Raw genomic sequence first — 57671 nt, forward strand, 5'->3', positions numbered from 1 at the left:
GCCGCCGTCCGGGACGCGCAGGCCCTCGACGCACTCGACGGTCGTGGTCTTGCCCGCGCCGTTGGGGCCGAGGACGCCGAAGATCTCACCCTCCTCGACGGCGAAGGTGACGCCGTCGACGGCGGTGGCGCGGCCGTACGTCTTGCGCAGTGCGCTGACTTCGATGATGGGCATGGGGAAAGCGTCGCCCGGCGCGGGGACCGGCCACATCGCCCAACGCGCTCGGCCGCGCATCAACCGATCGGTTGATACCGGGTACGACCTCGGTCCCCGGTCAAAAAGCCGGTGGGCGTCGTGGGTTGTTGAGCTTAGGCTCGATGGTTGATGTCAGAGATACCCGAACTCCCCGCCGCGTCCCCGGACGCCCCCGCCGGCTCCTCCCCGCCGGCGTCCCCCGACACCCCCGCCGAGACCCGGTCGACGGTGCGTACGCTGCTCAGGCTCTGGCCTTACGTACGTCCCGTGCGGGCTCGGCTGTTCACCGCCGCGTTCGTCGCGGTCGTCGCCTCCTGCCTCGGTCTGGTGATCCCGCTCGTCCTGAAGTGGATCGTCGACGGCCCGGTGGGCGACGGCGACCCCGGCGGGGTCTGGCTGGGCGCGTTCGTCCTGCTGCTGCTCGGGGTGGCCGAGGCGCTCCTGTTCGGCCTGCGGCGGTGGCTGGTGGCGCGTCCGCTGGCCGGGGTGGAGGCGGCGATGCGGGCGGACCTCTACCGGCATGTGCAGCGGCTGCCGGTGTCCTTCCACGACCGGTGGCCCTCGGGCCAGTTGCTGTCGCGGGGGACGACCGATCTGAGCCTGGTACGGATGTTCCTGGCGTTCCCGCTGACCTTCCTGCTGGTCAACGGGGTCACCATTGTGGTCGGGTTCGTGATCCTGCTGTCGCAGGAGTGGACGCTGGGGCTGGTACTGATCCTCCCGGTGGTGCCGCTGGTGGCGCTCTGCTCGCTCTTCGAGACGCGGTACTCGCTGGCGGCGCGGCGGGCGCAGGACCAGGTGGGCGATCTGACGACGCTGGTCGAGGAGAGCGTGCTCGGCATCCGGATCATCAAGGGGTTCGGCCGCCACCGCGCCCAGGCGCGGGCGTTCGGGGAGCTGGCGCGGGGGCTGCGCGGCACCGAGCTGCACAAGGCACGACTGCTCGCGGCGCTGTGGGGTGTGATCACGGCGATCCCCGAGCTGGCGATCGGGGCGGCGCTGGTGCTGGGAACGGTACGGGTCGCCGACGGGGGGCTGTCGGCGGGGACGCTGGTGGCGTTCCTGTCCACGGCGCTGGCGCTGCGGTGGCCGGTGGACTCGATCGGCTTCCTGCTGGCGATGAGCCAGGAGGCGGGGACGGCGACGGAGCGGTACTTCGAGGTCCTGGACGAGCCGGTCCCCGCGGAGGGCGGGGCCGCTTCCGCCGAGGGCGGGGCCGCTTCTGCGGCGGGCGCGCGCCCCGGCCGCGAGCCGGTGGGGGCCGGCCGCGCGGTTCGCCGCACCCGACCGGGCCAGGACGGCCTCGGCATCCACTTCCACCACGTCTCCTTCCGCTACCCCGACGCGCCCCCGGACAGCCCGCCCCTCCTCACCGACATCGACCTGCACATCCGCAGCGGCGAGACCATGGCCGTGGTCGGCGGGACCGGATCGGGGAAGACCACCCTCACCGCCCTGGTACCGAGGCTGTACGAGGCGACGGGAGGGCGGATCACCCTCGACGGGGCCGACATCGCCGGGATGTCCCGCGACCACCTGCGCTCGCTCGTCGCCGTGGCCTTCGAGGAGCCGACCCTCTTCTCCGCCTCCGTGGGCGAGAACGTCCTCATGGGCGGCGGCGGACCGGAGGACCTCGACCGCGCGCTGGACGTCGCGCAGGCCGAATTCGTACGGGAGCTGCCGCACGGCGCCGACACACAGGTGGGCGAGCAGGGGCTCAGCCTCTCCGGCGGGCAGCGCCAGCGGCTCGCGCTCGCGCGCGCGGTCGTCGGGCGGCCCAGGTTCCTGGTCCTGGACGACCCGCTCTCCGCGCTCGACGTGCACACCGAGGCGCGCGTCGAGGCGGCCCTGCGCGAGGTGCTGCGCGAGACCACCGCGCTGGTCGTCGCGCACCGCCCGTCGACGGTGATGCTCGCCGACCGGGTCGCGCTGCTCTCCGCCGGCCGCGTCGCCGCCGTCGGCACCCATCAGGAACTGCTGCGGACCAACGCGGAGTACGCCTGGCTGATGTCCGGTACGGCGGACGAGGGGGACAAGCGATGACCACCACCATCGGAGCCGAGCGGCAGGCCGGACCGGAGGAGCCCGCGGAGCCGGACAAGAATCTGCCCCGGGCGGACCCCTTCGACCGCGACGCCCTCCCCTCCCCGCCCGGCGCCACCCGCGCCCTCCTGCTCGACCTGCTGCGGCCGATGCGCCGGCGCGTCGTCGTCACCGCGCTGCTCATCCTGTTGCAGCAGGCCGCAGTGCAGGCGGGCCCGCTGCTGGTGGCGTACGCCATCGACCGGGGCGTACCGGCCTTCCGGGCGCACGACTACGGTCCGCTGATCGTCGTCGGCTCCGGCTACCTCGTGTGCGCCCTGGGGGCCGGACTGCTCCAGTACGCGTTCATCAGCGCCTCCACCCGCGTCGGCCAGGACGTGCTGCTCGATCTGCGCGGACGGATCTTCCGGCACGCGCAGGCGCTGAGCGTGGACTTCCACGAGCGCTACACCTCGGGACGGCTCATCTCCCGCTCCACCTCCGACGTGGAGTCGCTGCGCGAACTCTTCAACGAGGGGCTCCAGGAGCTGATCGGTGTCGTGCTGTCCGCGGTGTACATCTGCGTGATGCTGCTCTGGCTGGACTGGGGCACCGGCGCGCTCGCGGTGGCCTCGTACGCGCCGCTGCACCTGCTGATCCGGCGCTACCGGCGCCGCGCGTCGGCGGCCTTCGACGCCCGCTCCACCGCCATCGCGGCCGTCATCGTCAAGTTCGCGGAGACCCTCAACGGCATCCGCCCGGTCCAGGCGTTCCGTCGCGAGCGCGCCAACGACGAGGAGTTCCAGCGGCTCAACCACCGGCACGAGCGCACCAACGGCGACGCGATCCTGGAGATGGCCCAGTACGTGGTGGGCTCGCGCCTGGTGGCCAACACGGCCGTCGCCGCGATGGTGCTGTGGGGCGCCTACCGGGTCGCGGACGGCACCCTGGCGCTCGGTGTGCTGGCGGCGGCCGTGCTGTATCTGCGGCGGCTGTACGACCCGATCGACCGGCTCGGGATGTTCCTCAACTCCTACGAGGCCGCCGTCTCCTCCCTCGGAAAGATCGCGGGGCTGCTCGCCCAGCGGCCGACCGTGCCCGAGCCCGAGCGGCCGGTGCCGCTGCCGCCGCGCCGGGGCGGGCTCCCGGGCCGCGAGGTGGTGTTCGAGGGCGTGAGCTTCTCGTACCGTACGGGCGGCGAGGTGCTGCCCCGGTTCGACCTGACGATCCCGGCCGGGCAGACCGTGGCCGTGGTCGGGACGACCGGCGCCGGCAAGTCCACCCTGGCCAAGCTCCTCGCCCGCTTCTACGACCCCTCCACCGGCTCTCCGACGGACCCCGGGCAGGGGGCACCCCGAGCGGGCCGCGTGCTGCTCGACGGCACGGACCTGCGCGACCTCGCCGTGCCCGAGCTGCGGCGCGGGGTCGTGATGGTCACCCAGGAGGCGTTCCTCTTCTCCGGGACGGTCGCCGACAACATCGCCATCGGCCGCCCCGAGGCGACCCGCGAGGAGATCGAACAGGCCGCCAAGGCGATCGGTGCGCACGACTTCATCGTCGGGCTGCCGGACGGCTACGACACGGATGTGCGCAAGCGCGGCGGGCGCATCTCGGCGGGCCAGCGCCAACTGGTGGCCTTCGCCCGCGCGCTGCTCGCGGACCCGGCGGTGCTGATCCTGGACGAGGCGACCTCGTCCCTGGACATCCCCGGCGAACGGGCGGTGCAGCGCGCGATGCACACCGTGCTGCACGGCCGTACCGCCGTCGTCATCGCCCACCGGCTGTCGACCGTGGAGATCGCGGACCGGGTGCTGGTGATGGACGGCGGCAGGATCGTCGAGGACGGCTCCCCCGCCGAACTCAGCGCGGGTACCGGCCGGTTCGCCGATCTGCACCGCGCCTGGCGCGAGAGCCTGGCATAGCCGAAAGGGGCGCGGCGGCGGAACCAGTTCGCCGCCGCGCCCGTCACACCTCATCGCCATACGCCTCCCACCGTCCGCCTGACGGACACCGGGCGGGGGCGGCGCGGGCCACCGCGAAGGCGCATTGCGGCCATTGTGCGCAGCGGCTCCCACGGCCCTTGCGGGCACTCTTCGCGCTGGTGGGGCGGGGCGCGTATCCGGACACTCCCGTCGATCGCGGCGCACCCGACTGCTCACTGGACACACGGTGTTGACAAAGGAAACGTCCGCTTAACGAACGCCATCTTTCGTACAACGAACGATTTCCGGCCATCTTCTTGACGCGCTCCTGACAGCGGCAGGCCACTCCTGGCACTCTCTCCACGATCCACGAATCACCGCTCCGCATGCTCCGCCCGGCCGGCCCTACCCAGCCGCCGGTACCCCCCTCGCAGAAGGAGTTCGCGTGAGATCCACGCACCGTCGTCGTGCCACCGCCACCGCCGCACTGCTCTCCGCAGCCGCCATGCTCACCGTCGGAGTCCAGGCCGGCAGCGCCAGCGCACGCCCCGACGACTCCGCGTCCGCAAGCGCCCTCAAGGCGCAGGCCGTACGCAACCCGGGCGCTCTGCCCGCCAAGCTCACGCCCTCACAGCGGGCCGAGCTCATACGCCAGGCCGGCGACAGGACGGCGGACACCGCCAAGACGCTCGGCCTCGGCGCCCAGGAGAAGCTCGTCGTCCGTGACGTGGTCAAGGACCAGAACGGCACGACGCACACGCGGTACGAGCGCACCTACGCCGGCCTGCCGGTCCTCGGCGGCGACCTCGTCGTCGACACGGCCGCGAGCGGCCGGACGCAGGGTGTCGCCAAGGCCTCCCGCGCCGAGCTGAAGAACATCGCCACCACCGCCAAGCAGGGCCCCGCCGGCGCACAGAAGCAGGCCCTCGCCGCCGCCGCGGACAAGGGCGCCAAGAAGGCCACCGCCGACCGCGCCCCGCGCAAGGTCGTCTGGATGGCCAAGGGCACGCCGACCCTCGCGTACGAGACGGTCGTCGGCGGGCTTCAGGAAGACGGCACGCCGAACCAGCTGCACGTCATCACGGACGCGGCGACCGGCGCCAAGCTGTACCAGTGGCAGGGCATCGAGACCGGTGTCGGCAACACCCACTACAGCGGCCAGGTCACCCTCGGCACCACGCAGTCGGGCTCCAGCTACACGCTGACCGACGGCGGACGCGGCGGCCACAAGACGTACAACCTGAACCACGGGTCCTCCGGCACCGGCACCCTCTTCTCGCAGTCCACCGACACCTGGGGCGACGGCACCAACTCCAACGCCGCCACCGCGGGCGCCGACGCCGCCTACGGCGCGGGCGAGACCTGGGACTTCTACAAGAACGTCTTCGGCCGCAGCGGCATCCGCGGCGACGGCGTCGGCGCGTACTCCCGCGTCCACTACGGCAACGCGTACGTCAACGCGTTCTGGGACGACAGCTGCTTCTGCATGACGTACGGCGACGGCTCGGGCAACAACGACCCGCTGACCTCGCTGGACGTGGCCGGCCACGAGATGACGCACGGCGTCACCTCCAACACGGCGGGCCTGGAGTACAGCGGTGAGTCCGGCGGCCTCAACGAGGCGACCTCGGACATCTTCGGCACCGCGGTGGAGTTCTACGCCAACAACTCGTCCGACGTCGGCGACTACCTCATCGGCGAGAAGATCAACATCAACGGCGACGGCACCCCGCTGCGCTACATGGACAAGCCGAGCAAGGACGGCGGCTCCAAGGACAGCTGGTACTCCGGCCTCGGCAACCTCGACGTCCACTACTCCTCGGGCCCCGCGAACCACTGGTTCTACCTGGCCTCCGAGGGCAGCGGCACCAAGGTCATCAACGGCGTGACCTACAACTCGCCGACCTCCGACGGCCTGCCGGTCACCGGCATCGGCCGCGACAAGGCCCAGTTGATCTGGTACAAGGCGCTCACCACCAAGTTCAACTCCACCACCGACTACGCGGGCGCCCGCGCGGGCACCATCGCCGCGGCGACCGAGCTGTACGGTGCGGGCAGCGCCGAGGTCAACAACATCACCGACGCCTGGGCGGCCATCGCGGTCGGCGCCCGGCACGGCGGCGACCCGGGCGGCGGCAAGGTCTTCGAGAACGGCACCAACGTCAACATCCCGGACTCCCCGGGAGCGGCGGTCACCTCGTCGGTCACCGTCTCCGGTGTCACGGGCAACGCGCCCAGCACCCTCAAGGTCGGCGTGAAGATCGTCCACACCTACATCGGCGACCTCCAGATCGACCTGGTGGCCCCCGACGGCTCGGTGTACTCCCTGAAGACCACGGGGACCGGCGGCTCGACGGCCAACCTCGACACCACGTACACCGTGAACGCCTCCTCGGAGGTCGCCAACGGCACCTGGAAGCTGAAGGTCCAGGACAAGGCGCGGTACGACACGGGCTACATCGACAACTTCAAGCTCACGTTCTGAGCCTTCGAGCTCTCCTCACGGTCAGGCGGCTGACTGGAACGTGAAAGGTGCCCGGACCCCCACACGGGGTCCGGGCACCGCTCGTTTTTCGCGAGCCGTTCAGTCCGCCGTCACAGGGTGATCTCCCGACGGCGCAGATCGAGCAGGTCGGGGTCCTGGCGGACCAGCTCCTGCTCGAACTCCGGCCAGCCCTTCTCCTTGACGAAAGCCGCCTCCGAGGGGCCGATCGGCACCAGCCACACCACGGAGACCGTGGTGCCGTTCTCCACGACGACCTCGGCGAAGTCGTCGTCGAAGTACACCGGAGAGGACGCGTACAGGGAGCTCAGGACACTGCCCGGCGCCAGCGGCATCGGCAGGGAGATCACGTCCCCGCGCAGAACCGCGTCGCCGCTGGTGACCAGGCGCTCCGACACGTACTCCAGGACTCCCGCGAACGGGCCGTACTCGTCACCCGCGAGCGGCCGGTTGCACCCCAGCAGTTCCAGGTGCTGATGACGGCCGGAGGTGCGGGACACCAGCGGTGTACTGAAGAGCCCGATGGTGGCGAAGGACTGGACGCCCTCCAGGGCACCCCCGGTGAAGTATCCGACCTGGGGGGTGCCCGGAGGGGACTGCTCGGCCGCCGACCACGACCCGGCCATCCGGCCGAGCCGTGCTTCCAAGTGGTTGACGAGAGCAGCCATGGCGATCAGCTAACCGTCCTGTCTGTTTCCGGCTGCGCGATTGCACGGCCTGCATTCGAGCTGGACATCGGTGTTGTAGTTGTCCAGGACTTCTTCACGCGTGACGTTCGGAGGGAACTTGCGGTTGCTCCACGACTCCGGGAAGTGCCCGCCGTCCCACATGCGGGGTCCACCGTTCGGGTCGTACGGATCGTCGTAGACCACACCCTCGCAGCTGGGGCCACCGCGGGAGCAGACTCTACCCTGCGACCCGTGCGGCCCCGGTGCGACCTCGGCGTCGTCCCACATCTGCCGCACCGTGGGGGTACGGAACGAGGGCCGGCTGGTGACGTGCCCGGCCTCGTTGGTCCCCCGCAGCATGCCGTCGGGGTGCACCTGACCGGGCTGGATGCGGTCCGGGTTGGCCGCGAACCGTCCGCCGTGCCGCCACTGGCCGTTCCCGTCGGGCGCCGGTCCGCCGGTCGGGCAGACGTCGTCGGCGTTGTGGACCAGGACCTGGGAGTCGCCCGCCGCCACGAAGTACGTGTGCAGGCCGTCGACGCTCAGGTCATAGGTGATCCGCGCGGCCCGGTAGGACCGGATGTCGAGGATCGGCGTCCGCCCGCCGTCCGCACCCTGAAGGGCATGCTGCTTCTTCAGGTCGGCCGCCTGCGTCCAGGCGTTCGTCGTGGCGTCGTAGAACTGGTGGTGGGCGGTGGTCTGGATCGTCTTGGGACCGGACTTCGAGCCCACGACGACGTCGACGTAGTCGCGGTCGGTCTTGGTGACGATGACCGCCTTGACCCGGTGTCTCTCCTTCTTGTCCTTGCCCGGCTCGGCGGTCAGTACGTAGTCACCGACCCGGATCTGCGAGATGGCCTTGGTGGCGGTGGTCGACACCAGCACCGGGGTGTTGCGGGTGAAGCTGTGCGGGGTGCACCCCTTGCGGCCGTACTTGCTGAGCGCGGCGCCGAAGATGCCGCCGAGCGCGGCACCCGCCACCGTCGCCTTGGCAGCGCCACTGGCGCTGCAGCCCTCCTGGCTGCTGGAGCAGGAGACGCCGTAGGTGGCGGCGCTCTCCGCGGCACCACTGGCCGCGCCTGTCACCGCACCCCGGGTCACGGCGCTGACCGCCGTGCTCAGGGCCCGTCCGGCGACCGCACCCGCGCCCATACCGATCAGTCCGGTGGCCGCGCCGACCGCGGCGGCGCCGAGGAAACCGCTCAGGGTGTGCGGCCCGTCACTCATCGCGTAGCCGAGTGAGTTGATCAGAGCACCCGCGCCGACCGCGCAGGCCACCGCACCGACACCTGCCGTCGCCGCCGTACAGACGACGGCGGCCGCGATGCCCGCCACGATGGGGACGATGGTCGCCGCGTGCTGCTTCACATAGTTGGCGGTGGCCTTCGCGGCCTTCTTGACCGCTCTGCCGACCTTCTTGGCCGCCTTGACCACCTTGTGGGCGACGCTCTTGACCACCTTGGCCGCGTGCTTCACCGCGCGCTTGACGGTCCTGACGACCTTGTGGACGTACTTCTTGACCCGCTTGTACGTCCGCTTGACGTATCTCTTGACCTTCTTGACGGCATCGTGCACGTAGTGCACGGCCTTGCGGACCGCGTGCTTGACCCGCTTGACCGCCTTCTTGACCGCGTGCTTGATCTTCTTCGCGGCCTTCTTGACGGCCTTGGCGACGTGCTTGACGGCCTTCTTCGTCTTGTGCCAAGCGGACTTGGCGACGTGCTTGACCTTCTTCTTGAACTTCTTCCAGGCGCCGCCGAGGCTCCAGTGACCGGTGGGGTCGGTCATGGTCATCGGGTTGGCGTTGGCGTAGGCGAACTTGTTGGCGTCGATCGAGGCCGGCAGGCCGTCCACGTCCGCCGTGTCCCGGCTGTTGAACTGGCCGGTCTGCGGCGAGTACCAGCGAGCGGCCATGTTGACCTTGGCCGTCTCGGGGTCGGTCCAACCCGACTGGTAGCCGAGCTGTCCCAGCATGGTGGCGGTCTGGTTGACCTTGCCGAACGGCGAATAGGTGGTCGACCCGGACAGCGCCTCGCCGCCCGCCGTGAACTGCGCGATGACATCGCTGTGGACATCGGTCATCGCCAGCACGGAACTGGTGCCCGACTTGATGCCGAGCAGCCCGCCGTCGGCGTTGCGGCTGTAGGTCGACGAGCCGTCGGAGGCCACGTCGTTGCCCAGGCCGCTGTACTGGAAGGTGAACAGCGGACCGGTCCCGGGGTCACTGGCGGTGAGCACCCGGTCCAGACCGTCGTACGCGTATGTACGGTCGCCCTCGTTGATCACCCGGTTGAACGCGTCCGCCTTGATGACGCTGACCTTGTTGCCGTCGTCCGTCATCGAGCTCATGGTGCCGCGGGCGGTGTACGCGTACGCGTTGTGCCCGTCGGAGGTGAGCTGGTTGCGGGCGTCGTAGGTGTAGGTGTCGCCGCCCACGCGCGTCCGGTTGCCGGAGGCGTCGTAGCCGTAGCTCTCCGTCGTCGTCCCGTTGTTCCAGGACGACAGGCGGTTCGCCCAGTCGTAGGTGTACGTGTTGGCGGAGGCGCCCGCGACCCCGGTCGTCGTCTTCGACGTCTCGTTGCCGTTCTCGTCGTACCCGTAGTTCACCGAGGCCAGCGTCTTGCCGGTCGGGGAGGTGAGGGTGTCCGACGTGAGCTGCTCCAGGGCGTCGTAGCCGAAGGCGCGCTTGGACTTGCCGGTGCCGTAGTCGATCGACTTGACGTTGCTGTTGACGTCGTAGCCGTAGGTCAGCGTCGAGCCGGTGGCGCCGTCGTTGACCGTGGACAGCCGTCCCGCGGTGTCATAGCCGTAGGTGGAGGTACCGGACGCGTCGGTGCGCGTGGTCATCCTGCCGTCGCCGTTGTAGGCGAAGGAGGAGGAACCCGACGCGCCGCTCGTCGACAGGAGCTGGCCCCGGTCGTCGTAGCTGAACGTGTCCTTGCCGGTGTCGGCGTCGGTGCCGGTCACCGAGACGATCCGGTCGTCGGCGTCATAGCCGTAGGTGTGGTCGGCCGTGGCCGCCTCGGCACCGGTACCGGTCTGCCTGGTCAGTCGTCCCTTCGCGTCGTAGTCGTCGACGACCTTCACACCACCGGGCGAACGCTCCTCCTTCACCCGCCCGTTGGCGTCGTAGGTCGTGGTGAAGGTGCGGTCGGCCGCGTTGGGATAGGCGGGCGTGGCCGGCTCGATCGTCGACTCCGGGCTGCCCCACGAGTTGTACGTCGTGAGGAAGGCGTTGTTGCGGCCGTCGGTGAACCGCGTCCTGTTGCCCGCCACGTCGTACCCGAAGGTCGCGGTGATCGACTCGGTCGCGGAAACCGGCTGCACAGCCTTGGTGATCATTCCGGTGGCGTCCACCGTGAAGTTGGTGGTGTGCCCGCGGAAGTCGGTCACCGAGGACTGCCGGCCCATCCGGTCGTACGTCGAGCTGGTGGTCCGCAGCACCTTGCCGGTCGCGTCCAGATCGCTCATCGAGACCAGCTGACCGAACCCGTCATACGTGTTCTTCGTGCTCGTCCCGTCCGGATCCGTGGACGTCAGCATCTGCCCGTCCTGGTCGTACGTGTACCGCGTGGTGTTACCGGCCCCGTCCGTGCTGGACGTGATCTCGCCCAACGCGTTGTAGCCGTAGGACTGGCTCACCCCGGCCGGGCTGACGGTCCTGGACAGCTGCTGCCCCGGCGCGTCGTAGTAGTTGATCGCCGTGAACGCCCGCTGGGTCGGCTGGCGGACGATGTCCGTGCTGGTGACCTCGCGGCCCAGGTAGTCGAAGGTCGACTCCTGGCGGGCGCCGTTGGGGCGCGTCGCCGAGAGCTGGTCGCCGTTGGTGTCGTAGGTATAGCGCGTGGTATCGCCGCCCGGCTCCTTCACCGAGGCCACGTCGCCCAGCTGGGTGTAGGTGTACTCGGTGCGGTTGCCCAGCGGGTCGACCTCCGCGGAGACCTGGCCGAGGTGGTTGTACTCGTTCCAGGACACCGCCTTGATCGGCGCCGAGGCGCCCGGCGGGGTGTAGTCGGGCAGCGTCGTGGACGCCTCCTGGCCCTCCCCGTCGTAGGCCGTCACCGTGACGTTGCCGAGCGGGTCCGAGGACTCCGTCTGCTCGCCGAAGGTGTTGTAGCCGGTGAGCGAGACCGGGCGGACCGACGCCGGGGTGCCGCCGTTCTGCTCGGCGTTCACGGCCGGCTCGGTGACGCTGGTCTGCTGGCCCGACTCGTCGTAGCCGTAGTCGGTGACAGCGCCGTTGGCGTCCGTCATCGACACCGGCATGCCGCGCTGGTCCAGCTTCCAGCTGGTGGTGCGCACCGAGCTGCCCGCCGCCGGGAGGGTCTTGCCGTACACCGCGGAGACCTGCGTCGCCGTCAGTGCCTCGCCGTAGACCTGGACGTCCGCGAGGGAGCCCTTGTGGTACTCGCCCTGCGTACCGGCCGACATACGGCGGCCGATCTGGAGCGGGCCGGTGGCCTCCCAGGAGCCGCTGTAGGGGGTGGTCGCCTTCAGTGCGCCGTTGACGTAGAGACGGATCTCGCCCGCCGCCGCGTCGTAGACACCCGTCAGGTGCGTCCAGGTGTTGGCCGTCACCGCCGCCGTGCCGGAGGTGGCACGGGCCAGTGTCGGGGCCGCCACGTCACCGGAGGTCCGGTTGAACGACCAGCCGTACGCCGTCGAGTAGTACAGCTGGAAGCCGTGGTCGGCGGTGCCGTCCTGGGAGACGAAGGTGTGGTTGGCGGTGGTGTCGGCCAGCTTCACCCAGGTGGAGACGGTGAAGCCGCCGTTGGTGTTGACCGCCGGGCCGGTGGCCTGGCCGTAGGCGTTCGCCGTGCCGTCGAAGACCGCGCTGCCGCCCTGCTCGGTGGAGCGGGTGACTCCGCTGCCCAGCGTCACCTTGTTGTTGCCGCCCGAGGAGTCGGCCGCGAGCGTGCCGCTGGTCTCGTTCAGCTTCCAGCGGCCGACCGGTGCGGTCGTGCCGTCGTGGACGGTGTTGCCGGTGACGTTGCCGAGCGCGTCGTAGCGCGTGTCGGTGGTGCTGGTGTCGCCGGTCGGGTCGTAGTCCGTCTCGGACACGACGTTGTCGTCCGGGTCGTAGGAGACCTTGTTGGTCCGGGCGAGGCCGCCCGGGTCCATCGTGGTCGAGGTGGTGCGGTCGGCGGCGTCCACCGTGAAGGAGGTGGTCGTGGTGCCGTCGTTGGTGACCTGCTTGGTCAGGTTCCCGGCCGCGTCATAGGTGTTCGCCTGCTCGGTGAACGCCTTGTTGTTCTGCGGGTCCCTGCGCACCACGGACGCGCACAGGCCGTCGTCGGTGTAGGTGTACTCGGTCACCCAGCCCATCGCGTCGGTGATCGACGCGAGCCGGCCCGCCGGGTCGTACGCCCGCGACTCCTGCACCAGCTTCGTCGGCGAGGACGGGCTGTTGGGGTCGCCGGTGTAGTTGAGCAGGCTGGTGGTGAGGGGACGGCCCTCGGCGTCGAAGGTGTACTCGTTGACGTTCCCGGCCGGGTCCGTCTCCTTCACCTTGTTGCCGTAGACGTCGTACTCGAACGCCGTGGTGTCGCCGCCCGGGTCCGTCCGGGTCGCGACCCGGTTGTAGGCGTCGTACGTCAGCGACGTGGTGCGCGCGGTGTCACCGCCGCTCGCGTCCGCGACCGTCTGCGACTGGACGTTGCCGTCCGGGTCGTACACGGTCGTCGACTTCGCCTGGTGCACCGCGCCGGTGACCCGGTTGGTGACCTTGGGGCTGATCTCCGAGACGACCTGGTCGTCCTTGTCGTACGCCAGCGTGGTCGTCAGACCCGCCGGGTAGGAGTCGGAGACCTCGGTCTTGGTGATCTGGCGGCCCAGGTTGTCGTACGTGTACTTCACCGAGGCGCCGTTGGCGTCGGTGACCTGCGCCAGGTCGCCGTTCTTGAAGTACGTGTACGAGGTGGTACGGCCACCGGGGGTGCGCACCGAGGCGACCAGGCCCGCCGGGGCGTAGTTGGTGCCGCCCTCGGCCGCGACCGTGGTCGCGGTGGTGTACACCGTGGACGCGGTCCGGCCCGCGGGCGAGCCCGGCACCGGCGGAGTGGTCACCGAGGTGACGTTTCCGGCCGTGTCATAGGCGTAGCTGGTGAGGTAGGTGTTGTCGGTGGGCCCGGAGGAACGGCCGTCTCGCTCGGTGAGCATCAGGTCGTTGCGCGCGTCCATCGCCGGGAAGAGCGTGGTCGCGTCCGGGTAGTACGTGTAGTACTCGGTGGCGCACTGGTTGGCGGCCGTGTTCTGGCAGGTGGTCGTGGAGACCGTGTTGCCGCGCACGTCGTGGCCGGTCACCGAGCGGTTGCCGTTGGCGTCCGTCACCGTGTGCAGGAAGCCCGAGGTGTCGTAGCCGTAGGTGGTCCGGTTGCCGTTGGTGTCGACCGCCGCGAGCAGGCGGTTGCCCAGCTCCGCGTCGTACACGTAGGTGAGCGTCTTGTCGGTCGGGTCGGTCAGCTTGACCGTGCGGACCGGGGCGGTGCCCGAGGAGGACTTGGCCGCCGCGTAGTGGCGCGCCGCCTCGTCCTCGCTCAGCGGGGCGTCGTAGAAGGCGACCTCGGCGATCGAGCCGTCGAAGTGGCCCACGTCGGAGGCCGAGCTGATCCAGCCCTTGGTGAAGCCCGCGCCGATGAAGGTGCGGGTGGTCGTCTGGTCGGCGGCGGCGCCGGTGTAGTCGGCCTGCTTCTCCCCGTCCAGGTAGAGCGTCTGGGTGGTGCCGGAGGCGGAGAGGACCGCGTGGTGCCAGGCGTTGTCGGTGACCGTCGCCTTGGAGCCGAAGTCGGTCGTACCGCTGCCGGAGGCGCTCCACCAGTGACCGCGCAGCTTGCCGTCCGCGCCCACGTACATCAGCGGCGAGTAGGACCCGCCGACGCCCGCCGGGTCGTTCGGGGTCCGGGCCTGGTCGGCGGCGATGACACCGGGCTTGGCGGTACGGAACCACAGCTCGATCGCCCGGTTGCCGGAGCGGTGCAGCGGGGCGTACGGCAGCTCGGCGAACGAGGTGGAGCCGTCGAAGTCCACCGCGGTGGCGTCGTCGGGGCCGAACGGACCCTCCGCGCCCTGGGTGACCGTGTTGTAGGTGCCGAGGCCGGTGTGGACCTCGTTGGCGGCCTGGGCCGCGCCCTGGACGTCACCGAGGCGCCAGTACCCGGACGGGGCGGCGCCCATCACCGAGGAGCGGTAGACCTGCGAGGAGCCGGTCACGGTGGCGGGGTTGAGCTTCCAGGTGCCGCCGTCGCCGTCGACGGCCTGGGAGACCGTGTCGTCGGCGGTGGAGTAGGTGACGGCGCTCTGGACCTTGCCGTTCGGCGTGGTGATCTTGTTGAGGAGTCCGGCCGGACGGGTCGCCGCCTGGTACTGCGCGGTGATGACGTCCTGGCTCAGCGGCTCCGAGTAGATCGCCGCCTCGGCGAGCTGGCCGCTGAAGTGGCCGAGCGGGTCGGTCGCGTTCATGTTCGGCCAGCCGTCGGTGTTCACACCGGCGCCGAGGGTGAGGTAGGGCTGCGCCCAGTCGTTGATGGTGCCGCTCTTGGTGCCCTGGGCGACGCCGTCGAGGTAGAGCGACATGGTGGTGGCGGCGCCGGTGAGGACGGCCTGGTGCCACTTGTTGTCGTTGACGGCGGCGGCCGAGACGATCGTGGTGTTGCAGCCGGGCGAGGAGGCGAAGCAGCCGTGCAGCTTGCCGTCGGTGCCGACGTAGACCGCCGGGGTGTTGTGGGTCGTGGTGCCCACCGGGTCGGGGTCGCTCAGCGGCTTGTCGCCGTAGTAGAAGAGGACACCGCCCGCCTGGGAGGTCTTGAACCAGAGCGAGACCGAGGCGTACGAGGGGGTCGCGCCCGGGGCGCTGGGTATCTCCACATAGCTGCTGGTGCCGTTGAACGACGCCGTGGGCTGGGTGGACCCGGCGAGCACGGCCGTGCCGCCGGTGGTCACGTTGTGGTAGATGCCGTTGTACTTGCCCTGGTTGAGGTCGACGGCGTCCTTGGCGACCGGGTCACCGGCCGCCTCGCCGAGCCGCCAGTACGCGAACGGGTCCTCGTCCAGGACCGTGGTGCGGTAGTGGTTGCCGGTGGCGTACGAGTACGTGATGCACTTGGACCAGTCGGCGGGCGGGCACACCGAGGTGAGCTTGTCACCGGTGTAGCCGTACTTCCACGTCTGCACGGTGCTGCTGTCACCTGCGGTCGAGGCGTCGGTGTAGACCGTGTCGACGTGCGCGGCGGTGGCCCCGGCCGGGGTCTGCCAGGTGAGGCCCAGCGAGCGGTTGGACGTGGTGTTCGTGATCCTGGTCAGCTGGTTGCCGGTGTAGAAGAACGTTTCACCACGGTTCGCGAAGTCCGTGATGGTCTTGATCGCGTACACCCCCGCCCGGGCCGTGGCCTGGGTGAAGCTGTAGGTGGTGAAGTCCTTGTCGACCAGCGTGTAGCCGTCGGCGACCGCCTGGAAGCGGGCGTAGCGGCCCAGCGGCGGGACGAAGGTGCCGTCGCTGTTGCGGCCGAAGGCGACCTGCTCACCACCGGGGTAGGTGATGACCACACTGGTGACCGTGCCGGAGCCGTCCTTGACCTCGGCGGCCTTCATGTCCGCGATCGTCGCCCAGCCCGCGCCGAACGCGCTGTCCTGGCGCGGGTCGAGGCTGTTGTAGGAGCGCTCGATGGAGAGCGAGGGGCCGGTGACCTCGACGTCCGCGTCGGTGTCGTCGGTGGTGTAGTTGCCGTCGCTCGGGTCGAACTCGTGGCCGTCGGTGTTCTGGGTGAGCCCCGAGGTCACCGGCGGCTGCGGCACCGCGGTGGTGAACCGGCTGTCGTAGGAGACCGAGTTGGTGCCGTCGCTGACCGTGGCGAACCAGAGGTAGTTCTTGCTCCACTTCAGCTTGCCCGCCGGGATCGCCCAGGCACCCTTGGTCAGGGTGCCGGAGCTGACCACCGGGGTCTGGCTGGTGGAGTCCGCGTCGAAGACGTCGAAGGAGTACGACAGCGGGTTCGGGCCCTTGTCGGCGTCGGTCGCGTAGACCGTCAGCTCCGGGCGGAGCGTGTTGGCCTGGTAGTTGGCCGGCGGGTACTGGGAGTTGACCTGCGGGGCCACATTGGCGGTGTAGGTCAGGTCCAGCGCCGGGCGGAAGCCCGCGGTGGTGGAGTTGTCCGAGTGGAACTTCTTCCAGTGCAGCCCGTCACTGGTGATCGCGGTCATCGCGAGGCCGTAGTTGGCACCGCCGCCCGCGACCGTGTTGAACCAGCTCGTGTTGAGCGGGACGGGCATCTTCACGCCGACGCTCGTGGAGCCGGAGGAGTTGGAGCAGGACGCGCCGGGCGCCGGCGTCGCCGAGCCGATGGCCGCGCCGTAGGTCGGGCCGGGGTAGCTGGTCACGCCCGACGGCGTCCAGGACTGGGTCACCGGGTGGACGTTGAACGGCTCGGCGGTGCAGGTCGCCGACCAGATCGCGTACACGTTCAGGGTCGCCGCGGTGACCTTCTGGCCGGCCAGCGTGGTGCCGAGCGAGGAGAACTGCAGGAACGAGTTGGCCTTGTTGGTGCCCGCGTCGTAGGACCCCACCTTGATCATGTTCTCGGTGGAGTGGTCCCCGGAGATCGTGTTCTGGGTGTAGGTCGAGTTGCTCGCCGTCACCGTCGGGTCGACGGTGACCGGGAAGACCCGCTTCGGGTCGTCGAGCCAGGTCCGGTCGGCGGTCATCCGCAGCGCGGGGGCGCCGTCCAGGGTGGTGAGCTCATAGCTGACCGCGCGCGACTGGGCGGCGTCGCCCGAGCGCGGGTCGATCCTGGAGTCCTCCATGAAGGCGTGCGGCACGGTCGCCGTCACCTTGCCGTCGGCGTCGGTGAAGACCACATCGCCGTTCTCGGCGACCTTGGGGGTGAGCCCCTTCACCTTGAGCGGGAAGACCCAGGTGTTGTCCGCCGCCCTGGAGCGCAGGACGATCCGCTCCTTGAAGCCCTCGGTCAGCGGCGACAGCTTGAGGTCGGTGTCCTTCAGGACGTCCTTGTACGTGGCGGTGGAGTCGCCGTCGACCACCGGCTCGCTCCTGGCGGCGCCGTGCAGTCCGTACGACAGCACGCGTCCGGAACCGAAGTCGACCGACGCGAGGTCGGGGGTGACCGCGTCGGGTGCGAAGGTGACGGCGAGCGAGTTGGCGTTCTCGGCCAGCCGTCCGCTCTTCTCCTCGCGCAGCGTGGTGTCGATCGGCTTCCAGCCGCCGTCGGCGCCCTTGAAGTTGGAGCGGCCGGTGTAGTGGCGCACCGTGGTGGAGCCGTCGGCGTTGGTGAAGAAGTCCGAGGTCGCCGTCGACTTCCTGGCGTCGCGCTTGCTGGTGCGCGCGTCGAAGCTCCTGGCGTCGCCGGCCGCCTTGCCGGTCTTCTTCAGCTCGGGCTTGTCCTGGGGCCGGCGGTACTCGGCGAGCTCGCCCTTGCCCTTGCCGGGCTTGTGGCCGCTGCCGCCCTTGGCGCGGGTCTGCTTGGCGGCGGCGGTGTGGCTCTTGCCCCTGGCCGTACCGCTCTGCTGGTCCGGGGTGTCGAGCGGGGACTTGTTGGCCCACTCCCACAGACCCGACAGGGACCATCTGGGCATCGACAGCCGGGGCAGCGTGGCACCGGTCGCCTCCGCCGTCTCCGTGGTGAGCATGAAGGAGAAAGCCAGCAGGACCAGAAGGGCGATCCTTCTGGTCCTGCGGCGCCCGGTACTACCGGGTGGGAACAAAAGACGGGACGTTCGAGCCCATCGAGCACGCATTGAGGCAGCCTTTACTTACGCGAGGCTTACAGAAGACAAAGCCCCGTGATCGTGCCTCACGCTTTTGGAAGGGTTGCTTCCACCCCTTGATCCTTTAGCATTTCTTTGCCATGTCCATGCGGGTCGGATGCATAAATTCCGGGCTATCCGGGTGTATTGACGCCCCGCTCGACAGCGCGGGCCACATCGGCGCGCACCGAGTCGCCCGGCTTCACGGCCGTCACGTTGGCCGCCGCGGCCTGCCCGCCGACCACCACGAACCGCACCTTGGACTGCGTCTTCGCCGCCGCCTCGGCCGCCGCGACCGGGGCCTTGCCGACCGCCACGATCACCTCGCAGGAGCGCTGGACGAGGCCGTTGACGAACGGGGTGGCGTTGGCCTGCGTCTGCTCGCCCGTCACGGGTACGAAGTTGACCCGGGCGCGCGTGGCCTTCGAGGCCTCCTGCATCCCGGCCCAGACCGGCGCGCCCTCGGTGCCCTCGGTGACACCCTTGTCCCCGGTCAGCAGACAGGCGTCGACGTTCCTGTACTGCCGGGCCCGCGGATCGGGCGGCCCCGGCTTGTCGTCCTTGTCCAGCACCGAGAACAGGACCGCGCCGACGGCGACGGCCGCCGCGACGCCCGCGGCCGTCCACACCCGGCGCCGGTGCGCCCGGGCCAGAGCGGTCAGACGCGCGAACCGCAGCCGGTAGCGCGCGTACCTGCTCTGCTTGTCCTGCTCCTGACGGGCGGCCTTCGCCGCCTGGGCCTGACGTACCTGCTTGACCTGCTTCACGCGCTCTTGCCGTTCTCGTTCGGGGACTGCCGGGCCGCCGGCCACGCCCACCAGGCGTGCGCGCCCGCCCCGGCCGTGGACTGCCCGATGAGCAGCACGTCGGCCGCGAACCGTATGCCGTGCGTGGTGTCCGGGGTGGTCGCGAGCTGGACCACCCAGGCCACCCACACCGCACCGAAGACCGCGAAGGCGGTCCAGTCCGCGCGCCGGCGCCGCCGCACGGCGATGACCAGCGACGGCACCGGGCAGAGCAGCCCCAGGGTGGCGAAGGGGAGCAGCGCGAGGCCCGCGCGCGCCACCCAGGTCCCATACGGATGTATGGGACGAGGTGCGGCATTCTGGGCAGGGTTCACAATCGGACCTCGCAGTTCCGTACGGGGGCATGGCAGCGGCCGACGTACGGTACAACCCCGTCGCCCTCAGCGCATCAGCACCCCCGCCCCCTCCCCCGTCGCCTCGGTCGGCAGCGCGACCAGTCCGAGATCGGCGCCGTCGGCGAGCAGGCGGTGGGCCGGCAGGACCCGGACGGTGTAGCCGTACGGCCCGGTGCGGTCCAGGGCGAGCGGGCCCTCGTACACCCAGCGCCCCTCCAGGTCGGGGCCGCCCGCTGGCTTCAGGGCGACCGTACGGGCCTCCGCGAGCGTGTCGGCGGCGTCCACCCGTCCGGCGACCGCCTGCACCTCCACGTCGTCCGGCTGGAGCCCGCCGAGGCCGACGCGCACCCGCAGGGCGAGCGTGGAGCCGAGCTCGGCGTGGCCGTTCACGGCCGTCGCGGAGACCGCCTCCACATGGTCGACGGCCACCTGTGGCCAGACCGCCCGCACCCGGGCCTTCCAGTCGGCCAGCTCCCGGGCGGTGTCCGGCTCCAGCGCGCGGTGGGCGTGGGCGGCGGGCGCGTACAGCCGCTCCACGTACTCCCGCACCATCCGCCCCGCCAGCACCTTGGGCCCGAGCGAGGACAGGGTCTCGCGGACCATCTCGATCCAGCGGCCCGGCAGCCCGTCCGCGCCCCGGTCGTAGAAGCGCGGCGCCACCCGCTCCTCGATCAGGTCGTACAGCGCGGTCGCCTCCAGCTCGTCCCTGCGGTCCTCGTCGGTGGCCGAGCCGTCGGCGGTGGGGATGGCCCAGCCGAAGTCCGGCGCGAACCACTCGTCCCACCAGCCGTCCAGGACCGAGAGGTTCAGACACCCGTTGAGCGCCGCCTTCATCCCGCTGGTGCCGCACGCCTCCAGGGGCCGCAGCGGATTGTTGAGCCACACGTCGCAGCCCGGGTAGAGCTTCTTGGCCATCGCCATCCCGTAGTCGGGCAGGAAGACGATGCGGTGGCGCACCCGGGGGTCGTCGGCGAACCGCACCAGCTCCTGGACCAGCCGCTTGCCGCTGTCGTCGGCCGGGTGCGCCTTGCCCGCCACCACGATCTGCACCGGGCGGCTCGGGTGGAGCAGCAGCTCCATCAGCCGGTCCCGGTCGCGGAGCATCAGGGTGAGCCGCTTGTAGGAGGGGACGCGGCGGGCGAAGCCGATGGTCAGGACGTCGGGGTCGAGCACCCCGTCCACCCAGCCCAGCTCGGCGGTCCCGGCCCCCCGGGAGCGCCAGGACGCGTACAGCCGCTCGCGCACCTCCACGACGAGCTGCTCGCGCAGCTCGCGCCTGAGCTCCCAGATCTCCGCGCCGGGGATCTCGGCGACCGCGTCCCAGCGCGGCGAGCCGCCCACGGTCAGCGCGTCCTCGGCGCGCCCGGCGCCGATCTGCCGGGCGCCGAGCCGGAACACCTCCGGCGCCACCCAGGTGGGCGCGTGCACCCCGTTGGTGACGGAGGTGATCGGCACCTCCGAGGGGTCGAAGCCGGGCCACAGACCGGCGAACATCTTCCGGCTGACCTCCCCGTGCAGGGTGGAGACGCCGTTGGCGCGCTGGGCCAGCCGCAGCCCCATCACGGCCATGTTGAAGAGGTTGGGCTCACCGCCCGGATAGGTCTCCAGGCCGAGCTGGAGGATCCGGGAGACGTCGACGCCCGGCAGTTCGCCGTCGTCGCCGAGGTGGTGGGCGACCAGCTCGCGGTCGAAGCGGTCGATGCCGGCCGGGACCGGGGTGTGGGTGGTGAAGACGGTCCCGGCGCGCACCGACTCCAGGGCCGCGTCGAACTCCAGCCCCTCTCCGGCGAGTTCACGGATCCGCTCCAGGCCGAGGAAGCCCGCGTGGCCCTCGTTGGTGTGGAAGACCTCGGGCGCCCGGTGCCCGGTGATCCGGCAGTACGCGCGCACCGCCCGCACCCCGCCGATGCCGAGCAGCATCTCCTGGAGGAGCCGGTGCTCGCTGCCGCCCCCGTACAGCCGGTCGGTGACCTCGCGTTCGCCGGGGCCGTTCTCCTCCACGTCGGAGTCGAGCATCAGCAGCGGGACCCGGCCGACCTGGGCGATCCAGACCACCGCGTGCAGGGCGCGACCGCCGGGCAGCCGCAGCGCGATCCGGGCGGGCTCGCCGCCGGGTTCGCGCAGCAGGGCCAGCGGCAGTTCGTTGGGGTCGAGGACGGGATAGTGCTCCTGCTGCCAGCCGTCGCGCGAGAGGGACTGGCGGAAGTAGCCGTGCCGGTAGAGGAGGCCGACCCCGATCAGCGGTACGCCGAGGTCGCTGGCGGACTTCAGATGGTCGCCGGCGAGGATGCCGAGCCCGCCGGAGTACTGCGGCAGGGCGGCGGTGATCCCGAACTCCGGCGAGAAGTAGGCGACGGCCCGCGGCAGCCCGTCGGGCTGCTCCTGGTACCACCGCCGCCCGCCCAGGTAGTCGGCGAGGTCGTCGGCGCAGGCGGTCAGGGAACGGACGAAGCGGCGGTCCTCGGCCAGCGCGGCGAGCCGCGCGGCGGAGACCGAGCCCAGCAGGCGCACGGGGTCCTCTCCGGCCGCCCGCCATCCCTCGGGGTCGACGGACCGGAACAGTTCTCTGGTCTCGGGATGCCAGGACCAGCGCAGATTGCGGGCCAGCTCGCTCAGGGGCCGCAGGGGCTCGGGGAGGACGGGGCGGACGGTGAACCGACGGATTGCCTTCACGTGTTCCACCTTCGCAGGGGATGTACGTAACGGGAGGGGCGTACAGCTCTGTTCGACTCTCCTTCACCCCCGACGGTAGTGGGAGGGCGCCCCGCACTACCACGGCGCACGGAGGCGACCGCCCCCCGCGCGCGCTCTCGGCGGGCTCCACGGGGGCCGGCCGTGGTGCGGGGCACGGGCCCCGGTCCGCGCGCGCCGGGTGTGGGCGCCCCCTCGGCGGGAACACGGAACCCATGGCGTACCGGACCGGTTCGGGCACGTCGATGGCCGCCCCGCACGGGCCGCCACCGCGGGACCACCCGTGCCGGGCCGGGCCCGGCAGCGTCCGCGGCGGGCGGACGGCCGGCCGGGCGCCAACTGAACTTGTGGGTAGGCAAATTCTGGCCCGGTCCCGCCGAAAGACGGGGCCGTCTCCTTGTCCGGACCGTTACGCCCCGGTAGATAACGAACCACCGGAATGCCCACTCGTCCCGCGTGGAAGGCTCCACCGGTAGGACGCCGTCCGTGCAACCGCTGACCGCCACCCGAGTGAACGCGGACAGGAGCGGCCATGCCCGCAGCCCGTCAAACGTCGACGGAGCAGTTACAAAGAGCAGACCCCGCCACGCCCCGTACCCACCAGCCACCAGGTGAGCCCGTGAATCTGCCCATCGGCCGTATCCCCGTCCTGGACGTCCGCCCCGCCGTCGACTGCGGCCGAAGGCCGGCGAAGGCGGTGGCCGGCGAGACCTTCATGGTCACCGCCACCGTCTTCCGAGAAGGCCATGACGCGGTCGCCGCCAACGTGGTCCTGCGCGACCCGCGCGGGCGGCCCGGCCCCTGGACGCCGATGCGCGAGCTCGAACCCGGTACCGACCGCTGGGGGGCCGAGGTCACTCCGACGGCCGAAGGGCACTGGTCGTATACGGTCGAGGCGTGGAGCGACCCGGTGGCCACCTGGCGCCGGCACGCCTCGATCAAGATCCCCGCGGGTCTGGACACCGAGCTGGTCCTGGCGGAGGGCGCGGCGCTGTACGAGCGGGCGGCGCGCGGGGTGCCCAAGACCAAGGGGCGCGAGGCGGTGCTGGCCGCCCTGGACGCGCTGCGCGACGGCGACCGCCCGGCCCCCGCCCGGCTCGCCGCGGCCCTGACCCCCGAGGCGGACGCCGCGCTGGCCCGCTATCCGCTGCGTGAACTGGTCACCGCCAGCGAGCCGTTGCCGCTGCTCGTGGAGCGCGAGCGGGCGCTGTACGGGTCGTGGTACGAGTTGTTCCCGCGCTCCGAGGGCGCCGTCGTCGAGGCCGGGAGGCCCCCGGTGAGCGGCACCTTCCGGACCGCCGCCGAGCGGCTGCCCGCGGTCGCCGCGATGGGCTTCGACGTGGTCTACCTCCCGCCCGTGCACCCCATCGGCACCACGTTCCGCAAGGGCCCCAACAACAGCCTCTCGGCCGCACCCGGCGACGTGGGGGTGCCCTGGGCGATCGGCTCGCCGGACGGCGGCCATGACGCGATCCACCCCGACCTCGGCACCCTCGAAGACTTCGACGACTTCGTGCGCACGGCGCGCGACCTGCGGATGGAGGTCGCCCTCGACTTCGCGCTCCAGTGCTCGCCGGACCACCCCTGGGTGGACAAGCACCCGGAGTGGTTCCACCACCGGGCCGACGGCACCATCGCGTACGCCGAGAACCCGCCCAAGAAGTACCAGGACATCTTCCCGCTGGCCTTCGACCGGGACATGGCGGGCCTGGTCGCGGAGACCGTGCGGATCCTGCGGTTCTGGATGGACCACGGGGTACGGATCTTCCGCGTCGACAATCCGCACACCAAGCCGGTGGTCTTCTGGGAACGGGTGCTGGCGGAGGTCAACGGCAGCGACCCGGACGTGGTCTTCCTCGCCGAGGCGTTCACCCGGCCCGCGATGATGCACACCCTGGCCCGGATCGGCTTCCAGCAGTCCTACACGTACTTCACCTGGCGCAACACCAAGCAGGAGCTGACCGAGTACCTGACCGAGCTCACCGGCGAGAGCGCCGCGTACATGCGGCCCAACTTCTTCGTGAACACGCCGGACATCCTGCACGCCTACCTCCAGCACGGCGGGCGCCCCGCCTTCGAGGTGCGCGCGGTGCTCGCCGCGACGCTCTCGCCCAGCTGGGGTGTGTACGCGGGCTACGAGCTGTGCGAGAACACCGCGCTGCACGCCGGCAGCGAGGAGTACCTGAACTCGGAGAAGTACGAGCTGCGGCCCCGCGACTGGGAGGCGGCCGAGCGCGAGGGCCGTTCGCTGGCCCCGCTGCTGACCACGCTCAACCGGATCCGCCGGCGCCACCCCGCACTGCGGCAGCTGCGCTCGCTGCGCTTCCACCGCACCGACAACGACGCGGTGCTCGCGTACAGCAAGCGCTCGGGGTCGAACACCGTTCTGGTGGTCGCCAACCTCGACCCCCACCACACCCAGGAGGCCACGGTCTCGTTGGACATGCCGGAACTCGGCCTCTCATGGCACGAGTCCGTCCCGGTGCGCGACGAGCTCACCGGTGAGACCTACCACTGGGGCAGGGCCAACTACGTGCGTCTGGAGCCGGGCCGTGCGCCCGCGCACGTCCTGGTCCTGCGACCGTCCCCGCCGATCGGAGGGTCACCCACACCATGATCGTCAACGAGCCCGTCCACGACACCTTCGAGGACACTCCCGCCAAGGACCGCGATCCCGAATGGTTCAAGCGGGCCGTCTTCTACGAGGTGCTGGTGCGGTCCTTCCAGGACAGCAACGGCGACGGCGTAGGGGATCTCAAGGGCATCACCGCCAAACTCGACTACCTGCAGTGGCTGGGGGTCGACTGCCTCTGGCTGCCGCCCTTCTTCAAGTCCCCGCTGCGGGACGGCGGTTACGACGTGTCGGACTACACCGCGGTGCTCCCGGAGTTCGGCGACCTCGCCGACTTCGTGGAGTTCGTGGACGCCGCCCACCAGCGCGGCATGCGCGTGATCATCGACTTCGTGATGAACCACACCAGCGACCAGCACCCGTGGTTCCAGGAGTCGCGCAAGGACCCCGCGGGCCCGTACGGCGACTACTACGTCTGGGCCGACAACGACAAGCAGTACCAGGACGCCCGGATCATCTTCGTCGACACCGAGACCTCCAACTGGACCTTCGACCCCGTCCGCAAGCAGTACTACTGGCACCGCTTCTTCTCCCACCAGCCCGACCTCAACTACGAGAACCCGGCCGTCCAGGACGAGATCCTGGCCGCGCTGCGGTTCTGGCTGGACCTGGGCATCGACGGCTTCCGCCTCGACGCCGTCCCGTACCTCTACCAGGAGGAGGGCACCAACTGCGAGAACCTGCCCGCCACCCACCAGTTCCTCAAGCGGGTGCGGACGGAGATCGACGCGAGCTACCCGGACACCGTGCTGCTGGCCGAGGCCAACCAGTGGCCCGAGGACGTCGTCGACTACTTCGGTGACTACGCGGCGGGCGGCGACGAGTGCCACATGGCGTTCCACTTCCCCGTGATGCCGCGCATCTTCATGGCCGTGCGCCGCGAGAGCCGCTACCCGGTCTCCGAGGTGCTCGCCAAGACCCCGGCCATCCCCAAGACCTGCCAGTGGGGCATCTTCCTGCGCAACCACGACGAGCTGACCCTCGAAATGGTGACGGACGAAGAGCGCGACTACATGTACGCGGAGTACGCCAAGGACCCCCGGATGCGCGCCAACATCGGCATCCGGCGCCGCCTCGCCTCCCTGCTGGACAACGACCGCAACCAGATCGAGCTGTTCACCGCCCTGCTGCTCTCCCTGCCCGGCTCGCCGATCCTCTACTACGGGGACGAGATCGGCATGGGCGACAACATCTGGCTGGGCGACCGGGACGCCGTGCGCACCCCCATGCAGTGGACGCCCGACCGCAACGCGGGCTTCTCGTCCTGCGACCCGGGGCGCCTCTTCCTCCCCACGATCATGGACCCCGTCTACGGCTACCAGGTCACCAACGTCGAGGCGGCCATGGCCTCGCCCTCCTCGCTGCTGCACTGGACCCGCCGGATGATCGAGATCCGCAAGCAGAACCCCGCCTTCGGTCTCGGTTCGTACACCGAACTCCCCTCCTCCAACCCCGCGGTCCTCGCGTTCCTGCGGGAGCACAACGACGACCTCGTGCTGTGCGTGAACAACTTCTCGCGGTTCGCCCAGCCCACCGAGCTCGATCTGCGGGCCTTCGCCGGCTGCCATCCGGTGGAGCTGATCGGCGGGGTGCGCTTCCCCGCCATCGGCCAGTGGCCCTATCTGCTCACCCTCGCGGGGCACGGCTTCTACTGGTTCCGGCTGCGCAAGGACAGCGTCGTGATCGCCTGAACCCGCCCGGCTGAGGAGTGCTTTCGGGCGGCCCCGGACGGGCCGGTTTCCCCCGTCCCGCCCGGGGCACTCTCCTCAGCAACGCTCCGGACCGCTTTCAGTGGCACACCGGAGGCTCCGCGCGCCGCCGGACAGCCAATGCCGCAATCCGGGACACTCTGCGCACATCCTGCTGTGAGCCCGGGGAAAGGACGCGCTGCCATGCCCAAGGCCGCACCCACCCTGACTCCTGTCGCGCTGCTGCCCTCGCTGGCGCCCCTGCTGCACGAATGGCTCCCCAGACAGCGCTGGTTCGCCGGCAAGGGCCGCCCGGTCACCGGCTTCCAGCTGGTCTCGGTCACCGAGCTGCTGCCCGGCTGTCTGCATCTGCTCGTCCGCGCCGAGCAGCCCGGCACCGCCCCCGAGCCGCCCGACGTCTACCAGCTGCTGCTCGGCGCCCGGCAGGTGCTGCCGCCGCCGCTCGCCCCCGCGCTCGTCGGCCACGCCACCGACGGACCGCTGACCGGTCTGACCGTCTACGACGCCCTCCAGGACCCGCAGGTCGCCGCGCTCCTGCTGGAACGGCTGCGCACCCCGGGCCGGCTCGGTCCGCTGCACTTCGGCTGCGACGCGGACATCCCCGTCCCGGCCGGGCTCACCCCCCGCCTCCTCGCCGCCGAGCAGTCCAACTCCTCGCTGGTGTACGGAGATACGTTCATCCTCAAGGTATTCCGTCGTATCCACTTCGGGGTCAACCCCGACCTGGAACTCCCGCTGGTCCTGGCCCGGCACGGGTGCGCCCGGGTGCCCGCCCCGGCCGCCTGGATCCGCACCGAACGGCCCGAGAACGCCACGCTCGCCGTGCTCCAGCCCTATCTGCGCGACTCGCGGGACGGCTGGCAGCTGGCGCTGCGCGCGCTCGCCGACGGGCGCGACTTCACCCGGGAGGCCCACGCGCTCGGCCGGGCCACCGCCGAGGTCCACACCGCGCTCGCCGACGCCCTGCCGGTGGTCACCCTCGGCCGCGCCCAGACCGGGCTGCTCGCCGCCGCGATGCACGAGCGCCTGGAGGCCGCGGCGCGGGCGGTGCCGGCGCTGCTGCCGCATGTGCCGGGGCTGCGCGCCGCGTTCGACGCGGTGACCCGGGTGTCCGGGTCCCGGCCCGCCCAGCGCGTCCACGGCGATCTGCACCTGGGCCAGACCCTGCGCACCGGTGACGGCGAGTGGGCGGTCATCGACTTCGAGGGCGAGCCGGCCCGCCCGCTGGCCGAGCGGCGCCGACCGCAGCCGCCCGTCCGCGACGTCGCCGGAATGCTGCGCTCCTTCGACTACGCCGCCCGCACCCAGCAGCCCTGGCGCCCCGAGTGGGCCGAGGCCTGCCGGGACGCGTACTGCTCGGGCTATGCGGCGGCGGCCGGCACCGACCCGCGCGACGAGCCCGAGCTGCTGCGCGCGTACGAGACCGACAAGGCGGTGTACGAGGTGCTGTACGAGGCCCGGCACCGCCCCGACTGGCTCGCCGTCCCGATGGCGGCGGTCCGCCGACTGGCCCAGCACTGACCCCGACCCCGCACCATCCCCGAGGAGGCCGTACCCGTGACCGCCCGCCCGAAGAAATCCGACCCCGCCCGGTCCGGCCGCCCGCCCGCGTCGAAGCCACCGAAGGCAACGAAGGAAACGAAGACACCGAGGCCACCGAGGCCACCGAAGACACAGCAGCCGGCGAAGGCCTCGAAAGCACCGAAGGCAACGAAGGCGCCTGAGGCACCTGAGACACCTGAGGCCTCGGCACCGGACGCGCCGCCGAAGCCGAAGCGCGGCGGGAGCCAGGGCGTCCGGGCCGCGCGACCGCTCGCCGCCGAGGACCGGGCCCGGCTGCTCGCCGGGGCGCACCACGACCCGCACGCGCTGCTCGGCGCCCACCGGGTGCGCGGCGGTGTGGCGTTCCGGGTACTGCGCCCGTACGCGCAGGCCGTGACCGTCCTGGCCGACGGGGTCCGCGCCGAGCTCCGCGACGAGGGCGACGGCCTCTTCGGCGGGGTGCTGCCGCTGCGCGAGGTCCCCGCGTACTCGCTGCTCGTCACCTACGACGACAACGAGCTGGAGGCCGAGGACCCGTACCGCTTCCTGCCCGCGCTCGGCGAGCTCGATCTGCATCTGATCGGCGAGGGCCGCCACGAGGAGCTGTGGACGGCGCTGGGCGCCCGCCCGATGGTCCACCAGGGTGTGGCGGGCACCCGGTTCACCGTCTGGGCCCCCAACGCCCTCGGGGTCCGTGTCACCGGCGACTTCTGCTACTGGGACGGCACCGCGTACCCGATGCGCTCGCTCGGCTCGACCGGGGTGTGGGAGCTGTTCCTGCCGGGCGTCGGCGACGGCGCGCTCTACAAGTTCGACATCACCCGCCCCGACGGCTCGCACACCCTGCGGGCCGACCCTATGGCCCGGCGCACCGAGGTGCCGCCCGCGACCGCCTCCATCGTGACCGAGTCGCACCACGTGTGGCAGGACGACCTGTGGATGGCGGCCCGGGGCGACCGGCCGGTCCACGAGTCGCCCTTCTCCGTCTACGAGGTCCACCTGCCGTCCTGGCGACCCCGGCTGACCTACCGCCAGCTCGCCGAACAGCTCCCCGCCTACGTACGCGACCTGGGCTTCACCCACGTCGAGTTCCTCCCCGTGGCCGAGCACCCCTTCGGCGGCTCCTGGGGCTACCAGGTGACCGGCTTCTACGCCCCCACCGCCCGGATGGGCACCCCGGACGACTTCCGCCATCTGGTGGACGCGCTGCACCGGGCCGGGATCGGGGTGATCGTCGACTGGGTGCCCGCGCACTTCCCGAAGGACGACTGGGCGCTGGCCTCCTTCGACGGGCGCACGCTCTACGAGCACGAGGACCCCTCCCGCTCCGAGCACCCCGACTGGGGCACCCTGGAGTTCGACTACGGCCGCAAGGAGGTCCGCAACTTCCTGGTGGCCAACGCCACGTACTGGTGCGAGGAGTTCCACGTCGACGGGCTGCGGGTGGACGCGGTCGCCTCGATGCTCTACCTGGACTACTCGCGCGAGGCGGGCGAGTGGTCGCCCAACGAGCACGGCGGCCGGGAGAACCTGGACGCGGTGGCCTTCCTCCAGGAGATGAACGCCACCGTCTACCGCCGCTGCCCGGGTGTGATCACCATCGCCGAGGAGTCCACGGCGTGGGACGGCGTCACCCGCGCCACCCACCACGTGGGTCCCGGCGGCTTCGGCGGGCTGGGCTTCGGGCTGAAGTGGAACATGGGCTGGATGCACGACTCACTGGGCTACGCGGCCCACGAGCCGGTCCACCGCAAGTACCACCACAACGAGATGACCTTCTCGATGGTCTACGCGTACAGCGAGAACTACGTGCTGCCGATCTCCCACGACGAGGTCGTGCACGGCAAGCGCTCACTGGTCTCCAAGATGCCCGGCGACTGGTGGCAGCGGCGCGCCACCCACCGCGCCTATCTGGGCTTCATGTGGGCGCACCCGGGCAAGCAACTCCTGTTCATGGGGCAGGAGTTCGCCCAGGGCGCGGAGTGGTCGGAGACCACCGGGCCCGACTGGTGGCTGCTCGACCCGTCGTACTCGGCCGAGCCCGACCACCGGGGCGTACGGGACCTGGTCCGCGACCTCAACACCGTCTACCGCGACACACCGTCGCTGTGGCAGCGCGACACCGACCCGGCCGGCTTCGCGTGGGTGGCGGGCGACGCGGCGGAGGACAACGTCTTCGCCTTCCTGCGCCACGACGCCTCCGGCGCCCCGCTGCTGGCCGTCTCCCACTTCTCGCCGGTGGTCCGCCACGACTACCGCCTGGGCGTCCCCGACACCGTCTCCGCCTGGACGGAGGTCCTCAACACCGACGCCGGGCGCTACGGCGGCGGTGACATCCGCAACGAGGACCCCCTCAAGCCGGACCCGGTGCCCAGCCACGGCCGGCCGGTCAGCATCCAGCTCACCCTGCCGCCGCTGGCGACGGTGTGGCTGCGGCCGGCCTGAGCGCGTCCGCCAGCGCCGCGGGCAGCGGCTCGGCGTGCAGCACGCCGAGCCGCTGGGTGGCCCGGGTCAGCGCCACGTACAGGTCGCTGACCCCGTACGCCGCGGGCTCCACCACCAGGACCGTGTCGAACTCCAGGCCCTTGGCCTGCCGCGGGTCGAGCAGGACCACCGGCCGGGTCAGATCGGGCTCGCCCGGGGGGACGTCCGGGAGCGCGGCGTGCAGGGCCGCGTGCAGGGTGCGCGGCGCGATCACCGCGAGGCGGCCCGCCTCGGGCGTCTCCCGCCCGACCGCCTCGGCGACGGCCCCGGCGAGCGCGTGCGGCGCGGCCTCGCGCGCCCAGGGCCGCACCCCGGTGGCCCGCACCGAGCTCGGCGGCTCGAAGGAGGGGTCCACCGCGCGGCAGACCCGCGCCGCCACCTCCATGATCTCGGCGGGCGTACGGTAGTTGACCCCCAGGCGCACATGCTCCCAGCGGTCCTCCACGTACGGCTCCAGAATCCGCTGCCAGGAGCCGACGCCCGCCGCCTCGGCGGTCTGGGCCGGGTCCCCGACCAGGGTGAGCGAGCGGGTCGGGCAGCGGCGCATCAGCAGCCGCCAGGCCATCGCGGACAGCTCCTGCGCCTCGTCCACGATGATGTGGCCGAAGGCCCAGGTGCGGTCGGCGGCGGCCCGTTCGGCGGCGCTGCGGTGGTCGGCCTCCTCGTGGCGCTCGGCGAACCGCTCGGCGTCGATGATGTCGTGCGCGGCGAGCACCTCGGACTCCTCGTCCTCGAACTCGAAGCTCTCCGAACCCGCGGAGAGGTCGAGGACGCCCTGCGCGTACGCGATCCGGTCCTGGCGTTCGGCCTCGGCGGCGGCGCGGGCCGCGGAGTCGTCCTCGCCGAGGAGTTCGGCGGCCTCGTCGAGCAGCGGCACGTCGGCCACCGTCCAGGCGCCGCCCTCGCGCCGGATCAGCTCGGCGTCGCCCTCGTCCAGGTGGACGGGGTCGGCCAGGAAATCCGCGACGAACCGCTCGGGGGTCAGCGCGGGCCAGAAGGTGTCGATGGCGGCGTGGACCTCGTGGCTGGTGGCGATCTCCTTGCCGAGCTGGGCGAGGTCGTCGGGGCCGAGGAGGTTCTCGCCGCCGAAGGGGTCGGCGCCGATCCGCTCGGCGAGCTGCGCGGTGAGCGCGTCGATGATGTGGAAGGCGAAGTAGGGGCGGGCCAGGTTGTGCGGCAGCCCGGACTCGCGGGCCCTCCAGCGGGCGTCCTCGGCCATGGCCCGGTCCAGGCTGAGCGTCCCGTACCCCTCGTGGTCGATCTCGGCGGCGGTGTGCGGCACGGTCTGGCGGTCGCGTACGGCCTTGGCGAGGACCTCCGCCATCCCGGCGCGGCCCTTGACCTCGGCGGCGGCCGGGGTGTCGGTCCCCTCCGCCCGGACGCCCGGGAAGAGCTCGCCCACGGTGGAGAGCAGCACCCCGGTCTCGCCGAGCGCGGGCAGCACCTCGCCGATGTACCCCAGGAAGGCGGGGTTGGGGCCGACGATCAGCACCGCGCGCCGGGCCAGCTGCTCGCGGTAGGCGTAGAGCAGATACGCCGCCCGGTGCAGGGCGACCGCCGTCTTGCCGGTGCCGGGCCCGCCCTCGACGACGAGCACGCCGTGCTGCGGGGCCCGGATGACGCGGTCCTGCTCGGCCTGGATGGTCTGCACGATGTCGTGCATCCGGCCGGTGCGGGCCGCGTCCAGCGCCGCGAGCAGTACGGCGTCCGCGTCCGCGCCCTCGTGCCCGGTGCGGGCCGCGTCGGTGAGGTCGAGGATCTCGTCGTGGAGCGCGGTGACCGTACGTCCCTGGGTGGTCAGGTGCCGGCGCCGGCGCAGTCCCATCGGGGTGTATCCGGTGGCGAGATAGAACGGGCGCGCCACATCGGCCCGCCAGTCGATCACCAGGGGCGTGCGTTCGGTGTCGTCGCGGCGGATTCCGATGCGGCCGATGTGGTGGGAGCGGCCGTCGGAGAAGTCGAGGCGGCCGAAACAGAGTCCGTTCTCACCGCCGTCGAGCGCGCTGAGCAGCCCGGACTGTTCGGCCACCAGCACATCGCGCTCCAGCCGCGCCTGGAGACCGGTCCCGACCTGCGCAAGGGCGTGCCGCACCGAGTCCTCGGCGCGGGCGCGGAGGGCTTCGAGGCGGCTGTAGAGGCCGTCGATGAATTGCTGTTCTTTCCGAATTTCCTCGGTTGACAATTCCGCTCCTGACGCGATACAGTGCTTTTCGTAAGGGCTTTACGTGTGTTCCTCACGCGAAACACACGAAGAACCCAATATACGCAGAGAAAAACCCCGGCCGCAATATCGGACCGGGGCTTTTTGTTTCTGCGGAACTGCGGCCGTCGGCTACAGCACGTCTTCGAGCTCCTGCATCAGCCGGCGCTTGGGGCGCGCGCCCACCATCGACTTCACGGGCTCGCCACCGCGGAAGACCATCAGCGTCGGCATCGACAGCACGCCGTACTTCAGCGTCGTCCGCGGGTCCCTGTCCACGTCCAGCGCCACCACCTTGAGCCGGTCGCCCTCCTCGAAGGCGATCTGGCTCAGCACCGGCGCGAGCTGGCGGCACGGGGGGCACCAGTCGGCGGTGAACTCCACGAGCACCGGCAGATCCGCCTCCAGCACCTCCCGCTCGAAGGTCGCGTCCGTCACCATCTCCACGCCCGCTGCCTGAACCGTCATACCAACCCCTCCGTCATCCCCGTCAGTTCGCACCCGGGGGTCCCGGGCGCCAGCGAACCGGCCTCCAGCTCGGCGCGGGCCGTCTCGGCCCGCGCCAACTGGGCGCCGACCTGGTCGCGTACGGACTGGAGCTGTCCGATGAGCCCGTCGAGCTCGGCCAGCTTGCGCCGGTACACGGCGAGCGAGGCGGGACAGGTGTCGCCGGCCTCGTGACCCGCCCGCAGACACTCCACGAACGGCCGGGTCTCCTCCAGCTCGAACCCGAAGTCCTGAAGGGTCCTGATCTGCCGCAGCAGCCGCAGGTCCTCCTCGTCGTACGACCGGTACCCGTTCTCCGCCCGGCGCGCGGTGAGGAGTCCGCGCGACTCGTAGTAGCGCAGCGCGCGGGTGGTGGTGCCGGCGCGTGCGGCCAGCTCGCCGATTCGCATGGGACGACGGTAATCCTTGACGCCGGGGTCAAGGCAAGGGAAGCCCCACCCCACCCCTTCCCTGAACCCTCCGGGGGTGGGGGCGGTTTCCCTCCGGGGCCAAAGCCCCCTGCACCCCGCCCCGGGGCTGCGCCCCGAGCCCCTTCTTTCGCCTGCGGACCGTGGTGGGTTACTCGCGCAGTTCCCCGCGCCCCCAACTGCCTAGGGGCGCGGGGAACTGCGCGACCAGCCCCCACCCACCCGCGGACACACACCCGGCACAACCGGGGCGCGGGCCTACCCCCGAGGCAACAACCCCTTCCCCCCCACCGGCGAGGACAGCACGATCGACGTCGTCGTCCGGCCCAGCGCCGACACCTCGCCCAGCACCTCCTCCAGATGCCCCGTGTCCGCCACCGCGACCTTGATGATCCAGCAGTCCTCGCCCACCACGTGGTGCACCTCCCGGATCTCCTCGCGCTCCATCAGCTCCAGCGTCCTGGGGTGCTTCAGGGTGTAGCCGCCGTGCGGGTTGACGCGGATGAACGCCTGGATGCCGTAGCCCAGTCGGGCCGGATCGACCCGCGCCCCGTACCCCGTGATCACCCCCGCCGATTCGAGCCGCCGCAGGCGTTCCGTGACCGCCGCGGGGCTCAGCCGTACCCGCCGGCCCAGCTCACTCAGCTTGATCCGGCCCTCCTCCTGGACCAGTGCGAGGAGCTGCCGGTCCACCTGATCGAAGGCCGGTGAGGAATCGTTGGCCGACGCCCTCGAACTCCGTGGTTCCTTCGGTACCGCAGACAGTTCTCCCACGTTTCCCCCTTCAGCCCAACGGCCGTCAACGTAACACTGAGTACATGGAATCCCACCCGGCGGACACCGCCCGCCACGTGCTCGTCATCGGCGGCAACCGCTACTTCGGCAAGCGCCTCATCGCCCGCCTCGTCACCGCCGGTGACCACGTCACCGTACTGAACCGCGGTTCCTCCCCACCCCCGCCCGGCGTCGTCCACCTCGTCGCCGACCGTGACGACGAGGCAGCCCTCGAAGCCGCCCTCGGGGACCGGACGTTCGACGTCGTCCTCGACCAGGTCTGCTACACCCCGCGCCAGGCCGCCATCGCCCGCCGCGTCTTCGCCCACCGCACCCGCCGGTACGTGATGACCTCGACCGTGGAGGTGTACGAGTACGAGGACTCGGCCGCGCCGGTCGCGGAGGACGCCGTCGATCCCCGTACCGTCGCCGTCGACCTCGAACTCCCCTGGCACGAACCCGGGTTCGCCGGCTCCCACTACGGCGAGGGCAAGCGCCAGGCCGAGGCCGTCCTCGCCGCGCCGGGCTTCCCGTACGTCGGCGTCCGCGTCGCCCACGTCCTCGGCGGCGCCGACGACTTCACCGGGCGCGTCACCCACTACGCCGACCGGCTCCGCGCCGGCGAGCCCATCGCCGTACCCGCGCCCAACCACCCGGCCACGTACATCAACGTCGACGAGATCGCCGACTTCCTCTTCTGGGCCGCCGGGCAGGACTTCACCGGACCCGTCAACGCCGCCTCGCACGGGCCGCTCACCACCGGCGACATCGTGGCCGCGATCGGCGGCGGCCCCGCCCGCTACCGGACCGTCGACATCGGAGAGGTCTCGCCCTTCGCCTTCCGGCGCTCGTACGGGATGGACACCACCCGCGCCGAACAGCTCGGCTTCACCTTCTCGCACACCGGGGAATGGCTCACGGACGCCATCGCGCAGACGCTCACGGGCGCCAAGGGGGACAACTGACATGCGCCACCGCACACTCGGCCCCCTGAGGGCCGGCGCCATCGGGTACGGCGCCATGCCCCTGTCCATCGAGGGGCGGCCGGACGAGGCACGCGCCCTCGCCACCGTGCACGCCGCACTCGACGCGGGCATCACCCTGCTCGACACCGCCGACTCCTACTACGCCCCCGGCGGCGAGCCCGGGCACAACGAGCTGCTCCTCGCCCGCGCCCTCGCCTCGTACGGCGGCGACACCTCCGACGTCCTGGTGGCGACCAAGGGCGGCCGGGGGCGTACGAGCGACGGGGACTGGAGCGTCGACGGGCGGCCGGAGCACCTCAAGCGCGCCGCCAAGGAGTCGCTGCGGCGGCTCGGCACCGAGGCGATCGGCCTCTACCAGCTGCACAAGCCGGACCCGGCCGTCCCGTACGCGGACTCGCTGGGCGCGCTGCGCGAACTGCTCGACGACGGTACGGTCCGGCTCGCCGGGATCTCCAACGCCGACACCGGACAGATCCGGCTCGCCCACGACATCCTCGGGGAGCGGCTGGTGTCCGTGCAGAACCGCTACTCCCCCGCGGTCCGCGACGCCGAGCCCGAGCTGCGGCTCACCGCGGAGCTCGGGCTCGCGTTCCTGCCGTGGAGTCCGCTCGGCGGGATCTCGCGCAGCTCTCTCGACGGGGCGTCGGCCGTCTCCGCGGACCCCGCGTTCGGCGGCTTCCACCGGGTGGCCCGGGAGCGCGGGGTCAGCCCGCAGCGGGTCGCGCTCGCCTGGCTGCTCTCGCTGGGGCCGCACGTGCTGCCGATACCGGGCGGCAGCCGGCCCGAGTCCGTACGGGACTCGGCGGCTGCCGCCGATCTGGTCCTCGGCGAGGAGGAGCGGGCGCTGCTGCCCTGAGCCGCGTCCGCGTCCCCCGTCCGCCGCTGTGTCCGTCCGCGCGTCAGTGGTGCGTGCGCCGGTTGCGGATCTTGCGGACGATCAGCCAGATCACCAGGACGATCAGCGCCACGAAGAGCAGGAAGATCACCAGGAGGAAGATGCCCAGCTTCTTGAAGAAGCCCTTCTTCTTTTTCTTCTTCTTGGGCTTGGCGAGCGTCACATGGGAGGCGTCACCGGCCGACTGGTGCACCGTGGCCGCCGCCGGTGCGGCGGCGGGCGCGAGCGCGTCGGACGCGGGCTGGGCGGACACCGTCCGCACCACCGCGCTCGGCGCGGCCTCGGCCGCCGCCGGGGCCACCAGGGCGGTGCCCAGGAGCAGGGCCAGTACCGCTGTGAACTTCTTGATCATTCCGGTTCCCTTCACGTCGTCCCCACCGGGAGGCCGGCCGACGCCTCGACTTCCATCAGCGACGCGCTGTGCCTCTCCGCCTCAAAGGCTGCCCGCCCTCCCCGCAGCCCGAACAGGCGCTTGGAGAGCAGGATGTAGAGCACGGCGAGGATGTTGAGCACCAGAGTGGTGATCTTGAGGTAGCTGATCTTCTCGGTCAGCTCGTAGATCTCCAGCGGCAGGAACATCGCCGTGGCCACCACGGTCAGGTACTCCGCCCAGCGGTCCGCCCGCCACAGCCCCACGGCCTCGACGATCTCGATCAGCGCGTACACGAGCAGCGCCGCCGCCACCGCCACCAGCGTGGAGTGCTTGTAGCCGAACGACTTCTGGATCGTGCCGACGACGGGCGAGTGGTCCAGGTCGTAGTGGAAGTGCCGGAACACCGGGCGGAAGACGTCCAGGTTCTCGTCGAAGAGCTTGCGCACCGCGTCCTGGCTGTTGCTGAACTTCCACACCGCCGCCGCCACCAGGACGATGAACACGCCGCGCACCAGCCGCTCCACGGCCAGGAACCGCAGGATGAACAGGTCCCGCAGCACCTTCCCGCGCGGCACCAGCGGCGCGTCGTCGGCGGGCCCCGAGCCGTGCGGGGTGCCGAGGGCGAAGTCGCCGCAGCGCAGACAGCGCCAGGCCTCGCCCAGCCGGGTCTCGGCGCGCAGCCGCTCGCGCAGCTCCGCCTCGCTCGGCTCGTACGTCACATGGCCCTTGCGCGCGCAGGTGCGCCGGTCCCAGTCGATCTTCATTCCGCTCGCTTTCCCCGTCACCGCTTCCGGACGGACGCCCCGCACGGTAGTGGACACCTGTCCGGACGCGTTCAGGGGGTGGCGGGTTCCTTGCGGCCGGGTCCGTCCTGAGCGGCGGCTTCCTCGGTGAGGACGATCTCCCGCTCCCTCGGCGCCCCGGCCGGGCCGTGGGCGTCGCCCGCCTCGAAGGTCGTCTCGTCGAACGGGACGCGTCCGGCGAGGACCTCCTCGACCCGTACGGTGTCGATCTCCTTGGTCCAGGTGCCCACCAGAACCGTGGCGACCGCGTTGCCCGCGAAGTTGGTCAGCGCCCGCGCCTCGCTCATGAAGCGGTCGATGCCGACGATCAGGCCGACCCCGTCGACCAGTTCGGGGCGGTGCGACTGGAGGCCGCCGGCCAGGGTCGCCAGGCCCGCGCCGGTGACCCCGGCCGCGCCCTTGGAGGCGACGATCATGAACAGGAGCAGCGAGATCTGCTGTCCGGCGCTCAGCGGGTCGCCCATCGCGTTGGCGATGAAGAGCGAGGACATCGTGAGGTAGATCGCGGTGCCGTCCAGGTTGAACGAGTAGCCGGTGGGCACCGTGATGCCCGCCACCGCCCGGCTCACGCCCAGGTGCTCCATCTTGGCGATCAGCCGGGGCAGCGCCGTCTCGGAGGAGGAGGTGGACAGGATCAGCAGGAACTCCCGGCCCAGGTACTTCAGCAGCCGGAATATGTTGACCCCGGCCAGCAGGCGCAGCAGCGTACCGAGGACCACGAAGACGAAGAGGGCACAGGTGATGTAGAAGCCGATCATGATGACGGCCAGCGACTTCAGCGCGTCCGTGCCGGTCTCGCCGACCACCGCCGCGATGGCGCCGAACGCGCCGACCGGCGCCGCCCACATCACCATCGACAGGACGCGGAAGACCAGCTTCTGGATGTGGCCGATGCCGCGCAGCACCGGCTCGCCCGCCGAGCCCATGGCCTGCAGCGCGAAGCCCACGAGCAGGGCGATCAGCAGGGTCTGCAGGACCTGGCCCTCGGTGAAGGCGGAGACCATCGTCTTCGGGATGATCCCGAGCAGGAAGTCGGCGGTCGACTCGCCGGCCCCGGCCGCCTGCTTGGCGCCCGCGTGCTTGGTCGCCTCGGTGATGTGCAGGCCCGAGCCGGGCTCCAGGACGTTGCCGACGACCAGGCCGATGGCGAGCGCCACGGTCGACATCACCAGGAAGTAGCCGAGCGCGAGGCCGCCGACCACGCCGACCTTGGCGGCCCTGCGCACGGAGCCGACGCCGAGCACGATCGAGCAGAAGATGATCGGCGAGATCATCATCTTGATCAGGTTCACGAAGCCGGTGCCGATCGGCTTGAGCTCGACGGCCACCCCGGGGGCGGCGAAGCCGACGGTGATGCCGATGAGCACCGCGGCGATCACCGCCGGATACAGATAGTGCGTGGCGGTACCTCCCTGGCCCTTACGGCCTTGGGGGCGGTCCCGGCGGGCGGCTGCTGGGGTCACGGGGGTGCCTCCTCCTGCTTCCGTACGCGTCCCGCGTACGTGCGTCTGTTCCCGAGGGCTCGATGGCTCGATGGATCCCCGCGACTATCGCCCAAGCTGTGACGCCGGTCACCCTTGCGTGCATTTCGTTCACACGGCTTGTCCTCACCGTGACCTGCGCGGGTGCACACTGTCCGGCATGCGCATACCCCGACCCCGCAGCCTCGCGGGCCAGCTCTTCGCCATGCAGGTGGTGCTGGTCGCGGCGATCGTGGCGGGCTGCGCTCTCTACTCGTACGTCCACGACCGGGCCCAGGCGGAGGAGACCGCCCGGCGCCAGACCACCGCCATCGCGACCGCCGTCGCGACCTCGCCCGCGGTGGCCGAGGCGGTCCGCTCCAAGGACCCGACGGCGCTCCTCCAGCCGTACGCGGAGACCCTGCGGCACACCGCCGGCGTCGACTTCGTGGTGGTCCTCGCCCCGGACGGGACCCGCTGGACGCATCCGGTGCCCGGCGAGATCGGCCGCAAGTACCTCGGCGACATCCGGCCCGCGCTGCGCGGCGAGACGTTCAGCGAGACGCACATGGGCGTGCTCGGCCCGTCCGTGCGGGTCGTCGCCCCGGTGCGCGACCACGGCCGGATCACCGCCCTGGTCAGCGCGGGCATCACCGTCGACACCATCAGTGAGCAGGTGCGCCGGCAGATGGCGGCGCTGGCCCTGGCCGCCTCGGGGGTGCTGGCGTTCGGCGGGCTCGGCACCTATGTGATCAACGCGCGGCTGCGGCGGCACACCCACGGCATGAACGCGGCCGAGCTGAGCCGGATGCACGACTACCACCAGGCCGCGCTGCACGCGGTGCGCGAGGGGCTGCTGATGCTGGACGGGCAGCGCAGGATCGCACTGATCAACGACGGCGGGCGGGAGCTGCTCGGGCTCGGCGAGGACGCGGTGGGCCGGTCGGTGGCCGAGCTCGGGCTGCCCGCGCCGCTCGCCGGGGCGCTGCTGGCGAGCGAGCCGAGGGCGGACGAGGTCCATATGACGGCCGACCGGATCGTGGTGGTCAACACCCGGCCGGTCTCCAGCGGCGGCCGGCGGGGCACCGTGGTGACCCTGCGCGACCACACCGAACTCCAGGCCCTCTCCGGGGAGCTGGACTCCGAGCGCGGGTTCACCCAGGCGCTGCGGGCGCAGGCCCACGAGGCGGCGAACCGGCTGCACGCGGTGGTCTCGCTGATCGAGCTGGGTCGTGTCCAGGAGGCCGTGGAGTTCGCCACGGCCGAGCTGGAGCTCGCCCAGGCCCTCACCGACCAGGTCGTCACCGCCGTGGGCGAGCCGGTGCTCGCCGCGCTGCTGCTGGGCAAGGCCGCCCAGGCCCACGAGCACGGTGTCGCGCTGACGCTCACCGAGGGCAGCGCCATCGAGGACGGGCTGCTTCCGGCCACCCTGCCGGCGCGCGACCTGGTCACCGTGCTGGGCAATCTGGTGGACAACGCGGTGGACGCGGCCCAGGGCAGCGCGGGCGCCCGGGTCGCGGTCACCCTCACCACCGAGGACGAGGAGCTGGTGGTCCGGGTCGCGGACAGCGGGCACGGCATCGACCCGGCCGCCGCGGACGCGGTCTTCGAGCGCGGCTGGTCCACCAAGAGCCCCGGGCGCGGCATCGGTCTGGCGCTGGTGCGGATGACGGCCGCCCGGCACGGCGGGGACGTGGCGCTGGCCCAGGGTCCTCACGGGGGCGCGGAGTTCACCGTACGGCTGCCGCTGCGCCGGGAGGCGGTACGGGTATGACCGCCACCCAGGGGCCCGCCGGCGAGCCCATCAGAGTGCTGGTCGTCGAGGACGACCCGGTCGCCGCCGACGCGCACCGGCTCTACGTCGGCCGGGTGCCGGGCTTCACGGTCGCCGGGGCCGCGCACTCGCGGGCGGAGGCGCTGCGGGTGCTCGACCGCGTCGAGGTCGACCTGCTGCTGCTCGACCTCTATCTGCCGGACGGGCACGGTCTGCAGCTGGTGCGCTCGCTGCGGGCCGCCGGGCACGGCGCGGACGTCATCGCGGTGACCTCGGCGCGCGATCTGACGATGGTGCGCGAGGGCGTCTCGCTGGGGGTGGTGCAGTACGTCCTGAAGCCCTTCACCTTCGCCACCCTGCGCGACCGGCTGGTGCGGTACGCCGAGTTCCGCGCGACCGCCGGCGAGGCCAGCGGGCAGGAGGAGGTCGACCGGGCCCTGTCCACCCTGCGCGCACCGCAGCCCACGGCCCTGCCGAAGGGGCTGAGCGCGCCCACGCTCCAGGCGGTGACCCGCACCCTGCGGTCCTCGGCGGGCGGGGTCACCGCGTCGGAGGCCGCCGAGACGGTCGGCATCTCGCGCATCACCGCCCGGCGGTACCTGGAGCATCTGGTCACCACGGGCCGCGCCGAGCGTACCCCGCAGTACGGGCAGATCGGACGCCCGGAACTGCAGTACCGCTGGGTCGACTCCCGCCGCTGACAAGCCACTTGACGGCCCATCAGGAGAACGCGGCGGCCGACGGGCCCCATTGACCATGGACCGGGGCGGCTTTAGGTTCACCGGGCAGCCACTCGTGGCCCGAGGAGGTCGTGCCGTGCGCCCCACCGCCGTAGCCCCGCTGGTCCTCGCCACCGCGCTCGCCGCCGGTTCGCTCACCGCCTGCGGTGGCTCCGGCGGCGGTTCGGACACCGTCAAGGTCGCCTACAACCGCTCCACCGACCACACCGTCCGCTTCAAGGACGACTTCCTGGCGTCGGTGAAGCGGCAGTTCGAGAAGGACCACCCCGGCAAGAAGGTCAAGCTCGTCCCCATCCAGGCCCCGGACAACGACTACGCCACCAAGGCCCAGCAGATGATGCGCTCGGGCAGGACCGCGCCGGACCTGGTGTACGAGGACACCTTCCGTATCAACTCCGACATCAAGGCCGGCTATCTGCGGCCCCTGGACGACAGGCTGGCCACCTGGGACGCCTGGAGCCGTTTCGTACCCACGGCGAAGACGGCGGCCAAGGCGGAGGACGGCAGGACGTACGGCGTCCCGGATGGCACCGACACCCGGGGCCTGTGGTTCAACAAGCGGCTGTTCGCGAAGGCGGGACTGCCCGAGGACTGGCAGCCGAGGAACTGGGCGGACATCCTCGACGCCGCCCGCACCATCCGGAAGAAGGTCCCCGGTGTCATCCCCCTCAACGTCCTCACCGGCAAGGCGGTCGGCGAGGCGGCGGTGATGCAGGGCTTCGAGATGCTGCTGTACGGGACCGGCGAGAACCCCCTCTACGACCCCGCCGCCAAGAAGTGGGTCACCGGCTCACAGGGCTTCAGGGACGCGCTCGACTTCGTACGGACGGTGTACGGGGAGAAGCTCGGCCCCGATGTCTCCGACGCGCTCGACCCCAATGTGAACACCCGCGTCGCCACCGAGTGGCTGCCCGAGGGCAAGCTCGCCATCGCGCTGGACGGCTCGTGGCTGGGCCAGTTCTGGAGCGGCAAGGGCACCCGCGACTGGCCGCAGTGGTCGAGCGTGCTGGGGCAGGCCGCGATGCCGACCAGGGACGGGCGGGCGCCCGGCCGGGTCTCCCTGTCCGGCGGCTGGACCTGGGCGATCCCGAAAAAGGCCAAGAACCCCTCGCTCGCCTGGGAGTTCGTGCGGCTGATGCAGACGCCCGCGAACGCCGTGAAGTGGGCCGTGGCGGACGCGCAGATCGCGGTGCGCGACGATGTGGCGGCCGACCCGGCGTATCTGCGCTCGGCCCCCGCCATCTCCTTCTTCACCGGCCTGGTCAAGTACACCCACTACCGTCCCGCGCTCCCCGTCTATCCCCAGGTGTCGACGGCCATCGGCGAGGCGATGGAGGCGGTGACGACCGGCGACTCGACGGCGGCGGAGGCGGCCCAGGCGTACGACCGGCAACTGGCCACGATCACCGGCGACGCGGTGACCAAGCGGTGAGAGGCGCGGCGCGTACGGCCGGGGCGCGCGGGGCGGAACGTGCGCGGGGCGCCGGGGCGGGCGGCGGGGCCCCGCGACAGGGCGCGGGCCGTGCGGCGGCCCTGCGCTGGCTCCCCCTCGCCCCCGCCACCCTCCTCCTGCTGCTCTTCCTCGCCGGACCCATCGGCTACTGCGTCTACATCGCCTTCACCGACATGCAGTTGACCGGCGCCTCGGGCACCGGCTTCGTCGGGTTCGCCAACTTCCGGCGGGCGTTCGCCGATCCGGGCTTCCGCAACGCCGTATGGCTGACGCTGGTGTTCACCGTGGTCTCCTCGATCGCCGGGCAGAACACGCTGGGCCTCGCGCTCGCCGCCCTGATGCGGCGCGCCTCGCGGCCGGTGCGCACCCTGACCGGGACCCTGGTGATCGCGGCCTGGGTGCTGCCGGAGATCGTCGCCGCGTTCCTGCTGTACGCCTTCTTCCGCCGCGAGGGCACCCTCAACGCCATCCTCGACCAGCTCCATCTGCCCACCCAGAACTGGCTGTACGGCCTGCCCATCCTGGCCGTCTCCTTCGCCAACGTCTGGCGCGGCACCGCCTTCTCCATGCTGATCTACTCGGCCGCGCTCTCCGAGATCCCGCAGGAGATCACCGAGGCGGCCGAGGTGGACGGGGCGAGCGGGCTGCGCCGGCTCTGGCACATCACCCTGCCGATGATCCGCCGCTCGATCGGCACGAATCTGATGCTCAACACCCTCCAGACGCTCTCCGTCTTCGGGCTGATCTGGGCGATGACCCGCGGCGGCCCGGGCCGGCGCAGCCAGACGCTCCCGGTGTTCATGTACGACCAGGCGTTCGTGAAGAGCCTGATCGGATACGGGACGGCCGTGGCCCTGCTGCTGCTCCTGGTGGGAGCCCTGTTCTCCGTGGTGTACCTGCGGCTGATGAAGGTGGAGGTATGAGGGTGCCCCGACGCGTCCCGCGCCGCCGGACCCGGGAACGGCTGGCCGCCGACGCGGCGCTGCTGACGGTCGCGGCGGCGTTCGCGCTGCCGCTGCTGTGGCTGCTGCTCTCCTCGCTGGACGCGGACGCGGACCTGCGGGTCCGGGTGCCGGGCTCCCCCACGCTGGACAACTTCTCCGCGGTGTGGACGGACGAGATCACCTTCACGCCGATGCTCAACAGCCTGGTGCTGTGCGGTGGCGCGACCGTCCTGACGGTGGTGTGCGCGGTGCTCGCCGCCTATCCGCTCTCGCGCTACCGCTCGCGGCTGACCCGCCCGTATCTGCTGACGGTCCTGTTCACCACGTGTCTGCCGATCACGGCGGTGATGGTCCCGGTGTACGGGCTGTTCGTACAGGTCGACCTGATCGACACGGTGTACGGCACGGCCCTGTTCCTGGCCACCGCGCAACTGCCCTTCGCCATCTGGCTGATGAAGAACTTCATGGACGGGGTGCCCCGGGTCCTGGAGGAGGCGGCGTGGACGGACGGGGCGTCGATGCCGCAGACGCTGTGGCGGGTGGTGCTGCCGCTGATGGGGCCGGGCGTGACGGTGGTGACGATCTACACCTTCATCATGCTGTGGGGGAACTTCTTCGTCCCCTTCATGCTCCTGCTCTCCCCGGACCGCCTCCCCGCGTCCGTCTCGCTCTTCACCTTCTTCGGCAACTACGGCTCGGTGGTCTACGGCGAGCTGGCCGCCTTCTCCATCCTCTACTCGACCCCGGTGCTCCTCCTCTACGTGGCGATCGCACACCGCCTGGGCGGCGGTTTCGCGCTGGGCGGGGCGGTCAAGGGGTGAGGGGCGGGTCGTGACCCACCCGATAAGTGGAGCCGTACCTTCCTACGGACTGACAGGTTTGGGTGAACACACCGTGGTCAGCCGTCACCCTGTGCACCTACGGTGTGCGCGTGCACCCCACCCCGCCGTTCAACGCCCCCGCCATGCGCCGTCTGCGCGAGGCGCTGGGCATGGCGCCCGGCCATGTCTCCTACGGTCTGTACGCCCAGTACGGGCTGCGGGTCTCCCCCGAGACCGTCTCCTCCTGGGAACGCGGCTTCGCCACCCCCGACTCACGTGAGCTGACCGCGCTGGCGGGGGTGCTGTGGTGCTCCCCCGGCGATCTGATGGCCGCGGCGGCCACGCTCCGCGAACACCGCATGGCCCGTGGCCTCAGCCCCGAGGAGCTGGCGAGGCGGGTGGGACTCGACGCCGGGGCGTACCTCCGGATGGAGGAGTCGGGACGCTGGCGCGGCAACGAGCGCCAGTCGGAGGCTTTGACGCAGGCGCTGGGACTGTCGCTGCGCGAGTACGTCACGGCGACGGGCCAGCACGAGGACCTGGCGGAACTGCTGCGCAGCGCGGTGACCACCCGCTGGCAGGCCTACGTCCGCCCCGCCGCCAAACTCCTCCCCCTCCCCCGCCACCACCTCCAGGACGTCCTGGAGCAGCTGCACACGGACTACCAGGGCCGCATGGTGTCGACGATGAGCTGGGGAACGAGCGGCTCCACGACGGAGTCGACGGCGGGCGACGCGGGCCGCGAGTTCCTGGACCGCATCGTGGACCACTTCTGGGCGCTGGCCCAGGGGTAGGGGTTCTGGGTGCCCGGGGTTCGTCTGCGGGCGAGCGGGGGTTGCCCGCGCAGTTCCCCGCGCCCCTTTTTGGCCCGGGGTTCGTCTGCGGGTTGACTTGGGTTGCTCGCGCAGTTCCCCGCGCCCCTTCAAGGGCCCGGACTTCGACTGCGGGCGAGTGGGGGCTGCCCGCGCAGTTCCCCGCGCCCCTGGGGGGGGTGTGGCTGAGGCGTGCGCTCCGGCTGCGGGGGCGCCCCTTGAGGGGCGCGGGGAACTGCGCGAGCAACCCAGCACGGTCCGCAGCCGAAAAGAAGGGGGGCGCAGCCCCGAAGCGGGGCGCGGGGGCCGCAGGCCCCGCAACGGGGTCCGGGGGCGCAGCCCCCGGGAAACCACCTGCACCCCCATCCACCCCCGGAGGGTCAAGGGAACGGGCGGGGTGGGGGAACCCTCAGAACACCGACTCCGCCTCGAACACCCGATCCACCGGCACCGTCTTGAGCTCCGTCACCGCCGACGCCAACGGAGCCATCACCACATCCGTCCCCCGCAGCGCCGTCATGTTCCCGAAGTCCCCCCGGTGCACCGCCTCCACCGCATGCCACCCGAACCGCGTCGCCAGCACCCGGTCGTACGCGGTGGGCACCCCGCCCCGCTGGACGTGCCCGAGGATCACCGGCCGCGCCTCCTTGCCCAGGCGCCGCTCCAGCTCGATGGCCAGCCGGTTGCCGATCCCGGCGAACCGCTCATGCCCGTACTGGTCGATCGCGCCCTTCTCGTACGGCATCGCCCCCTCCGCGGGATGCGCGCCCTCCGCGACGCAGATCACCGCGAACTTCTTGCCGCGCGCGAAGCGCTCCTCGACCATCTTGACCAGGTCGTCGACCTCGAAGGGCCGCTCGGGCAGACAGATGCCGTGGGCGCCGCCCGCCATACCGGACTCCAGCGCGATCCACCCCGCGTGGCGCCCCATGACCTCGACGACCATCACGCGCTGGTGCGACTCGGCCGTGGTCTTCAGCCGGTCGATCGCCTCGGTCGCGACCATGACGGCCGTGTCGAAGCCGAAGGTGCGGTCGGTCGAGGAGATGTCGTTGTCGATGGTCTTCGGGACGCCGACGACCGGCATCCCGGCGTCGGAGAGCATCCGGGCCGCCGTGAGCGTTCCCTCGCCGCCGATCGGGATGAGCGCGTCGAGGCCGTAACGGCGGGCCAGCTCCGCGCAGTTCTCGGCGGCCTCGCGCAGCCGGGCGCGCTCCAGGCGGGCCGAGCCGAGGATGGTGCCGCCGCGCGCCAGGATGCCGCTGACGGAGTCCAGGTCGAGGGGGCGGAAGTGGCCGTCGAGCAGGCCCTTGAACCCGTCCTCGAAGCCGATGACCTCGTCGCCGTGGCCGGTCAGGGCCCGGTGCACGACCGACCGGATCACTGCGTTCAGGCCGGGGCAGTCGCCGCCCGCGGTGAGGACTCCGATGCGCATCGTGACTCAGTCTCCTGCTCTGTGGTGCCGTGCCCGCCGACCGCGAGGAACCGTGGCCGACGAAACGATTGTCACACGCACCCCGCGGGCCCCGCCCGCCCGGCGCGGCCGTACCACCGCCCCCGCGGGCCTTCCGTCCCCCCGGCCGGGGACCTTCCTCCCCCCGCGTCCGGGACCTTCGTCCCCACCTTCGCCCGGCGGGCGCTGTAACCACACGCAGAGGTATTGTCAAGAGGGCGAGGCGGGCCGCCCCGATTTTTTTGCCCGCCGCGCGCCCACCCGCCCCACCCGCCCCATCCGCACAACCCCGCAGAACAGACCCGACCGAGCAGCCAGAGCAGACAGAACGGGAGAGCACGCGTGACGCGCAGCGTGTACGTGACCGGGATCGACCGGGGAGACGGCCGCCAGGTCGTCGAGCTGGGAGTCATGGAGCTCCTGACCCGCCAAGTGGACCGGGTGGGCGTCTTCCGTCCCCTGGTGCACGACGGCCCCGACCGGCTCTTCGACCTGCTCCGCGCCCGTTACCGCCTGTCGCAGGACGAGGCGACGGTGTACGGGATGGACTACCACGAGGCCTCCGCGCTCCAGGCCGAGCGCGGCACCGACGAACTGGTCTCCCAGCTCGTCGAGCGCTTCCACCGGGTCGCCCGCGACTACGAGGTGGTCCTGGTCCTCGGCACCGACTTCGCCGCGACCCAGCTCCCGGACGAGCTGTCGCTGAACGCGCGCCTGGCGAACGAGTTCGGCGCGTCCGTGATCCCGGTCGTCGGCGGCAAGGGCCAGCCGGCCGAGTCGGTGCGGGCCGAGGCGCGCAACGCCCACCGCGCGTACGAGGCGCTGGGCTGCGACGTCCTGGCGATGGTCGTCAACCGGGTGACCCCGCAGGACCGCGGGGCCATCGCGGACGGGCTGCGGGCCCAGCTGCCGGTGCCCTGCTACGTCCTGCCCGACGAGCCCGCGCTGGCCGCGCCGACCGTCGCCCAGATCACCTCCGCGCTCGGCGGCACGGTCCTGCTCGGCGACGACGCCGGGCTCGCCCGGGACGCGCTGGACTTCGTCTTCGGCGGGGCGATGCTGCCGAACTTCCTCAACGCCCTGACCCCGGGCTGCCTGGTCGTGACCCCGGGCGACCGGGCCGACCTGGTGGTGGGCTCGCTGGCCGCGCACAGCGCCGGGACGCCCCCGATAGCCGGCGTCCTGCTGACCCTGGACGAGCGGCCCGGCGAGGCCATCCTCAAGCTCGCCGACCGCCTCGCGCCCGGCACCCCGGTGGTCGCCGTCACCGGCGGATCGTTCCCGACGGCCGGTGAACTCTTCGCCCTCGAAGGCAAGTTGAACGCCGCCACCCCGCGCAAGGCGGAGACCGCGCTCGGTCTCTTCGAGCGGCACACCGACACCGCCGACCTGCTGGCCCGGATGTCGGTGGCCCGCAGCGGCCGGGTCACCCCGATGATGTTCGAGCACGAGCTGCTGGAGCAGGCCCGGGCGGACCGCCGCCGGGTGGTGCTCCCCGAGGGCGCCGAGGAGCGGGTGCTGCGCGCCGCCGACGTCCTGCTGCGCCGGGACGTGTGCGACCTCACCCTGCTCGGTGACGCCGAGGCCATCCGCAAGAAGGCGGCCGACCTCGGCATCGACGTCACCCGGTGCGAGATCATCGACCCGCACACCTCGGAGCTGCGGCAGCGCTTCGCCGAGCGGTACGCCGAGCTGCGCGCGCACAAGGGCGTGACGGTGGAGCTCGCGTACGACGTGGTCGCGGACGTCAACTACTTCGGCACCCTGATGGTCCAGGAGGGCCTGGCCGACGGCATGGTCTCCGGCGCGGTGCACTCCACCGCCGCCACCATCCGCCCCGCCTTCGAGATCATCAAGACCAAGCCGGACGCCGCCATCGTGTCGTCCGTCTTCTTCATGTGCCTGGCCGACAAGGTGCTCGTGTACGGCGACTGCGCGGTCAACCCGGACCCGGACGCCGAGCAGCTGGCCGACATCGCGGTCCAGGCGGCGGCCACCGCGGCCCGCTTCGGCGTGGACCCCCGGATCGCGATGCTCTCGTACTCGACCGGCACCTCCGGCTCGGGCGCCGACGTCGACAAGGTCCGCGAGGCCACCAAGCTCGTCCGTGAGGCGCGCCCGGACCTGCGGATCGAGGGGCCGATCCAGTACGACGCGGCCGTGGAGCCCTCGGTGGCCGCGACCAAACTGCCGGGCTCGGAGGTGGCCGGGCAGGCGACCGTCCTGATCTTCCCGGACCTCAACACCGGCAACAACACCTACAAGGCCGTGCAGCGCTCGGCCGGCGCCGTGGCCGTGGGCCCGGTGCTCCAGGGTCTGCGCAAGCCGGTCAACGACCTCTCGCGCGGCGCCCTCGTCCAGGACATCGTCAACACCGTCGCCATCACGGCCATCCAGGCCCAGGCGCAGGCAAAGGGGCAGGAGACCTCCGCATGACCAGCACCGACCCGACCCCGTCGCGCGTCCTCGTACTCAACTCCGGTTCGTCGTCGGTGAAGTACCAGCTGCTCGACATGGCGGGCCCCACGCGACTCGCGGCGGGCCTGGTCGAGCGGATCGGCGAGGAGACCTCCCGTCTGGTGCACGCCCCGCTGACCGGTGGCGACAAGCGCGAGACGCACGGCCCGATCGCCGACCACGGGGCCGCCCTGAAGGCGGTCTCTGAGGAGCTCGCAAGGGACGGCCTCGGCCTCGACTCGCCCGAACTCGCCGCCATCGGCCACCGGGTGGTGCACGGCGGCCTGAAGTTCACCGCCCCGACCGTGATCACCGAGGAGGTCATGGCGGAGATCGAGCGCCTGGTCCCGGTCGCGCCGCTGCACAACCCGGCCAACATCACCGGCATCCGCACCGCGCAGGCGCTGCGCCCGGACCTGCCGCAGGTGGCCGTCTTCGACACCGCCTTCCACACCACGATGCCCGAGTACGCGGCCCGGTACGCGATCGACGTGGAGACCGCCGACGCGCACCGCATCCGCCGCTACGGCTTCCACGGCACCTCGCACGCGTACGTCTCGCGCGAGACCGCCAGGCTCCTCGGCAAGGACCCCTCCGAGGTCAACGTGATCGTGCTGCACCTGGGCAACGGGGCCTCCGCCTCGGCCGTGCGCGGCGGGGTGTGCGTGGACACCTCGATGGGGCTCACCCCGCTGGAGGGCCTGGTCATGGGCACCCGCTCGGGCGACATCGACCCGGCGGTGACCTTCCACCTGGAGCGGGTCGCGGGGATGTCGACGGACGAGATCGACGTACTGCTCAACAAGAAGAGCGGTCTGGTCGGGCTCTGCGGCGACAACGACATGCGTGAGATCCGCCGCCGGGTGGAGGCGGGCGACCAGCGCGCCGCGCTCGCCTTCGACATCTACATCCACCGGCTGAAGAAGTACATCGGCGCCTACTACGCGGTGCTCGGCAAGGTGGACGCGGTCGCCTTCACCGCCGGGGTGGGCGAGAACGCGGCGCCGGTGCGCGAGGCCGCCGTGCTGGGCCTGGAGGAGCTGGGTCTCGCGGTCGACGGCGAGCTCAACGCCGTACGGTCCGACGCGCCGAGGCTCATCTCACCGGAATACGCGCGCGTAGCCGTGGCAGTGGTACCCACGGATGAGGAGCTGGAGATCGCGACGCAGACGTACGCACTGGTCCGGTCCGGCGAGGGCGCGACCGGTACGAGCGCCTGAGCAGGGGCGGTTTCGGGCCACGCCTGAGCGCGCCTCCGCCCATTTGTACATTCCACCAGACGGAATATTCCGGAGCGAAACAAACCGATAGGATCGCCTCATGCGCCGTTCCAAAATCGTCTGCACACTGGGCCCCGCCGTCGACTCCTACGAGCAGCTGACTGCTCTGATCGAGGCCGGTATGAACGTGGCCCGCTTCAACTTCAGCCACGGGTCCCAGGCAGAGCACCAGGAACGGTACGACCGTGTCCGCAGGGCCGCCGAGGACACCGGCCGCGCGGTGGGCGTGCTCGCCGACCTCCAGGGACCGAAGATCCGTCTGGAGACCTTCGCCGAGGGGCCCGTCGAGCTGGTGCGCGGTGACGAGTTCGTCATCACCACCGAGGACGTCCCCGGCGACAAGTCGATCTGCGGCACCACCTACAAGGGGCTGCCGGGCGATGTCTCCAAGGGCGACCCGATCCTGATCAACGACGGCAACGTCGAGCTCAAGGTGACCGAGGTCGAGGGCCCCCGGGTCAGGACCATCGTCATCGAGGGCGGTGTCATCTCCGACCACAAGGGCATCAACCTGCCCGGCGCGGCGGTGAACGTCCCGGCCCTGTCCGAGAAGGACATCGAGGACCTGCGCTTCGCCCTGAAGATGGGCTGCGACCTGGTCGCCCTCTCCTTCGTCCGCGACGCCGACGACGTCAAGGACGTCCACAAGGTCATGGACGAGGTCGGCCGCCGCGTGCCGGTCATCGCCAAGGTGGAGAAGCCGCAGGCCGTCGAGCACATGGAGGGCGTCGTCATGGCGTTCGACGGTGTGATGGTGGCCCGTGGCGACCTCGCCGTCGAGTACCCGCTGGAGCGGGTCCCGATGGTGCAGAAGCGCCTCATCGAGCTGTGCCGCCGCAACGCCAAGCCGGTGATCGTGGCGACCCAGATGATGGAATCCATGATCACCAACTCGCGTCCGACCCGCGCCGAGGCCTCCGACGTGGCCAACGCGATCCTGGACGGCGCGGACGCGGTCATGCTCTCCGCCGAGTCCTCGGTCGGCGCGTACCCGATCGAGACCGTCAAGACGATGTCCCGCATCGTCGAGGCGGCCGAGGAGGAGCTCCTCTCCAAGGGCCTGCAACCGCTGGTCCCGGGCAAGAAGCCGCGTACCCAGGGCGGTTCGGTCGCCCGCGCGGCCTGCGAGATCGCGGACTTCCTCAACGGCAAGGCGCTGGTGGCGTTCACCAAGTCGGGTGACACGGCCCGCCGCCTCTCGCGCTACCGCGCGGCCCAGCCGATCCTGGCCTTCACCACGGACGCCGGCACCCGCAACCAGCTCGCGCTGAGCTGGGGCGTCGAGTCGTTCGTCGTCCCGCACGTGGACAACACGGACGCGATGGTGGACCTCGTCGACGCGGAGCTGCTCAAGCTCAAGCGGCACAACGAGGGCGACACGATGGTCATCACGGCGGGCTCGCCCCCCGGGGTCCCCGGCACCACCAACATGGTCCGCGTCCACCACCTGGGCGACGGCCGACAGGGCTGATCCGTCCGGGGCCCCGCGGGGTCCCGGACGACGAGGCGGAGGGCGGCGCCACCCGGAATTCCGGGGCGCCGCCCTCCGCTTCATACACCGCCGGCGGCGTCTTCGCGCTCCGTTGCCCAGTCGCGGAGTGCCCGCAACAGGATCTACACATTCCGTGGGGTACGTTCGCGTTCATGCGTGCCCCGATAACTGTGCAGTTCAGCCGCCCGCTGGCCATCGCGGTCGTCACCGCGGCGGCGGTGGTCTCCGGCGCCGCCCCCGCGGCGGCCCACCCGGTGAAGCCGGGCACGACCTCCCCCGGGAAGCCGAGTCCCGGGGCGCCGCGCGCCGGGTCCCCCAAGCAGCCCCCGGCGGTCATGTCCACGGTCGGCGGCGAGCAGTTGGGCCTCCCGGGCCCCCAGACGGGCGAGGGCGCCCCCGCACTGCCCCGTGACCTCTCCGCACTGTCCTGGATGGTCTCGGACGCGGACACCGGCCAAGTACTGGCCGCCAGCAACGCCCACTGGCCGCTGCCGCCCGCCTCCACGCTCAAGATGCTCTTCGCGGACACGGTGCTGCCCGCGGTCCCGGGCACGGCGAGCCACAAGGTGGAGCCGGCGGAGCTGGACGGGATGGGCGGCGGCAGCAGCGCGGTCGGCATCGTCCCGGGCCAGACGTACCAGGGCGCCGACCTGTGGCGCGGGGTGTTCCTGCGCTCGGGCAACGACGCGGTGCACGTCCTGGCGTCGATGAACGGCGGCGTCCCCAAGACGGTGTCGGACATGCAGACGAAGGCGGAGGCGCTGGGCGCCAAGGACACCCACGTCCGCAGCCCCGACGGCTACGACGCGGAGGGCCAGGTGTCCTCGGCGTACGACCTGACGCTGTTCCTCCGCTCGGGCCTGCGCAACAAGGACTTCAAGGAGTACTGCTCGACGGCGGACGCGAAGTTCCCGGGCGGCCCGAACACCAAGGGCAAGCCGTTCGGGATCTCCAACACCAACCGCATGCTCTCCGGCACCGGCGGCGTGCCGAAGTACCCGGGCCTGATCGGCGGCAAGAACGGCTACACGACCCACGCCGGCAACACCCTCGCGGAGGCCGCGACCCGCGACGGCCACACGATCCTGGTGACGGTGATGAACCCCCAGGAGAACAAGCACGACAAGGTCTACACGGAGACGCGGGCGTTGCTGGACTGGGGCTTCGCGGCGGTGGGCAGGGCAAAGCCGGTGGGCACCCTGGACCCGGCGAAGCCCTCCCCCACGACCCAGCCCAAACCCGCTGCAGCGACGACGACGGACTCCTCGGGCCTGGGCGTCCTGGGCTGGACGGGGCTGGGGGCGGGGGCGGTGGTGGCCGCGGGGGTGGCTTATGTGGTGTTGCGGCGGAGGCCGGTGCGGGCACGGCGGAGGGGGTAGGGGGCGGGCGCGTTCGGTTCCCCTGCCAGGAGACGACCGTGGCCCGCACCGGAATCGGTGCGGGCCACGGTCGTCTGCGGCTCCCGGATGGGTCTTTCGCGGCTGGCCGTTACTCGGGGCTGCCGTCCGTGATGTAGTTCTGCAGGCCGGGAACCTTCAGGGTGCCGCCGAACTGTCCGGCCTGGTGAACCGTTGCGTCGGTGAAGATGGCGAGCGGGACGTTCAGCGGGGGCGGGCTCTGGGGGCTGAACGTGACCGGGATCAGGCCGAAGAGGTTGCCCTTCAGCTCCTCGGTGTACATCGTCACCGTGCCGTTGGTGATCGTCGAATGCGACCCGGCACGTGCCTTCACATGAGCGGTGGTGGGCTTGCCGCCGACCTCGGGGCCGTACACCAGCTGGTGCAGGTCCTTGATGTCCACGGACGACGCCGTGAACTTCAGTACCTTCTTCACCTTGCCGCTGCCCGTCTTGACCTCGACGATCCCCTCGTAGTTGAGGCCCTTCAGGGTCAGGACCGACGTCTTGAGGATCCACGGCTGGTCCGGCAGCAGCGGGGCGCCCGCGTCCAGCTTGGCGTTGGCCAGGGCCTTCGGGTCGGCCGTCGGGCACGGGAAGGGCTGCTTGGCACCGTCGGGGACGTTGGTGTCCTTCTTGGCCTCCAGGCCCTTGGCGCCGTCCGCCAGGTCCTCGACCTTCTGGCCCGCCTGCGCGGCGGCCTCGCGTATCGCGTCGGCCGTCTTGTCAGCCGTCTTCGCCACCGGCTTGGTGGCCGGCTTGCTCGGCGTCGTCTTCGGCTCCGGAGCCTTGACCGTCGGCTTCGTCGTGGGTGCGGACGTCGCGGTCGTCGACGGCTTCGGGGTCACCGGCGCCGACGACTTGCTCGGGTGGACGCCCAGGATGTCGCCCAGCACATCCCCAAGACCCAGCGGGTCCAGCGGGTTGGTGGACTTGGGTGGCGCGGGCGTCGTGGACGGCTTGGTGGACGGCGCGCTCGACGGGGCGGTCGTCTTCTGCTGGGCCTTCTCCGCCGGCGGCGTGGCCGTCGGGGCGGGCTCCTTGTCCTTGGCCTTGTCCTTGTCGGCTGCCTTGTCCGAGGACGAGGACGACGGGTCCGGGGTCGGCGTGGTCGACTTGCTCGACGACGGGCTCGCCGACGCGCTCGGCTCGTCGGAGCGCGTCACACAGGGGCCCGGCGCGAACGGGATGTCCGGGTTGTCGTCCGCCATCGCGAGCTTGGGCGTGAGGCTCATCCCGACGAACATGGCGGTCGGCATGGCGGCCAGCGCCATCGCCTTGCCCGCGGGCATGTGCAGCTTCGTCAGCAGCGACTTCCTCGGAGCCGCGTGACGCGGCCCGCCTCTCTCACGGGATTTGTCGCCACCTCCGGTCGAGTCCAGCTGCGTCTCGTCACCCCGCACTGTTCCTCCCGCCATTGGCGTCGACTGTCGTTTCCGTGCCGGCGGTTCCGTACTCTCCCTCGCGCGGACCGGGAACGGTTCCCTCTGCGGGCAGTGCGTCCGGCTCATCACCCGAGGGCTCGCCGTCCTGGGCGCGCCGGTCACTTCGTCGCGGCTTGGCCGGCACCCATGACACGGCGAGGGCGCCTCCGAACAGGGCCAACAGGAAGCCGATGACAAACCCGCCGAAGTTCGCGACGGGCAGGGAGATCAGGGCCAGCAGGATGGACGCGATACCGGCGAAGACCCGTACGACGTGGTGGAACCACATGGTCAGGCCCAGCGTGACCAGGAGGACGCCGATGATGAGGGAACCCGCACCCGCCGTGGTGGACATGGCCAGTGTGATGTTGCCGAGGTGCATGTTGGCGTACGGGAAGTACATGATGGGCACGCCGCCCGCGATGGTGAACAGCCCCGCCCAGAACGGCCGGCTGCCCCGCCAGGCCCGGTAGCGAAGCCGCCAGTAAGTGAACCCTCGGGAACCCGTGGTCTCGGCGCTCATGGAAAACAGCTCCCTGGTACCGCTGTTGCTCTGAAAGTAAGGAGAAGTTCCCGGCGGCCGGGAGGATACGTACTCGCCGGCCGCCGGGCGGAGCGTCCGCTAGTGCCTGTCCAGCTGGCACTCGTTGACGCCGCCGGACAGCCGCAGCTTGAGGTTGCTCAGCTTGAAGCTGCCTGCGGTGGTCGCCCACGCACGCTGCTCGACGTTCTCCAGGACGGCCCGGTCGGCACGCTGCGCGAAGCCGTACGGGTTGGCCTGCTCGAACGGCGTGCCCTTCTGGCCCGGCTGCTGCTTGGTCGGGCCCTTGCCCTCGCCCGCCGCGACACCGATGTCGATGTTCGTGAACGTGGCGTCGGTGTCGAGCTGGGACACATCGAGGTAGATGTTGTCCGCCTCGACGGGCTTGTTCGGGTCCGTACCCGCCTGGATCTTCATCGTGATGTGATCGCCGACACCCGGGATGGAGAACGGGAGGGGCGTGACCACCGACTGGCACATGTTCGAGATCTTCGCGTGGCTGAAACCAGAGACGACCACGGGGTGAACCGCCGACTTGCCGTCCAGACCCTTGCCAGTGGCAACGGACCCATACTGCAGCAGGTTCTGGCCGTCCAGGCTGTCCGCCGTGACCTTGAAGTCAACGCCGGAAACACTGAACGACGCCGCCAGCGCACCCTGGGCGAGCCCGATGCCTATCGCCGCCGTGGCAGCCACGCTGGGCACCATGACCAGCGCGAACCGCTTCCATCTGGTCCCGCCACGAACTTGGGACTCCATGACTTTCCTCCTTCTCGGACGTACATCTCCGGGACGGACCCTCGCAGGCTGTCCAGGGATGGGAGAAGTGCTACGTCCTCGGGAAGGAGCGCCCGAGCCTCAGGCGCGTACCGCGTCCGAATCACCGGCGATCACCCCCGAGCGACAACCACTGGTCGCGCCTGACGCATCACGCACAACCTGCTGGACAGGCCCCGCCGGTAGAGCGGAGACCCCCCTGTCCACGGCCGGCACCACTGCCGCCGGCCGGCTCGGTGGGGACCCAGGAAACGCCCCGCCCCACAGGGCTGTCGGGCTGGTGCGTTATTGGACCGAGCGTGGCCGATCGTGGTCCATTCGGGGGAGGGGCGCAAGGGGGTTCGTTACTTGCCAGTAACGGAGGGATAACCGTGGCGCGACAGCCCGGCATCGGGCCGCCACCCTTCGTACCCCCAAGTCACCGGACAGAAGGGGAAATAGACGTCTCAATACGGACGTAAGAAGCGGTTCAATTTACTGCCAGTAACAGCGACCGCGTTTACCAAGTTTTGGTAAAGCGCGGTCACCGCCTGTCTCCGTGTCGCCAAATCGTCAGCGCTGTACACGCACGCGATGACAGCTCAGCGGCCCTGGAGCGGCCCGGGGGCCGGGCCTCGGTTCAGTAAAGAACTCGCGCCAGCGCACTCCGCGCCTTGGTCACCCGCGGGTCCTCCGGGCCGACCACTTCGAAGAGTTCGAGCAGTCGCCGCCGTGCCGCGTCGCGGTCGTCGCCCGCGGTGACGCGGGCGGTCTCGACGAGGCGGCCGAAGGCGTCCTCGACATGGCCGCCCACGAGGTCCAGGTCGGCCGCCGCGATCTGGGCGGCGGCGTCGGCCGGCTTCTCGGCGGCGTCCTTGCGGACCTGCTGCGGGTCCATCCCCTGGACGCGGCGCAGCAGTTCGGCCTGGGCGAGGCCGAGCTTGGCCTCGGGGTGGCCGGGGTCGTCGGCGAGGACGTTCTTGTACGCCTGGACCGCGCCGGCGAGATCGCCGGAGTCCAGGGCCGTCACGGCCGCTTCGAGCAGGGCGTCGTAGGGGCCGGCCACCGGGGCCGGGGCCTGCGAGGACGCCGCGTCCGCGTCGACGGCGACGCCGGTGAGGCCGAAGCGCTCCTCGGCGACCTGGATCAGCTGGTCGAGGGTCTCGCGGATCTGGGCCTCGGGGGCCGCGCCCTGGAAGAGGGGCAGCGCCTGCCCGGCGACCACCGCGAACACCGCGGGGATGCCCTGGATCCCGAACTGCTGCATCAGCATCTGGTTGGCGTCGACGTCGATCTTGGCCAGCAGGAAGCGGCCGTTGTACTCCGCGGCCAGCCGCTCCAGGAGCGGGCCGAGCTGCTTGCACGGCTCGCACCACTCGGCCCAGAAGTCGATGACGACCGGTACCTCGGCCGAGCGCTGGAGGATGTCGCGCTCGAACCCGGCCTCGTCGACATCGATCACGAGGGCGGACGGCGGTACGGCCGCGCCCCCGCCCTGGCGGGCGGCCTCGACTCGGGCCTGCTCCGCCTTGGCCTTGGCCTCACCGGCCGCCTTCACCGCGGCGAGGTCGACGACGCCGCTCATGGACATGTTCCTAGGCTGCATGCGTACATCCTCCCCCTTCCGCGCGCGTGTGTGGTCAATCCGTGGCAGGATCC

General features: G+C 71.2%; 37 protein-coding genes (1 of these 37 cut by a window edge). 19 read left to right on the top strand and 18 right to left on the bottom strand.

What is annotated here, in order from left to right; translation table 11 throughout:
* Positions 1-174 carry the start of an ABC transporter ATP-binding protein gene (locus ACZ5ID_RS12575; protein ID WP_468896648.1) on the bottom strand. It extends 759 nt beyond the left edge of the window, so the window shows 174 of its 933 coding nt (coding positions 1-174); its start codon is at positions 172-174; its stop codon lies off the left edge, out of view.
* 150 nt (positions 175-324) lie between these two features.
* On the opposite strand from ACZ5ID_RS12575, the gene ACZ5ID_RS12580 reads away from it, so the two are divergent.
* From ACZ5ID_RS12580 to ACZ5ID_RS12590, 3 genes are all read left to right on the top strand, one after another.
* Entirely contained in the window at positions 325-2238 is a 1914-nt protein-coding gene (locus tag ACZ5ID_RS12580) for an ABC transporter ATP-binding protein (protein ID WP_468896651.1), read from the top strand.
* Positions 2235-4139, top strand: coding sequence for an ABC transporter ATP-binding protein (locus ACZ5ID_RS12585; protein WP_468896654.1), 1905 nt, complete (start codon positions 2235-2237; stop codon positions 4137-4139). Before ACZ5ID_RS12580 ends, ACZ5ID_RS12585 begins: the two co-directional genes overlap by 4 nt.
* A 445-nt stretch (positions 4140-4584) precedes the next feature.
* A complete protein-coding gene (locus ACZ5ID_RS12590; protein WP_468896657.1) occupies positions 4585-6624 on the top strand; it encodes a M4 family metallopeptidase in 2040 nt (679 codons plus the stop codon).
* A 110-nt stretch (positions 6625-6734) separates the two neighbouring features.
* Here the strand turns inward: ACZ5ID_RS12590 and ACZ5ID_RS12595 are convergent, their stop codons facing one another.
* The 5 genes from ACZ5ID_RS12595 to glgP all read right to left on the bottom strand — a co-directional run bounded on the left by ACZ5ID_RS12595 (position 6735) and on the right by glgP (position 21879).
* Positions 6735-7310 (bottom strand): suppressor of fused domain protein, encoded by a 576-nt coding sequence (locus ACZ5ID_RS12595; protein WP_468896660.1) that lies wholly within the window; start codon positions 7308-7310, stop codon positions 6735-6737.
* Positions 7311-7319: 9 nt separating this feature from the next.
* Entirely contained in the window at positions 7320-17948 is a 10629-nt protein-coding gene (locus ACZ5ID_RS12600; protein WP_468896663.1) for a LamG-like jellyroll fold domain-containing protein, read from the bottom strand.
* Positions 17949-18199: 251 nt separating this feature from the next.
* Complete coding sequence (locus tag ACZ5ID_RS12605; RefSeq protein WP_468896666.1) at positions 18200-18832, bottom strand: BMP family ABC transporter substrate-binding protein; 633 nt, start codon at positions 18830-18832, stop codon at positions 18200-18202.
* Positions 18829-19131: a hypothetical protein gene (locus tag ACZ5ID_RS12610; protein ID WP_468896668.1), complete on the bottom strand. Its 303-nt coding sequence runs from the start codon at positions 19129-19131 to the stop codon at positions 18829-18831. Before ACZ5ID_RS12610 ends, ACZ5ID_RS12605 begins: the two co-directional genes overlap by 4 nt.
* Before the next feature lie 120 nt (positions 19132-19251).
* On the bottom strand, positions 19252-21879 hold the full coding sequence (gene glgP, locus ACZ5ID_RS12615; protein WP_468896671.1) for an alpha-glucan family phosphorylase: 2628 nt from the start codon (positions 21877-21879) through the stop codon (positions 19252-19254).
* Positions 21880-22429: 550 nt separating this feature from the next.
* Here glgP and ACZ5ID_RS12620 point away from each other — a divergent pair.
* The 4 genes from ACZ5ID_RS12620 (at position 22430) to glgB (ending at position 30225) form a co-directional block, all read left to right on the top strand.
* On the top strand, positions 22430-24514 hold the full coding sequence (locus ACZ5ID_RS12620) for an alpha-1,4-glucan--maltose-1-phosphate maltosyltransferase (RefSeq protein WP_468896674.1): 2085 nt from the start codon (positions 22430-22432) through the stop codon (positions 24512-24514).
* Positions 24511-26220, top strand: a complete 1710-nt coding sequence (gene treS / locus ACZ5ID_RS12625) for a maltose alpha-D-glucosyltransferase (protein ID WP_406554968.1) — start codon at positions 24511-24513, stop codon at positions 26218-26220. Before ACZ5ID_RS12620 ends, treS begins: the two co-directional genes overlap by 4 nt.
* 201 nt (positions 26221-26421) lie before the next feature.
* Positions 26422-27759: a maltokinase N-terminal cap-like domain-containing protein gene (locus ACZ5ID_RS12630; RefSeq protein ID WP_468896677.1), complete on the top strand. Its 1338-nt coding sequence runs from the start codon at positions 26422-26424 to the stop codon at positions 27757-27759.
* Between the two features lie 36 nt (positions 27760-27795).
* Positions 27796-30225 carry a 1,4-alpha-glucan branching enzyme gene (glgB, locus tag ACZ5ID_RS12635; RefSeq protein ID WP_468896680.1) on the top strand — a complete coding sequence of 810 codons (2430 nt, stop codon included), beginning with the start codon at positions 27796-27798 and terminating at the stop codon, positions 30223-30225.
* Here glgB and ACZ5ID_RS12640 read toward each other — a convergent pair.
* From ACZ5ID_RS12640 to ACZ5ID_RS12655, 4 genes are all read right to left on the bottom strand, one after another.
* Positions 30182-32446, bottom strand: coding sequence for a HelD family protein (locus tag ACZ5ID_RS12640; RefSeq protein ID WP_468896683.1), 2265 nt, complete (start codon positions 32444-32446; stop codon positions 30182-30184). The two genes, glgB and ACZ5ID_RS12640, sit on opposite strands and share 44 nt — an antisense overlap.
* Before the next feature lie 150 nt (positions 32447-32596).
* Complete coding sequence (gene trxA, locus ACZ5ID_RS12645) at positions 32597-32932, bottom strand: thioredoxin (RefSeq protein ID WP_468896685.1); 336 nt, start codon at positions 32930-32932, stop codon at positions 32597-32599.
* Positions 32929-33360 carry a MerR family transcriptional regulator gene (locus ACZ5ID_RS12650; protein WP_406555956.1) on the bottom strand — a complete coding sequence of 144 codons (432 nt, stop codon included), beginning with the start codon at positions 33358-33360 and terminating at the stop codon, positions 32929-32931. The genes trxA and ACZ5ID_RS12650 overlap by 4 nt, the downstream gene beginning before the upstream one ends.
* Positions 33361-33636: 276 nt before the next feature.
* Positions 33637-34143: an Lrp/AsnC family transcriptional regulator gene (locus ACZ5ID_RS12655; RefSeq protein ID WP_468896936.1), complete on the bottom strand. Its 507-nt coding sequence runs from the start codon at positions 34141-34143 to the stop codon at positions 33637-33639.
* Positions 34144-34196: 53 nt separating this feature from the next.
* Between ACZ5ID_RS12655 and ACZ5ID_RS12660 the strand changes: the two genes are divergently transcribed.
* Positions 34197-35117: an NAD-dependent epimerase/dehydratase family protein gene (locus ACZ5ID_RS12660; protein ID WP_468896689.1), complete on the top strand. Its 921-nt coding sequence runs from the start codon at positions 34197-34199 to the stop codon at positions 35115-35117.
* A 1-nt stretch (position 35118) separates the two neighbouring features.
* The gene (locus tag ACZ5ID_RS12665; protein WP_468896692.1) at positions 35119-35994 is read left to right on the top strand and encodes an aldo/keto reductase; all 876 of its coding nucleotides are present in this window, start codon (positions 35119-35121) and stop codon (positions 35992-35994) included.
* Between the two features lie 43 nt (positions 35995-36037).
* Here the strand turns inward: ACZ5ID_RS12665 and ACZ5ID_RS12670 are convergent, their stop codons facing one another.
* The 3 genes from ACZ5ID_RS12670 to ACZ5ID_RS12680 all read right to left on the bottom strand — a co-directional run bounded on the left by ACZ5ID_RS12670 (position 36038) and on the right by ACZ5ID_RS12680 (position 38672).
* Positions 36038-36385: a hypothetical protein gene (locus tag ACZ5ID_RS12670; protein WP_468896694.1), complete on the bottom strand. Its 348-nt coding sequence runs from the start codon at positions 36383-36385 to the stop codon at positions 36038-36040.
* An 11-nt stretch (positions 36386-36396) separates the two neighbouring features.
* The gene (locus tag ACZ5ID_RS12675) at positions 36397-37170 is read right to left on the bottom strand and encodes a DUF2127 domain-containing protein (RefSeq protein WP_468896697.1); all 774 of its coding nucleotides are present in this window, start codon (positions 37168-37170) and stop codon (positions 36397-36399) included.
* A 71-nt stretch (positions 37171-37241) separates the two neighbouring features.
* Complete coding sequence (locus ACZ5ID_RS12680; protein ID WP_468896699.1) at positions 37242-38672, bottom strand: cation:dicarboxylate symporter family transporter; 1431 nt, start codon at positions 38670-38672, stop codon at positions 37242-37244.
* Positions 38673-38850: 178 nt separating this feature from the next.
* Here ACZ5ID_RS12680 and ACZ5ID_RS12685 point away from each other — a divergent pair, with 178 nt between their 5' ends.
* From ACZ5ID_RS12685 to ACZ5ID_RS12710, 6 genes are all read left to right on the top strand, one after another.
* Complete coding sequence (locus ACZ5ID_RS12685) at positions 38851-40443, top strand: sensor histidine kinase (RefSeq protein ID WP_468896701.1); 1593 nt, start codon at positions 38851-38853, stop codon at positions 40441-40443.
* On the top strand, positions 40440-41144 hold the full coding sequence (locus ACZ5ID_RS12690; protein WP_468896703.1) for a response regulator: 705 nt from the start codon (positions 40440-40442) through the stop codon (positions 41142-41144). The genes ACZ5ID_RS12685 and ACZ5ID_RS12690 overlap by 4 nt, the downstream gene beginning before the upstream one ends.
* Positions 41145-41259: 115 nt before the next feature.
* Positions 41260-42615, top strand: a complete 1356-nt coding sequence (locus ACZ5ID_RS12695) for an extracellular solute-binding protein (RefSeq protein WP_468896705.1) — start codon at positions 41260-41262, stop codon at positions 42613-42615.
* Between the two features lie 101 nt (positions 42616-42716).
* Positions 42717-43559 carry a carbohydrate ABC transporter permease gene (locus tag ACZ5ID_RS12700; RefSeq protein WP_468896938.1) on the top strand — a complete coding sequence of 281 codons (843 nt, stop codon included), beginning with the start codon at positions 42717-42719 and terminating at the stop codon, positions 43557-43559.
* Complete coding sequence (locus tag ACZ5ID_RS12705) at positions 43556-44401, top strand: carbohydrate ABC transporter permease (protein ID WP_468896707.1); 846 nt, start codon at positions 43556-43558, stop codon at positions 44399-44401. Before ACZ5ID_RS12700 ends, ACZ5ID_RS12705 begins: the two co-directional genes overlap by 4 nt.
* 143 nt (positions 44402-44544) lie before the next feature.
* Complete coding sequence (locus ACZ5ID_RS12710) at positions 44545-45195, top strand: helix-turn-helix domain-containing protein (protein WP_468896940.1); 651 nt, start codon at positions 44545-44547, stop codon at positions 45193-45195.
* A 427-nt stretch (positions 45196-45622) separates the two neighbouring features.
* On the opposite strand, the gene ACZ5ID_RS12715 is transcribed toward ACZ5ID_RS12710, so the two are convergent.
* Positions 45623-46648, bottom strand: a complete 1026-nt coding sequence (locus tag ACZ5ID_RS12715) for an ATP-dependent 6-phosphofructokinase (protein ID WP_468896709.1) — start codon at positions 46646-46648, stop codon at positions 45623-45625.
* 360 nt (positions 46649-47008) lie between these two features.
* Here ACZ5ID_RS12715 and pta point away from each other — a divergent pair, with 360 nt between their 5' ends.
* The 4 genes from pta (at position 47009) to ACZ5ID_RS12735 (ending at position 53274) form a co-directional block, all read left to right on the top strand.
* Entirely contained in the window at positions 47009-49102 is a 2094-nt protein-coding gene (gene pta / locus ACZ5ID_RS12720) for a phosphate acetyltransferase (RefSeq protein ID WP_468896711.1), read from the top strand.
* The gene (locus ACZ5ID_RS12725) at positions 49099-50343 is read left to right on the top strand and encodes an acetate kinase (protein ID WP_468896713.1); all 1245 of its coding nucleotides are present in this window, start codon (positions 49099-49101) and stop codon (positions 50341-50343) included. Before pta ends, ACZ5ID_RS12725 begins: the two co-directional genes overlap by 4 nt.
* A 100-nt stretch (positions 50344-50443) precedes the next feature.
* Complete coding sequence (gene pyk / locus ACZ5ID_RS12730) at positions 50444-51874, top strand: pyruvate kinase (protein ID WP_468896715.1); 1431 nt, start codon at positions 50444-50446, stop codon at positions 51872-51874.
* Positions 51875-52047: 173 nt separating this feature from the next.
* Positions 52048-53274 (top strand): D-alanyl-D-alanine carboxypeptidase family protein, encoded by a 1227-nt coding sequence (locus tag ACZ5ID_RS12735; protein ID WP_468896717.1) that lies wholly within the window; start codon positions 52048-52050, stop codon positions 53272-53274.
* Between the two features lie 109 nt (positions 53275-53383).
* Here ACZ5ID_RS12735 and ACZ5ID_RS12740 read toward each other — a convergent pair whose 3' ends face one another.
* From ACZ5ID_RS12740 to ACZ5ID_RS12755, 4 genes are all read right to left on the bottom strand, one after another.
* Entirely contained in the window at positions 53384-54694 is a 1311-nt protein-coding gene (locus ACZ5ID_RS12740; RefSeq protein WP_468896942.1) for a hypothetical protein, read from the bottom strand.
* The gene (locus ACZ5ID_RS12745) at positions 54684-55238 is read right to left on the bottom strand and encodes a DUF6114 domain-containing protein (protein WP_468896719.1); all 555 of its coding nucleotides are present in this window, start codon (positions 55236-55238) and stop codon (positions 54684-54686) included. Before ACZ5ID_RS12745 ends, ACZ5ID_RS12740 begins: the two co-directional genes overlap by 11 nt.
* Before the next feature lie 99 nt (positions 55239-55337).
* Positions 55338-56015 carry a DUF6230 family protein gene (locus ACZ5ID_RS12750; RefSeq protein ID WP_468896721.1) on the bottom strand — a complete coding sequence of 226 codons (678 nt, stop codon included), beginning with the start codon at positions 56013-56015 and terminating at the stop codon, positions 55338-55340.
* Between the two features lie 637 nt (positions 56016-56652).
* Complete coding sequence (locus ACZ5ID_RS12755) at positions 56653-57618, bottom strand: tetratricopeptide repeat protein (RefSeq protein WP_468896723.1); 966 nt, start codon at positions 57616-57618, stop codon at positions 56653-56655.
* Positions 57619-57671 lie beyond the last annotated feature (53 nt).

The sequence above is a fragment of the Streptomyces sp. NPDC031670 genome, from assembly GCF_055580545.1.

Excerpts from the sequence above, each read along its gene's own strand:
- ACZ5ID_RS12580 (WP_468896651.1), top strand. The coding sequence starts at position 325 with ATGTCAGAGATACCCGAACTCCCCGCCGCGTCCCCGGACGCCCCCGCC.
- ACZ5ID_RS12585 (WP_468896654.1), top strand. The coding sequence starts at position 2,235 with ATGACCACCACCATCGGAGCCGAGCGGCAGGCCGGACCGGAGGAGCCC.
- ACZ5ID_RS12595 (WP_468896660.1), bottom strand. The coding sequence starts at position 7,310 with ATGGCTGCTCTCGTCAACCACTTGGAAGCACGGCTCGGCCGGATGGCC.
- ACZ5ID_RS12600 (WP_468896663.1), bottom strand. The coding sequence starts at position 17,948 with ATGCTCACCACGGAGACGGCGGAGGCGACCGGTGCCACGCTGCCCCGG.
- ACZ5ID_RS12620 (WP_468896674.1), top strand. The coding sequence starts at position 22,430 with ATGCCCGCAGCCCGTCAAACGTCGACGGAGCAGTTACAAAGAGCAGAC.
- treS (WP_406554968.1), top strand. The coding sequence starts at position 24,511 with ATGATCGTCAACGAGCCCGTCCACGACACCTTCGAGGACACTCCCGCC.
- ACZ5ID_RS12630 (WP_468896677.1), top strand. The coding sequence starts at position 26,422 with ATGCCCAAGGCCGCACCCACCCTGACTCCTGTCGCGCTGCTGCCCTCG.
- trxA (WP_468896685.1), bottom strand. The coding sequence starts at position 32,932 with ATGACGGTTCAGGCAGCGGGCGTGGAGATGGTGACGGACGCGACCTTC.
- ACZ5ID_RS12650 (WP_406555956.1), bottom strand. The coding sequence starts at position 33,360 with ATGCGAATCGGCGAGCTGGCCGCACGCGCCGGCACCACCACCCGCGCG.
- ACZ5ID_RS12660 (WP_468896689.1), top strand. The coding sequence starts at position 34,197 with ATGGAATCCCACCCGGCGGACACCGCCCGCCACGTGCTCGTCATCGGC.
- ACZ5ID_RS12665 (WP_468896692.1), top strand. The coding sequence starts at position 35,119 with ATGCGCCACCGCACACTCGGCCCCCTGAGGGCCGGCGCCATCGGGTAC.
- ACZ5ID_RS12670 (WP_468896694.1), bottom strand. The coding sequence starts at position 36,385 with ATGATCAAGAAGTTCACAGCGGTACTGGCCCTGCTCCTGGGCACCGCC.
- ACZ5ID_RS12675 (WP_468896697.1), bottom strand. The coding sequence starts at position 37,170 with ATGAAGATCGACTGGGACCGGCGCACCTGCGCGCGCAAGGGCCATGTG.
- ACZ5ID_RS12685 (WP_468896701.1), top strand. The coding sequence starts at position 38,851 with ATGCGCATACCCCGACCCCGCAGCCTCGCGGGCCAGCTCTTCGCCATG.
- ACZ5ID_RS12690 (WP_468896703.1), top strand. The coding sequence starts at position 40,440 with ATGACCGCCACCCAGGGGCCCGCCGGCGAGCCCATCAGAGTGCTGGTC.
- ACZ5ID_RS12705 (WP_468896707.1), top strand. The coding sequence starts at position 43,556 with ATGAGGGTGCCCCGACGCGTCCCGCGCCGCCGGACCCGGGAACGGCTG.
- ACZ5ID_RS12710 (WP_468896940.1), top strand. The coding sequence starts at position 44,545 with ATGCGCCGTCTGCGCGAGGCGCTGGGCATGGCGCCCGGCCATGTCTCC.
- ACZ5ID_RS12715 (WP_468896709.1), bottom strand. The coding sequence starts at position 46,648 with ATGCGCATCGGAGTCCTCACCGCGGGCGGCGACTGCCCCGGCCTGAAC.
- ACZ5ID_RS12725 (WP_468896713.1), top strand. The coding sequence starts at position 49,099 with ATGACCAGCACCGACCCGACCCCGTCGCGCGTCCTCGTACTCAACTCC.
- pyk (WP_468896715.1), top strand. The coding sequence starts at position 50,444 with ATGCGCCGTTCCAAAATCGTCTGCACACTGGGCCCCGCCGTCGACTCC.
- ACZ5ID_RS12735 (WP_468896717.1), top strand. The coding sequence starts at position 52,048 with ATGCGTGCCCCGATAACTGTGCAGTTCAGCCGCCCGCTGGCCATCGCG.
- ACZ5ID_RS12745 (WP_468896719.1), bottom strand. The coding sequence starts at position 55,238 with ATGAGCGCCGAGACCACGGGTTCCCGAGGGTTCACTTACTGGCGGCTT.
- ACZ5ID_RS12750 (WP_468896721.1), bottom strand. The coding sequence starts at position 56,015 with ATGGAGTCCCAAGTTCGTGGCGGGACCAGATGGAAGCGGTTCGCGCTG.
- ACZ5ID_RS12755 (WP_468896723.1), bottom strand. The coding sequence starts at position 57,618 with ATGCAGCCTAGGAACATGTCCATGAGCGGCGTCGTCGACCTCGCCGCG.